Origin of the sequence: Weizmannia acidilactici (genome assembly GCF_008974185.1) — a bacterium.
In the GTDB taxonomy this organism is placed as follows: Bacteria; Bacillota; Bacilli; order Bacillales; family Bacillaceae_C; genus Weizmannia; species Weizmannia acidilactici.
On record NZ_BKZP01000024.1, the window covers coordinates 1 to 50,439 of the forward strand.

At 44.5% G+C, this 50,439-nt stretch carries 45 protein-coding genes, 4 pseudogenes and 2 riboswitches; of the genes and pseudogenes, 16 read left to right on the plus strand and 33 right to left on the minus strand.

Features of this window, described 5'->3' with window-relative positions; all coding sequences use genetic code 11:
• Positions 1-191 precede the first annotated feature (191 nt).
• Complete coding sequence (locus BpJC4_RS10920) at positions 192-710, plus strand: folate family ECF transporter S component (protein ID WP_151680609.1); 519 nt, start codon at positions 192-194, stop codon at positions 708-710.
• 412 nt (positions 711-1,122) lie between these two features.
• Here the strand turns inward: BpJC4_RS10920 and BpJC4_RS10925 are convergent, their stop codons facing one another.
• The 6 genes from BpJC4_RS10925 to BpJC4_RS10950 form a co-directional block, all read right to left on the minus strand.
• Entirely contained in the window at positions 1,123-2,703 is a 1,581-nt protein-coding gene (locus BpJC4_RS10925; protein ID WP_151680610.1) for a hydantoinase/oxoprolinase family protein, read from the minus strand.
• A complete protein-coding gene (locus BpJC4_RS10930) occupies positions 2,703-3,797 on the minus strand; it encodes an S-methyl thiohydantoin desulfurase family protein (protein WP_151680611.1) in 1,095 nt (364 codons plus the stop codon). The genes BpJC4_RS10925 and BpJC4_RS10930 overlap by 1 nt, the downstream gene beginning before the upstream one ends.
• A 30-nt stretch (positions 3,798-3,827) precedes the next feature.
• The gene (locus tag BpJC4_RS10935; protein ID WP_151680612.1) at positions 3,828-5,144 is read right to left on the minus strand and encodes a purine-cytosine permease family protein; all 1,317 of its coding nucleotides are present in this window, start codon (positions 5,142-5,144) and stop codon (positions 3,828-3,830) included.
• An 18-nt stretch (positions 5,145-5,162) separates the two neighbouring features.
• Positions 5,163-6,716 (minus strand): hydantoinase/oxoprolinase N-terminal domain-containing protein, encoded by a 1,554-nt coding sequence (locus tag BpJC4_RS10940; RefSeq protein ID WP_151680613.1) that lies wholly within the window; start codon positions 6,714-6,716, stop codon positions 5,163-5,165.
• Positions 6,700-7,812 (minus strand): DUF917 domain-containing protein, encoded by a 1,113-nt coding sequence (locus tag BpJC4_RS10945; RefSeq protein WP_151697896.1) that lies wholly within the window; start codon positions 7,810-7,812, stop codon positions 6,700-6,702. The genes BpJC4_RS10940 and BpJC4_RS10945 overlap by 17 nt, the downstream gene beginning before the upstream one ends.
• A gap of 237 nt (positions 7,813-8,049) precedes the next feature.
• Complete coding sequence (locus BpJC4_RS10950; RefSeq protein ID WP_151697897.1) at positions 8,050-9,711, minus strand: sigma-54 interaction domain-containing protein; 1,662 nt, start codon at positions 9,709-9,711, stop codon at positions 8,050-8,052.
• A 112-nt stretch (positions 9,712-9,823) separates the two neighbouring features.
• On the opposite strand from BpJC4_RS10950, the gene BpJC4_RS10955 reads away from it, so the two are divergent.
• The 3 genes from BpJC4_RS10955 to BpJC4_RS10960 all read left to right on the plus strand — a co-directional run bounded on the left by BpJC4_RS10955 (position 9,824) and on the right by BpJC4_RS10960 (position 10,939).
• A complete protein-coding gene (locus tag BpJC4_RS10955; protein WP_151697898.1) occupies positions 9,824-10,444 on the plus strand; it encodes a hypothetical protein in 621 nt (206 codons plus the stop codon).
• A gap of 21 nt (positions 10,445-10,465) precedes the next feature.
• Positions 10,466-10,627, plus strand: a complete 162-nt coding sequence (locus tag BpJC4_RS16165) for a cupredoxin domain-containing protein (protein WP_172967561.1) — start codon at positions 10,466-10,468, stop codon at positions 10,625-10,627.
• A gap of 93 nt (positions 10,628-10,720) precedes the next feature.
• The gene (locus BpJC4_RS10960; RefSeq protein ID WP_151680617.1) at positions 10,721-10,939 is read left to right on the plus strand and encodes a hypothetical protein; all 219 of its coding nucleotides are present in this window, start codon (positions 10,721-10,723) and stop codon (positions 10,937-10,939) included.
• Here BpJC4_RS10960 and BpJC4_RS16615 read toward each other — a convergent pair.
• A pseudogene (locus BpJC4_RS16615) lies at positions 10,929-12,386 on the minus strand (amino acid permease). The gene BpJC4_RS10960 and the pseudogene BpJC4_RS16615 overlap by 11 nt on opposite strands.
• Positions 12,387-12,674: 288 nt before the next feature.
• Between BpJC4_RS16615 and BpJC4_RS10970 the strand changes: the two are divergent.
• Positions 12,675-13,586 (plus strand): DMT family transporter, encoded by a 912-nt coding sequence (locus BpJC4_RS10970; protein WP_151680655.1) that lies wholly within the window; start codon positions 12,675-12,677, stop codon positions 13,584-13,586.
• A gap of 150 nt (positions 13,587-13,736) precedes the next feature.
• Here BpJC4_RS10970 and BpJC4_RS10975 read toward each other — a convergent pair whose 3' ends face one another.
• A complete protein-coding gene (locus BpJC4_RS10975) occupies positions 13,737-13,835 on the minus strand; it encodes a putative holin-like toxin (protein ID WP_151680618.1) in 99 nt (32 codons plus the stop codon).
• Positions 13,836-14,065: 230 nt separating this feature from the next.
• A riboswitch (SAM riboswitch) is annotated at positions 14,066-14,174 on the plus strand.
• A gap of 176 nt (positions 14,175-14,350) precedes the next feature.
• Here BpJC4_RS10975 and BpJC4_RS10980 point away from each other — a divergent pair.
• Positions 14,351-14,530 (plus strand): YezD family protein, encoded by a 180-nt coding sequence (locus BpJC4_RS10980; protein WP_151680619.1) that lies wholly within the window; start codon positions 14,351-14,353, stop codon positions 14,528-14,530.
• Between the two features lie 58 nt (positions 14,531-14,588).
• Here the strand turns inward: BpJC4_RS10980 and ssuE are convergent, their stop codons facing one another.
• The 6 genes from ssuE to BpJC4_RS11010 form a co-directional block, all read right to left on the minus strand.
• The gene (gene ssuE / locus BpJC4_RS10985; RefSeq protein ID WP_253693647.1) at positions 14,589-15,143 is read right to left on the minus strand and encodes an NADPH-dependent FMN reductase; all 555 of its coding nucleotides are present in this window, start codon (positions 15,141-15,143) and stop codon (positions 14,589-14,591) included.
• 26 nt (positions 15,144-15,169) lie between these two features.
• On the minus strand, positions 15,170-15,931 hold the full coding sequence (locus BpJC4_RS10990; RefSeq protein ID WP_151680621.1) for an ATP-binding cassette domain-containing protein: 762 nt from the start codon (positions 15,929-15,931) through the stop codon (positions 15,170-15,172).
• Positions 15,932-15,945: 14 nt separating this feature from the next.
• On the minus strand, positions 15,946-16,704 hold the full coding sequence (gene ssuC / locus BpJC4_RS10995; RefSeq protein WP_151680622.1) for an aliphatic sulfonate ABC transporter permease SsuC: 759 nt from the start codon (positions 16,702-16,704) through the stop codon (positions 15,946-15,948).
• A gap of 12 nt (positions 16,705-16,716) precedes the next feature.
• Positions 16,717-17,853, minus strand: a complete 1,137-nt coding sequence (gene ssuD / locus BpJC4_RS11000; protein ID WP_151680623.1) for an FMNH2-dependent alkanesulfonate monooxygenase — start codon at positions 17,851-17,853, stop codon at positions 16,717-16,719.
• A 22-nt stretch (positions 17,854-17,875) separates the two neighbouring features.
• Positions 17,876-18,814 (minus strand): sulfonate ABC transporter substrate-binding protein, encoded by a 939-nt coding sequence (locus tag BpJC4_RS11005; protein ID WP_371862306.1) that lies wholly within the window; start codon positions 18,812-18,814, stop codon positions 17,876-17,878.
• Positions 18,815-19,263: 449 nt separating this feature from the next.
• Complete coding sequence (locus BpJC4_RS11010; protein WP_151680625.1) at positions 19,264-20,445, minus strand: NupC/NupG family nucleoside CNT transporter; 1,182 nt, start codon at positions 20,443-20,445, stop codon at positions 19,264-19,266.
• Between the two features lie 270 nt (positions 20,446-20,715).
• Between BpJC4_RS11010 and guaC the strand changes: the two genes are divergently transcribed.
• Positions 20,716-21,699, plus strand: a complete 984-nt coding sequence (gene guaC / locus BpJC4_RS11015; RefSeq protein ID WP_151680626.1) for a GMP reductase — start codon at positions 20,716-20,718, stop codon at positions 21,697-21,699.
• Between the two features lie 51 nt (positions 21,700-21,750).
• On the opposite strand, the pseudogene BpJC4_RS11020 reads toward guaC, so the two are convergent.
• Positions 21,751-22,473 (minus strand): annotated as a pseudogene (locus BpJC4_RS11020) (transposase); the annotation flags it as partial.
• Between the two features lie 784 nt (positions 22,474-23,257).
• Here BpJC4_RS11020 and BpJC4_RS17135 point away from each other — a divergent pair.
• From BpJC4_RS17135 to BpJC4_RS11040, 3 genes are all read left to right on the plus strand, one after another.
• The gene (locus tag BpJC4_RS17135; RefSeq protein ID WP_371862199.1) at positions 23,258-23,347 is read left to right on the plus strand and encodes a hypothetical protein; all 90 of its coding nucleotides are present in this window, start codon (positions 23,258-23,260) and stop codon (positions 23,345-23,347) included.
• Between the two features lie 200 nt (positions 23,348-23,547).
• Complete coding sequence (locus BpJC4_RS11035) at positions 23,548-23,898, plus strand: PLP-dependent transferase (protein ID WP_151697901.1); 351 nt, start codon at positions 23,548-23,550, stop codon at positions 23,896-23,898.
• The gene (locus BpJC4_RS11040; RefSeq protein ID WP_151697902.1) at positions 23,898-24,095 is read left to right on the plus strand and encodes a hypothetical protein; all 198 of its coding nucleotides are present in this window, start codon (positions 23,898-23,900) and stop codon (positions 24,093-24,095) included. Before BpJC4_RS11035 ends, BpJC4_RS11040 begins: the two co-directional genes overlap by 1 nt.
• 36 nt (positions 24,096-24,131) lie before the next feature.
• On the opposite strand, the gene BpJC4_RS11045 is transcribed toward BpJC4_RS11040, so the two are convergent.
• The 10 genes and pseudogenes from BpJC4_RS11045 to BpJC4_RS11090 all read right to left on the minus strand — a co-directional run bounded on the left by BpJC4_RS11045 (position 24,132) and on the right by BpJC4_RS11090 (position 34,271).
• Positions 24,132-25,565: a glycoside hydrolase family 1 protein gene (locus tag BpJC4_RS11045; protein WP_151697903.1), complete on the minus strand. Its 1,434-nt coding sequence runs from the start codon at positions 25,563-25,565 to the stop codon at positions 24,132-24,134.
• A 75-nt stretch (positions 25,566-25,640) separates the two neighbouring features.
• Positions 25,641-27,530: a beta-glucoside-specific PTS transporter subunit IIABC gene (locus BpJC4_RS11050; RefSeq protein ID WP_151697904.1), complete on the minus strand. Its 1,890-nt coding sequence runs from the start codon at positions 27,528-27,530 to the stop codon at positions 25,641-25,643.
• Positions 27,531-27,749: 219 nt separating this feature from the next.
• Positions 27,750-28,589 (minus strand): annotated as a pseudogene (gene licT, locus BpJC4_RS11055) (BglG family transcription antiterminator LicT); the annotation flags it as partial.
• A 377-nt stretch (positions 28,590-28,966) separates the two neighbouring features.
• A complete protein-coding gene (pcp, locus tag BpJC4_RS11060) occupies positions 28,967-29,614 on the minus strand; it encodes a pyroglutamyl-peptidase I (RefSeq protein WP_151680634.1) in 648 nt (215 codons plus the stop codon).
• Between the two features lie 12 nt (positions 29,615-29,626).
• Entirely contained in the window at positions 29,627-30,580 is a 954-nt protein-coding gene (locus BpJC4_RS11065) for a DUF979 domain-containing protein (protein ID WP_151697905.1), read from the minus strand.
• The gene (locus BpJC4_RS11070; RefSeq protein WP_151680636.1) at positions 30,577-31,281 is read right to left on the minus strand and encodes a DUF969 domain-containing protein; all 705 of its coding nucleotides are present in this window, start codon (positions 31,279-31,281) and stop codon (positions 30,577-30,579) included. Before BpJC4_RS11070 ends, BpJC4_RS11065 begins: the two co-directional genes overlap by 4 nt.
• A 25-nt stretch (positions 31,282-31,306) precedes the next feature.
• Complete coding sequence (locus tag BpJC4_RS11075; protein WP_151680637.1) at positions 31,307-32,074, minus strand: LamB/YcsF family protein; 768 nt, start codon at positions 32,072-32,074, stop codon at positions 31,307-31,309.
• Complete coding sequence (locus BpJC4_RS11080; protein ID WP_151697906.1) at positions 32,061-33,071, minus strand: 5-oxoprolinase subunit C family protein; 1,011 nt, start codon at positions 33,069-33,071, stop codon at positions 32,061-32,063. The genes BpJC4_RS11075 and BpJC4_RS11080 overlap by 14 nt, the downstream gene beginning before the upstream one ends.
• On the minus strand, positions 33,068-33,775 hold the full coding sequence (pxpB, locus tag BpJC4_RS11085; RefSeq protein ID WP_151680639.1) for a 5-oxoprolinase subunit PxpB: 708 nt from the start codon (positions 33,773-33,775) through the stop codon (positions 33,068-33,070). The genes BpJC4_RS11080 and pxpB overlap by 4 nt, the downstream gene beginning before the upstream one ends.
• A 125-nt stretch (positions 33,776-33,900) precedes the next feature.
• Positions 33,901-34,271, minus strand: a pseudogene (locus tag BpJC4_RS11090) (YkvA family protein).
• Positions 34,272-34,607: 336 nt separating this feature from the next.
• Between BpJC4_RS11090 and BpJC4_RS11095 the strand changes: the two are divergent.
• Positions 34,608-35,819, plus strand: a complete 1,212-nt coding sequence (locus tag BpJC4_RS11095) for an MFS transporter (RefSeq protein ID WP_151680640.1) — start codon at positions 34,608-34,610, stop codon at positions 35,817-35,819.
• A 66-nt stretch (positions 35,820-35,885) separates the two neighbouring features.
• A complete protein-coding gene (locus BpJC4_RS11100; protein WP_151680641.1) occupies positions 35,886-36,338 on the plus strand; it encodes an OsmC family protein in 453 nt (150 codons plus the stop codon).
• A gap of 223 nt (positions 36,339-36,561) precedes the next feature.
• Here the strand turns inward: BpJC4_RS11100 and BpJC4_RS11105 are convergent, their stop codons facing one another.
• The 5 genes from BpJC4_RS11105 to htpG form a co-directional block, all read right to left on the minus strand.
• Positions 36,562-37,284: an amino acid ABC transporter ATP-binding protein gene (locus BpJC4_RS11105; protein ID WP_151680642.1), complete on the minus strand. Its 723-nt coding sequence runs from the start codon at positions 37,282-37,284 to the stop codon at positions 36,562-36,564.
• Complete coding sequence (locus BpJC4_RS11110; RefSeq protein ID WP_151680643.1) at positions 37,277-37,936, minus strand: amino acid ABC transporter permease; 660 nt, start codon at positions 37,934-37,936, stop codon at positions 37,277-37,279. Before BpJC4_RS11110 ends, BpJC4_RS11105 begins: the two co-directional genes overlap by 8 nt.
• 77 nt (positions 37,937-38,013) lie before the next feature.
• On the minus strand, positions 38,014-38,820 hold the full coding sequence (locus tag BpJC4_RS11115) for a transporter substrate-binding domain-containing protein (protein ID WP_443098245.1): 807 nt from the start codon (positions 38,818-38,820) through the stop codon (positions 38,014-38,016).
• Between the two features lie 90 nt (positions 38,821-38,910).
• Positions 38,911-40,095, minus strand: coding sequence for a M20 family metallopeptidase (locus tag BpJC4_RS11120; protein WP_151680645.1), 1,185 nt, complete (start codon positions 40,093-40,095; stop codon positions 38,911-38,913).
• A 176-nt stretch (positions 40,096-40,271) separates the two neighbouring features.
• Positions 40,272-42,149, minus strand: a complete 1,878-nt coding sequence (gene htpG, locus BpJC4_RS11125; protein ID WP_151697907.1) for a molecular chaperone HtpG — start codon at positions 42,147-42,149, stop codon at positions 40,272-40,274.
• A 168-nt stretch (positions 42,150-42,317) separates the two neighbouring features.
• A riboswitch (adenosylcobalamin (AdoCbl) riboswitch) is annotated at positions 42,318-42,465 on the plus strand.
• A 56-nt stretch (positions 42,466-42,521) separates the two neighbouring features.
• Here htpG and BpJC4_RS11130 point away from each other — a divergent pair.
• Genes BpJC4_RS11130 through BpJC4_RS16170 form a run of 4 tightly spaced genes read left to right on the plus strand, consistent with a single transcriptional unit; the run spans position 42,522 to position 45,440 of the window.
• Entirely contained in the window at positions 42,522-43,910 is a 1,389-nt protein-coding gene (locus tag BpJC4_RS11130; protein WP_151680647.1) for a prenyltransferase/squalene oxidase repeat-containing protein, read from the plus strand.
• 6 nt (positions 43,911-43,916) lie between these two features.
• A complete protein-coding gene (locus BpJC4_RS11135; protein WP_151697908.1) occupies positions 43,917-44,639 on the plus strand; it encodes a DUF4430 domain-containing protein in 723 nt (240 codons plus the stop codon).
• A gap of 12 nt (positions 44,640-44,651) precedes the next feature.
• Positions 44,652-45,215, plus strand: a complete 564-nt coding sequence (locus BpJC4_RS11140; protein ID WP_151680649.1) for an ECF transporter S component — start codon at positions 44,652-44,654, stop codon at positions 45,213-45,215.
• A gap of 51 nt (positions 45,216-45,266) precedes the next feature.
• The gene (locus BpJC4_RS16170; protein ID WP_172967558.1) at positions 45,267-45,440 is read left to right on the plus strand and encodes a hypothetical protein; all 174 of its coding nucleotides are present in this window, start codon (positions 45,267-45,269) and stop codon (positions 45,438-45,440) included.
• 160 nt (positions 45,441-45,600) lie between these two features.
• Here BpJC4_RS16170 and BpJC4_RS11145 read toward each other — a convergent pair whose 3' ends face one another.
• From BpJC4_RS11145 to BpJC4_RS11155, 3 genes are all read right to left on the minus strand, one after another.
• On the minus strand, positions 45,601-48,939 hold the full coding sequence (locus tag BpJC4_RS11145; RefSeq protein WP_253724315.1) for a DEAD/DEAH box helicase family protein: 3,339 nt from the start codon (positions 48,937-48,939) through the stop codon (positions 45,601-45,603).
• A gap of 18 nt (positions 48,940-48,957) precedes the next feature.
• A complete protein-coding gene (locus BpJC4_RS11150) occupies positions 48,958-50,151 on the minus strand; it encodes a restriction endonuclease subunit S (RefSeq protein ID WP_151697910.1) in 1,194 nt (397 codons plus the stop codon).
• A gap of 11 nt (positions 50,152-50,162) precedes the next feature.
• The coding region (locus tag BpJC4_RS11155; RefSeq protein ID WP_151697911.1) for an N-6 DNA methylase at positions 50,163-50,439 on the minus strand (277 nt) is incomplete at its 5' end.

Consider the following 50,439-nt stretch of genomic DNA (forward strand, 5'->3'; position numbering starts at 1 on the left):
GGTGTCTTGGAATGCCCGATATTTAAACAGTGTCGAGAAAAACTTGACACATACTAAACCCGTTCACCACATTGACATCATCTCATCCGGGCCGGATAATAAAGCTATAAAACTATTGTGAATCTTGGGTGCAAAATGAATATATTTTTCGATGCCTGCACATGATGGACATCCATAATGGAGGTTAAGCGATGAATGTCAAAAAAATAGTACTTGCCGGCCTTTTTATTGCATTAGAAGTGATTTCAACACGATTTCTGTCCATACAAACGCCGGTCCTAAGAATTGGATTTACTTTTATTCCCACAGCATTGTCTGCTTGTATACTGGGGCCGTTATTTGCAGGCATTACTGCAGGATTGGCAGATGTCATAGGGATGATGTTATTTCCGGCAGAAGGGGCTTATTTCCCGGGTTTTACACTCTCGGCATTTCTGGCAGGCGCCATTTACGGATTGTTTTTCTATAAAAAACCTGTGAGATTTTGGAGAGTATGTTTGGCGGTGTTGATCATAACAATTTTTGTTAATCTTGGTCTAGATACGCTATGGCTATGGATGCTTACCGGAAAGGGGATACTCGGTTTATTACCGGCACGGATGATGAAATCCGCCATTATGTTCCCCATACAAGTCATCACCATTCAAGTAGTCTGGAAGTCCCTTGCCGCAAGTTTGAAGCATCGATTGTCTTTTGGCGGGACCAATTAAAGGTTTGGTGCCCGGCATTTTTCTCACAAACTGTCCGGCTATTAACTGGGCGCGGCGGATGGGATTAAACGGGTCAAAACAGTTAGAATGTTTTTCCCCGGAAATTTTTTTGTTGTGGAACCATTGATGATGCCCCTTTCATTCTTTTGAAGAAAGCGCGTATTTGTTTTAAAGGGGCTTTACATGGTCATGTGTTATGACGGATAGAGCGCGAAAAAGCAAAAAGGAAATACCGGTGATGATGCAATGCACAGGGGAAACCGTGTCGGGAAAAAAAGCGTCGAAATTGCCCTCCCCCTTTAGGACAAGCTAATGTAAATTCTACCGTTACGCTTGGTACATACTAAAAGAACAATTAAAAAAAACCATCCACAAGGTGATTTTTCACCTTGTGGATGGTTTCATCCTTTTATCATGCTAACTGCTCTTTATTGCTCCGTGCCAATTCTCCAGCTGCCTTTACGCGGATTCTAGTTGCGTTGCCTGGAAGGTATGCGAGTGGGATATCCTCTATATCAACAACAACAAGACTATCAGGATCTGCTCCGGCTTTAATCGCTTCGGACATAGCCTGGGATTTAGCAGATTCCAAGGCTTGTTCTCTACCTATTTCATCCAGCACATAAATTTTTTCAATTTGCCCGCTTACTTGCGAAATCGCCGACCCAATTGCGTTGGCAACACCTGAATGTTCGGGGCGAATCACTGCTGATGCCCCTTTCAAGACATCCGGCAATAAAATGCTGCCGCCGCCAACTAGAATGACAGGTACGGGAGCTGGACTTGTTTTCATTTTATCAATGGCTTCTTCCACCATTTCTACCATTCTATCATAAACCTTATTTAAAATTTCCTTATTGAGGTGGGCAACTTTGGATGCATCCCCAAGTTTCACTTTCCCCAGCGCTACTGCCACATCTGTTGTTGTCAGTGTATCCCCTCCGAAAACTAATCCCTTTTCCGGAAGTCGGTAGCCGACGCTATCCGGACCGATCGTAAATTGCCCATCTTCTTGTATTCGGACAATTGTTCCTCCGCCAAGGCCAATGGAAATAAGATCCGGCATACGGAAATTCGTACGCGCTCCGCCAATTTCAACAGCCAGTGAAGATTCCCGCGGGAAAGACTGGACAAGCACACCAACGTCTGATGTGGTGCCCCCGACATCCACGACAATCGCATCCGACAGGTTACTTAAATAGGAAGCACCGCGCAATGAATTTGTCGGGCCGCAAGCTACTGTAAAGATTGGGTATTTTACCGCATAATCAACAGACATCAAAGTACCGTCATTTTGCCCGAAAAATACATTGGCTTCGATTCCTTCGCTTTTCAGAGCTTTTATAAAACCATCCGCCGCTGTTTTGGCTACATTTACAACCGATGCATTCAAAATGGTGGCATTTTCCCGCTCCAGAAGACCAACTGAGCCGATTTCAGATGACAACGAAATGGAGACTTGATCTCCCAATACTTCCGTAAAAATCTCGCTCGCCTTATGCTCATGAGTTTGGGAAACGGGTGAAAATACAGATGTTATTGCAATAGAATCGACCTTCCCCTTAATCTCATTTGCGATTTTATAAAGGTAATCTGTATCTAATGCAGTAATTTCCCGCCCATCAAATTCATGACCGCCACGCACTAAATAAACGTGCTTACCTAATGCTTCCCTCAGATCTTTCGGAACACCGATAAGCGGCTTTACTGCCAGTGTCGCAGGTGCCCCGATTCGGACGACCGCTATTTTGTTTAATCTTTTTCTTTCTACAATTGCATTTGTGCAGTGCGTAGTACCAAGCATTGCGTATTTTATTTGATCCCGGGGCACGTTGGCATCTTTAATTATTTTATGCATAGCATTATAAATGCCAGTTGCAACATCTTCCGTCGTCGGTGATTTTGTTTCAGCTATTACTGTATTGTTTTCATCCAATAAAACCGCATCAGTATGTGTACCGCCAACATCAATACCTACCCGATAAATTCCCATTATGAACGCACTCCCTCTTTTACAAGTTTTTCTACCGGAACATAATCGACATGATAACCAAAATATTTTGGCCCGACTGTTGCAATCCCTTTTTCTGTTCTCCATTTTGGATGACAAGGTATCCCGATTACAATACATCTGGCCCCATATCGAATGCCCTCGGTTGTAATTGGAAGCCCCGTTTCCGCATCCAGAACGGCAATTAAATCAGGCGTTACACATAATAAACGCTGTTCTGTTCGTGCCAACAGATGCTCGTTTTGGAACCGAAGTGTAAGTGTCTCACCTTTATTTTCCTGCATACCTTCAAACGTTGCTGTCCCCTTGGCGAAACCGGATTCTGTTTTGCGGTTAATATCATTCACTTTGCCATGGAATAATTGGTAACCTTTCACTTTTTTGATGACTTCCCGGACAGGATTAACGTTATTTTCCTTTGCCAGCCGGATGGTTCTCCCAATTTCCTCCTCTAATTTTAAAATGTTCTGTATTCCACTTTCTTTTAGATTTCGTCCCCTCATAGAATACATAGCTGTCATAGCAGATCCGCCCATTTGCACAGTTGCTGCACGAGCAATCCTTTCTGTCCACACGTTATCAATGGTGGATAACAAGACTGTATTTCCTTTTTCATCGGCTAAAATCGCCGGTGTTGCCGGGATACCATCCAAATAAAACGTAACCATTTGCAGCTCCGGAAAAGCTCTGCCCATACCATCTGCATCTACAACCGGCAATCCAAGCCTCGCCGCAAGAGCAAATGGCAACATGGAATTGACACCTCCTGCTTCGATTGGAAAGGTGGCATAAATTTTTTCACCAAGATAAGCTTCTAAATTGCGAAAAGCGACTAGTGCTTCTTCCCCGCTCGGCGCTTTTTCAAGCATGACCGTCGGAGCCCCCATCATGGAAGAAGGAACAACCAAAGCATCATCCGGTACTTCATCTGCATCCAACAAAGTTATTTCCCCATATTCCTCAATTGCCTGGATTGCCATCAATTTCCCGATATAAGGATCACCGCCGCCGCCCGTGCCCAGTAGAGCTGCTCCGACGGCAATATCTTCTATTTCTTGTACTCCTATTTTTCTCATTTTTGTCTAAACCTCCAATATTTCAATTATTTAAGATGCAGCTTTTTCATCAACGGTGTTTTTCCTGGCTGCCTGCATAATAAGTACTCCTGCTAAATAAACCACTGCACTTGCAAGCAGGGAATTGATAGATGGAATCCCGGCTTTCACAAAATATCCAACTGCAAACCCCGCTACCCAAGCAATCATGGTCACCGGATTTATTTTCTCTTCACTTTCCGGCAAAGCTCCCTTTTTGCGGCTTTCATCCAATTCTTTTTTGTGTGTCTTCAACACGAAATAATCCATGACCATGATCCCTGCAACAGGAGGCACTAATACGCCAAGAAAGACAAGAAATTCAGTAAATCGGTTAAGGATTCCCATCACAGACAATATCGTTCCAATGGCACCGATCACGAGTGTAACCATCCCACGGTTGAGCTTAATATTGAAAATCGTATCGAAAATATTCGTAAAACCGAGAGAAGATGAATATAAATTCAAGTTATTAATTTTAACCGTTGAAAAGACAACCACCAACGCGCCAAGCCATCCCGAAGTTTGCATCATGATACTCGCAACATTACTTGTCCTTGCAGCAAGTGCCATTAATACCGCAATCATATTGATGCCAAGTTCTCCGATGATGGTTCCAATCATTGTCATCCAAAATACATCTTTCCCGTTTCTTGCAAATCTGCTGAAATCCGGAGTGATAACGGCCCCAATGATAAATCCGCCCGCAACCATCGTTGTTGCGACTCCCATCGTCAAAGGTTTTCCAGCCGGAGAGCTGCCCATTAAATCCATGATGGAATGATTGCTGAGAACTTGATAAATCCCAACAGCAACCGCCAATAAAAAAGCAGGCACAGCAATTGAAGCTGTCGCACTTAAAATCTTAAACCCAAATATCACTAAAATGGTTACGCCAAATCCTGTAATGGCAGCTGCAACAGGAAGACTGATAGCCCCGTTTGAAGATTGGACAATTCCTTGAGCAAAAACAGAGTTTTGCACGCCGAACCATCCGATTGTGGATATGGCAATGACCGCGCCTATAATACTTGATCCATATCTGCCAAAGCCCGTCCAACGGGATAATAAACTTGTTGACAAGCCTTCTTTTGCACCGGCATAGCCCAGCAGGAAGCTAATGATTTCCAAAATCACACTGCCAAACATGGTAGCCCAAAAGGCCTCCCAAAAAGTCATTCCGTATCCCAATGAAGCCCCCAGGATAAACTGCGAAATGGTAGCCAAAGATCCGACACGTATAATGGTGATATTCCATAAAGACTGCCGGTCTGATTGCGGGACCCTGGACAAAGAATAGTCATCGCCGATATTTGTTTTCTTTTGCATTTATTGCCAGCCTCCAAATTATAAGATTTGTTCACCTACAGCTTTTACTTTCACTCTGAGAATTTCTCCCCTTAAATACTCGAAAGGATATTCTTGGATATACGACAACTTTACTGAATGGGGATCTGCTCCCTTTTTAACCACAGCTTGTTTGCATGCTTCGGCCGCTTCTTTCACTACTTCTTCTTTTGAACGGTGATTTAACCAATAGACCTTGTCGATTACTTCACTAACAGAAGAGAAACACGCCCCTATTGCGCTGCTAAACGGATAACCGGCCGGGTTTATCACTTGCTGGTATTTACCAAACAGCTTCTGATTAAAAAGCGGGCTTCCTCCCCCCACAAGAACAATAGGCAGTTCCTTTTCATCATTTTGCAGCTGGTCTATCGCTTCTTTGATTTTTTGGGTGACATCGTATACAACTTTTTCACATTCACTTTCCGATAATGTTTCCAACTTTTCCGTATCAATATCAGGATCATAAAATGATTTTGGAAACAGTTTAAGGAAGCAATCGCTGACTGTCCATGTATCCCCTCCCCAAGCTGTGCCGACTTTTTTAATATCATTGGAAATAAGCGGTAAAAACTCCACTTTTCCATCATGAATCAATGGTATATTTCCGGTACCAAAAGGCAGGGAAATTATCTCCGGCATTTCTAAACTTGCATCTATTCCGAATAGGTTGGTAGATGCTGTCATTTCCTTTAATTCTCCGTTGGCTACATGTCCGACATAAATTTTGCTTCCCCCAATGTCGATGGCAATCATTTCTTTTAACCCCGAGAGCCTTGAAGCGCCTTTTAAGCTATTCGCTGCACCCGAGGCAATGGTTAATATCGGAAATTTCATAGCCTGCTCAATCGTCATTAATGAACCATTGCTTTGCGTGAGCCAAAAAGGACATTGGAGGGAAAGAGAAGAAAAACAGGATGCCAGATTGAATAAAATTTTTCTAATGACTTTAGATAATAAGGTATTCAATAAAGCTACATTTTCTCTTTCAATAAACCCCATGCTGCCGAATTGATGGGAAACCGTTACAGATATGTCCGGAAATCTGTTATTGATTTCATTTTTTACTTGCATTTCTTCATTTTCATACATTGGAGAATAAGCACCCACAATGCAAACCGCATCAATTTTTTTCTCAGCTATCGATTTGTAAAGCGGCTTCAGCTGTTTTAGACAACTAATTTCATTGCCCGCTTGATTATAGCGATTATTGCTCTTTAGTTCATATATCTCTTTAAGGAAAGATCTTAATGATTCCGGCCAGTTCAAAGCCGGAATGATTTTCGAAGGCTGAAGCTCAATCCGGATCAGTGCCGTTTTCGCCAATGTCCTCTCTTCATAGACGGCATTCAGTAATTCCGTTGTCCCAACAAAAATTCCTTTGATTTCATTTGGCTGGATGCTTGTTTTTTTTAACAAATTCCCTACAGAACTGCGGACACCTGTAAAAATATCAGGAGTTGTGACGGAACTGGAGGCCATCCTGAGTTTTCCCTGATCGGTGACCAACACTGCATGTGTATTGGTACCGCCGATGTCAATACCAATTCTCATGAGGTAACCCCCTTCCGTTTGCATCCGTACTGTGACAAAAGCTCTCCGGTATCCTAAATGGCTCGGGGCCTGTTTGGTCAATCATTTCTTTTGTATGAAAAAGGCTTGGGGCTTTTATGGCAAGAATCATAACAAGCATGCCTTCCCGAATCTCCGAGACAGATAAGGGCAGCCCTGTTTCATAATTAAGCAAAATAATTAAATCAGGGGTCGTGCAAGCTGTTTCTTCGGGTATTGCAAAAGCAAGGAATTCATTTTGAAAATATAAATCGGCCTGCTTCTTATGGTATTGCAGTTGCCCTGTCAATGTGGCTGATCCAACCAGCATTTTATTCACAAACCATCTGCGGATTGATCGAATTTTCCCTGTAAACACTATTTCCATTTCCCCATATACAGAGTTCAAAAATGCGTGGCGAATATTTTTGGCTTTATCCCAAATGGATGCTTTCTGTGCAAGTACCTTTCCAATATCACGGGTCAGCTTTAATGTTCCTGGAATCATTGCTGCCTTCATATGATGGCCGTTTGCTCCGAAACAGGCAAAATGGCAATACCCGTAATCTTGAAATGTAAAATCTTTAAATGTATCGATAAGCTTCTTCGTGCTCGTGACCACCAGAGAATGTTCTTTTGAGACGGCCACTAATGGAACCGCCGAGATTTCTGAATGATAAAAACTCGTCATTTCCACTTCCGGAAAAGCCCTTCCCATGCCATCCCCATCAATCACCGGCAGATTGCATTCCAAAGCGGCAAGCAGTGGAATGAGCGCATTGACTCCTCCGATTTCCATTGAAATCAGTGCACCCGTTTTTCTCCCAGAGGCTGATTCGTAAAGTTTCAAGGCTTTGGAAATTTCCTGTCCGGAGGGAATGTCTTCATTCATTAAAACCGTGGAACCTGCTACCGCCACAGGCACTATCCACTCATTTGACATTTCAACAGAGGATTTTACCACGATCCCATCATCTTCGTTCATGATCGACAATAATAAACACTCAACAGACCTGGTCTCACCACCTCCTCCACAAGATAAAAATTTAGCACCGGTGCTAATGTAAGGAATGTCCTCTTTTGTTATCGGCCAACCCACGTTTTACACCCCTCATTTAAAACTTATGCAATAATCATGCCAATTTAAAAAAACATAAAAAAACTCATTTCGCAATGGATTCTGAAGTTTTCAATTATATAAACAGCTGGAATTTTTGATCTTTTGTATTTAGAAGGTGAGAAAACCTTCCACGTATTTCTTTATTTTTTGAAGGAAATATAGTTATTTCTCATGTTTTCTCTTTTTTTATCATGATTTCTCAAGTTTCTAATTTAATTATATTTTCATTTTTTTCATATAGCGGTACAAAGTGGCCAGGCTGATGCCCAAATGTGCCGCCGCTTTTTTCTTTCCTTCTGTACTCCAACCATAGCGGTCTAAAAGATTTTGGATTTGTTTTTTATTCGGTTTTGAATGATTTTTGAATGATTGTGCCTCAACAGTCAAAGGAGCTGTTTCTTCCTTCTTTCGCAAGGCCGAAGGCAAGCTTTTCACTGTCACCGTATCGCCAATTTCCAATTCTACAAAATGCCTTACAACATTTTGCAGTTCCCGGATATTCCCCGGCCAGTCATATTGAATGAGTTTCTGAAGGACTTCCGCTGATAATTTTTTCGGAGAACGTTGCATATCTCTTGAAAATCCGCTCATAAAATGCTCGATTAATATTGGCAAATCTTCTTTTCGTTCGCGAAGAGGGGGGATATAGATCGGGATGACACTAATCCGGTAATAAAGGTCCTCCCTGAATTCCCCCTTTCTAACCAGCTCCTCTAAATCCCGATGAGTCGCTGAGATAATGCGAACATCAATTTCTTTGCTTTTATTTGATCCAATCCTTTCAAACGTTTTCTCTTGAATAACCCGAAGGATTTTTGCTTGCAGGTACAAGGACATGTCACCAATCTCATCCAAAAAAAGCGTCCCTTTATTTGCCAATTCAAGACGCCCCGGTTTGTCTTTCTCGGCACCGGTAAAAGCACCTTTTTCGTACCCAAACAATTCACTTTCTAACAAATTTTCAGGGATTGCCGCACAATTAATTGCAATAAAAGGCTTGTCTTTCCGGTCGCTTTCATTATGGATAGACTGCGCAAACATTTCTTTTCCAGTGCCACTCTCGCCACGCAACATAATGGTTACATCACTTTTTGAAACCCTTTTTGCCGACTGTATCGTATTCTTTAATACATCACTCACACCGATAATGTCCTCAAAGCGATAAAGACGGCGGCGGTTTTGCTCCGTTTTTGTTATCAACTTTGATTTTAAAAGGATGATATAAGAGCAATAGCCGTTGTAATATACCGGTTGGATAACAGCTGTAAATTGTTCATTCTGTTTTCCCTGTAACTGCAAGGACATTTCAAATTTTTGTTTTTGCCTTCTTATTTTCTTCCAGTCATCATACGCTATTAGTTCAGTCACTTTCCCCCCGATGAAAGCCGTTTTTCTTTTATGAAAAATAGAAGCCATATGTTCACTAATCTCCTGGATGATGCCTCCATGATCAACCAGGCAAAAAGGCTGGGTAATCGTTTGAAAGAACTTCTGCAGTTCCAGACTTGTGATCGTATATTTTTTTTGCCATTTTTCTTTTTCCAGTTTTTCGCTCACCCATTTACAAGCGAGTTCTGACACCATATTTAAATATTTAATATCTCGAATAAAGTCTTGCTCCTGCCGGGTTCTGGGCCGCAGCAATAGTATCGCGATGACTTTCATGTTCCGGATAATCGGGAAATAATTAATGAGGGACGAATTTTCTTTTTCCGCCTTTTCTATTCTCACACCCGATTGAAATATTTCTTTTATGTATTCCTGATCTAAATCCCGGCATTGCAAAAGATCATCTCTCTCTTTTATTTCGATATATCCCGGAGTGGAGGAAAAGATTTCCTGATTTAACATCTGCTCATATTCATTAAAAGAAGCCATACGCAACTCCCTCCTTAAAAATTTATTGATGATCATTTCCCTCCCTATTTATACCTTCCATCATAACATTATTTTGCAAAGGGGATGATGGCCGAGGTTTTAGGATTTGCTTATGCCACCAAGACTTGAGAGAAAAATTCAAAATTTCAAGAAGAATGCATTTTACATTGGCACATTTTTTGCCATTGCCATGATACTGGGTGCCTGCAGCAACGATCAACCCCAAAAAAGATACGGGCAAAAAACTGCCGGTGAAGTGAAAGCTTCGGCCGTTTCCGGGGATACGATTTCTGAAAAAACGGACTGTATTCTGCAGATCAGGTTTGAAGCAGACAACAAAATTATTTTCCGGATAAACGCCATTGACCCGAATACAAATAAACAGGCCAAAAGCGCAAAGCTGCAAGTCCACTTGTCAACGGGGAAAGTGCTGGAAATGAAGCTCGACCGCAATCCGCCTACGGATAAATCCGGCCTGATGTTCTGGACAGCGGCCTATCCGGTAACACAAGACACGCCGACAGGAATATTGAACTATTATGTAACCGCAACGGACGGAGATAAAAAAGGAGAGAATCATCCTTTTAAAGTTCAGCCGTCTTTGCTTACGATTGCCGGCAAAGATTCCGCCGATTTCAAAAAAACACATCTTTCCGCACTGCCTCCAGCCATAAAACCAGCCGAATTCTTAAATTCACTGCAAGCAATTTCCAATCCGGCAAAAAAAGTTTAATATGTCAAAGCCGGCCAGGAAGTGACGCTTACGTTTACTTCAAAAGCGAGCGTGCATGGCATTGCCATCGATGAACTGAATGTAAATGTAAAAGCACCCGGCGGCACGGAAAAGTTTACGCCTGCAAAATCCGGCGATTATCAAATACACTGCAATACTTTTTGCGGGGAAGGCCACGGATAGATGACAGAACTCCGCGAAAACAGACGGCTGGTGGAAAATGATCTGATTCATTTCCTCCCTCATTGCTGTCTACATCACAGAGGATACTGTTTTATGGAATATAAACAGGAAGGAAATTTGATTAAAAAACAGAAGCCTTTTACAATAACTGCCCGGGATTTGTTTATAACTATAAAAAAACCTAGCCGTCATGGTTTTCAGGCTAGATTTTTTGTAAATGATGATCATTTGCATATTTATCAGATGAAAAATCGTAAGGTAGTGGCAGCGGTCTGCTTTCCCGCAGTTTTTAAAAGCAGGCTTACAAAATAACGTTTTCTTCCCCCTCCGGTTCTGCTGGAAGTTTTTTGGCGGTGATCCGTTCATGGACTGCACGGTATGCGCCTAAGTTCGGTCCTTTGAATGTATGGCGCGCTTGATGCGTATAATAAATGATCAATAGAATGGCGACACAAGCAAATACTTTTCCGGTCGCATAGGTCAGTGTGAAATGCTTTGTGATCGCCACATCACTTGAAGAAATGTTAAACAATACGGTTACAAATACAATCCATAGTACCGAGATAAAGCTGACAGGTTTGCTCCAATTCCCCAAAGTCCACGGGCCATTATCAGCTTCTGTCCAATATCCTCTCAGCTGTGCTCTTAATTTTAAGAAAATCGGAATTCCGTATGAAGTGTACAGCCCAATGACGCTCAAGGAAGTCACGACAGCATATACATTATCCGCCAGGGCGCAAAGGAAAGCTAAGAAAACGCTGAGCAAAATGGCGTAAGCGGGTGTGCGGAATTTTGCCGATACTTTAGAGTTTTTAAACGGCAGACCGTTGTCGCGTGAAAAGGCATATAACATACTTGAAATAGAAGTAACAGATGAAAGTCCGCAGAACCACATCGCGATTGTAACCATCCAAATGACCGCTCTGCCGAATGTTCAGCCCATAGCCTGTTCAACTGCAACAATAAACCCGTTGCTTCCCGCTTCTGCAACAGCTTGCGGATTGGTAATGGATATTGTAACCAAAGCAATCATAATAAATCCAAAGAGCCCGGATACTGCGACAGATAAATAAACACCCCACGGAGAGCGAACCTTTACATCAATGGTTTCTTCACTCGTATGGGCAGATGCGTCATAACCTGTATATGTCCACTGGGCTTGTAGCAATCCGATTAAAAATGCAAACCAATAAGGAGTAGTGCTGTTGGTTGCAGTTGAAAAACCTGTGTGGAACAAATAGCCGACATTGTGTTCAGGCCCAAAGTAAGCCAATGCAGCAATAATGGTTCCAACACCGATAATATGGTAGATGGCCGAAACATCATTCAGTTTCGCAACGATCTTGATGCCGATATGGTTTAAAATCGCATGGCTTAAAAGAATGACTGCATAAACACTTAAGATTTCAGATTTTGTCGAATTGCCAAAAATTAAAGAAGAAGCAAAACCGACGCAACCGAAATCAATGCCGGCCACAATCGTCACCTGGCCGACCATATTAAACCATGCCGTAAACCAGCCCCATCCTTTGCCCCCAAAAATTGATGCCCAATGATAGAAGGCGCCTGATGTCGGAATGACCAAAGTCAGCTCAGCAAGAGAAGCAGCAATCAATAAAACAAAAATCGTAACGAGCGGCCAGCCGATGCCCATTACCGCCGAACCTCCCTGGCTGAAACCAAAGCCGTATAATGTCACAGCACCTGTTAAAACAGAAATAATAGAAAATGAGATCGCAAAGTTTGAAAAACCGCCCATATCCCGCAGAAGTTCCTGCTTATACCCGAAAGTGCGGAGATCATCGAAAGCGGAAAAACCATCTTCAACATGATTTCATAAAGCAGTTATAACATAGAACATATTTTGATATTCGAAATAAGTTGTTAAAAATGTAAACTTTATATGTTCCAAGTGCAATTGTATAATTTTAAAAATAAAGACAAATGGATTAAAATTGAATATACATCGAAGCAGACCAGTACTTAGAAAAATTGTCTTAAATCTTTGCCCAATCATCAGAGGGAGCATGAGAAGGGAATGATCAGAATGAGAAATGGGGCAAAAATCAAAACTGCTTTTTACATCGCATATGTTGTCATCATCTGGGGAATGTGCTGGCCCGTATATAAGTACGCACTTGCCTATACGCCGCCGTTGCTTTTCGCCGGCATACGCACGCTTCTGGGCGGGGTACTGCTCGCGCTTTTCCTTGTCCCGCAATGGCAAAAAATTGAATGGCGAAAAAATTGGAAAATCTACTGTATTGTCGGCTTCTTCAACACGGTTATTTTTAATGGGGTGCAGACTATCGGCCTAGAGTATATGGCATCCGGATTATTTTCCGTGATTGTTTACCTGCAGCCGGTACTGGTAAGTGTTTTTGCATGGTTATGGCTAAAAGAATCCATGTCGTTCTTGAAAATTGCCGGGCTTTTGATCGGATTTCTCGGTGTGGCTGCTGTTTGCAGGGACGGATTTACCGGAAAAGTTTCAGCTATTGGTATCATTTTAGCGTTGATCACCAGTGTCGGCTGGGCTTTTGGAATTGTCTACATGAAAAAAACGAGCACGCAGGTACACGGATTATGGCTGGTGGCATTACAAAGCATTTTAGGAGGGCTATTCTTAACGGGAGCAGGATTTTTAAAAGAAAACATTTCAGACATTACTTGGAATTTGCCTTATATCGCCTGCCTTTTGTTCGGGGGTGTACTGGGCATGGCGGTTGCTACAACCCTATATTTTAAGCTGATGAACACCGGGGATGCCAGCAAGGTCGCTTCATTTACCTTTCTTGTCCCGCTGATTGCTGTTGGCATCGGCACCCTTTTCCTTGGCGAACCGTTCACTTTTTCGCTTCTGGAAGGTTTGGTTCTCATCCTGATAAGCATTTATTTAACCAATCATCCTTCCAAAAACTTCATTCGAAAAAAGAAAGTGCACGCAGAAATAAATTGAATGGAACAGGGTTTTTATCATATACTAACGGTAGCGAACATTTAAGGGAACATTGGCCCCCCAGCCAATGTCCCCGGCACAGCATGCTGCGATCAGCAGCGGCCCGGTATAGGCGTAACCCACCCGAACCATGGCAGGGAGCAGGGTGGGTTATTTCCGTTTGATCAGGGAAATGACCAATTCGATCACGGCAATGAGCAAGCTTCCGAACATGATCATCAGCGAAACCGCGTCGAAAACAGAGACCATTTTGCAAATCACCCCCTTTCCCAGGGAGCGACCGCTGCCCACCCTGCAGCTGTGTCTACTCTATTATAGCACATACGTTCCCCCTTCAAATCAATAAGTTCCTATGCAGCAGAAAAATGTGACTTTGTAACTATCGTGATTATTTTTTCAAAATATAAGTTGACAAGTCGGAATACTATTATTTATCATTATTTTTAGAAACAACGTTTTTTGATCAATTGCATACCGGCTGCTTATCAAGAGAGGCGGAGGGACTGGCCCGAGGAAACCTCAGCAACAGATTCTTTTAAAGAAAACTGTGCTAATTCCAGCAAGCGACCAAAGCTTGGAAGATAAGTTAAGGAGAATGTGAAAGCCCTCTTCTTAACTTTTCGGAAGGGGGCTTTCCATTTGCCGGAAGAGAAATTGATCAAACTGAACGGGGACCCGTTTCATAAAAGGATTTTCAACATCTGCATTTGCTGATTGGACCACCAAAAGCATGTGTAAAATATTATTTTGGGGGTAGAAAAAGATTGGCTTATATTGATGAATCAAGGTTGACTCACATTATTGAATCGCTGAAAAAACTCGAATTTGGAACGGTTATCATCTCGATCCACGAGGGGAGTATCACACAGATTGAAACAACAGAGAAAGTCCGGTTCGCATTGGAAAAGAAAAAAGCGCATATCGCCAAACAAAGGATGAGCTAATTGAGATTATTAGAGCATTCCGGCATTTGGAGCATACTTCCAAATGCCGGAATTTTTTCTAAGATGAAGTAACTGAAATGCCGCCATTTGTGTAAACAGGAAGCAGAAATTTTAAAGAAGAATCCAGACGGCTCTTTGCCTGTTCATCCAATCGGTATTGGTGTTTTGCTGTTTTTTCAACCTGGCTGTCCAAAATAAATGCCCCTTTTTCGATGCTGGTTGCACCCAGTGCGGCCAGCACCGGTTTTAATGCGTAATCTAATGCCAATAGATGTCCGAATGTACCACCCATTGCGAGCGGTAAAATCTTTTTTCCGGCTAAACCGTTTTGCGGCAGGAAATCAAGAAAAATTTTAAGAAGCCCCGAAAATGATGCTTTATATACCGGGGTTAAAATGATAACAGTCTCCGCTGCCTCTACCTTTCTTAAAGCTTCTGAAATTTCCCTTCCGCCAAACCTTGCTTGAATTAAATCAGCTGCCGGCAGTTCCCTGATATTAATGACATCCGGCTGAAGCCCGCCTCTTTGCAAATAGCCTTCCACATAATCCCGTATTCCGTTCAATCTTGTGAATTCTGAAGGGCTTCCTGTAAGTAAAACAACTTTTTCCATCAGAGCCGCTCCTCTCCCCTTAATGTTTAATTTTTGGCAGCCCGCAATCCGTGATGTCCGCCATCACCTAAGATCCGGTTTAGAATGTGGTTTACAGTTGAAGAAAAGAGTGCATGGTCCCTTTTTCTCGGATGCGGCAGTTTTACGGGATAGTTCATTGCAATTTCACCATTTTCTATTAAAATAACTCTGTCGGCGAGTGCGACAGCCTCTTCTACATCATGCGTCACCAATATCGCTGTAAAGTTTTTCTCGAGCCACAGCGATTGGATCAGCTGATGCATCTCAATTCTTGTCAAAGCATCCAATGCGCCGAGCGGTTCATCCAGCAGCAGGATTTCGGGCTCGTGAACCAAAGCTCTCGCCAATGCAACCCTTTGTTTCTGGCCGCCCGATAATTCAGACGGCCAATCATTGGCGCGCCCGTCCAGGCCGACCTGTTTAAGCATCTGATTGGCACATTCTTTCCAATCACCCTGCAGCCCAAGGCCTACATTTTGGAGGATTTTTTTCCATGGAAGCAGGCGGCCATCTTGAAACATGATTTTTACCGAAGGGTTTTTGCCAGACAAAGGTTTTCCATTTATGAAAATTGTACCGCTGCTAGCTTTTTCAAGTCCTGCCAGCAGCCGCAGCAGTGTACTTTTGCCGCATCCGCTCCGGCCGACAATTGCGACAAATTCCCCTTTTTTCACTTTTAAATCAATTTTGCGCAGCACTTGATGGCTGCCAAATGATTTTTGCAAATCGTCAACCTCTAACACAATTTCCTTCTCTTTTGACGCCATGGGTTCCTCTCCTTCTACTTTTGGTACGACGGATGCCATTTTAACAGCCTTTTTTCGGCGATCTTTGCCAACAAGTCGGATAACTTTCCGAGAAGCGCATACAGGATTATGCTTAATACAACGACATCCAGTTGCATAAACTCACGGGCATTCATCGCCATGTATCCAATTCCGGAATTAGAAGCAATCGTTTCGGCAACAATCAGTGTAACCCACGTTACCCCCAATGCATAACGCACACCGACCAAAATGGATGGAAGCGACCCCGGCAGAATAATATGCCAAAAAAGCGCGGTCCCCTTCAGCCCGTAGACATCCCCCATTTCGATCAAGGCTTTGTCTACTGAACGGATACCGTGGAAAGTATTTAAATAAATAGGGAAAAAAGTGCCCAGCGCAACGAGAAACAACTTCGCTTCTTCTTCAATGCCAAACCATAAAATGACAATCGGAATTAAAGCCAGATGGGGAATATTCCGGATCATCTGCAAAGTACTATCGAGCAGACTCTCTGCAGTTTTAAACAAACCGTTGGACAGACCCAATGCAAAGCCGATGCCTCCTCCGATTAAAAAACCAACGAGTGCCCGTTTACTGCTCGCGCCAATATAATCGAAAAGCTGGCCGGAGCGTGCCAATTCCACAGCGGATTCCACCACAGCAACAGGATTTGGCAGCACCTTTGAAGATAACAATCCAAACTGGCTCGAGAGCTGCCAGGCTGCGAGCAAAATAACCGGCACGATCCAAGGCACAAAACGATTTTTAGCCATGCGAACACCCCTTTACTTTAATACTTTTGGATATTCATTATTGGCAACAATTTCCCCAAACGGGCTGATGATATTAGAATGTGTATCAGCAACCGGACGCTCCAGCGGAAGAAGCGGGAATAATAATTCGGCTACCCGGTAAGCTTCTTCAAGATGGGGATATCCGGAAAGAATAAATGATTCAATGCCAAGTTCAGCATACTCTTTCATACGATGTGCCACCGTTTCCGGACTGCCAACCAGCGCTGTTCCGGCTCCTCCCCGTACCAGGCCGACCCCTGCCCAGAGATTCGGGCTGATTTCCAAATTTTCACGGCTTCCATTATGCAGTGCCGTCATTCTTTGTTGCCCAACTGAATCAAATCTAGAAAATATTTTTTGTGAAGATGCAATAAGTTCATCATCCACATACCGAATTAAATCATTAGCGGCAGCCCATGCTTCTTTTTCGGTTTCCCTGACAATGACATGCAGCCTGATGCCAAACCGCACCGTTCTTCCCTGTGCTTCCGCCAATTCTTTAACGCGATTAATTTTTTCTTCAACTTTTTCAGGCGGCTCCCCCCAAGTCAAGTAGACGTCCACATGTTTTGCCGCAATTTCCTGGCCAATTTCCGAAGACCCACCGAAATAAAGCGGAGGGTAAGGTTGCTGCACTGACGGATAAAGCAACTTGCCGCCTTTCACATTTAAATACCTGCCCGAAAAATCAGCTTCCCCGTTTTCCAATAAATCCTTCCAAATCGTGAGAAATTCATCGGTCAGTTCATAACGCTCGCGGTGGCTTAAATGCAACCCGTCCCCTGCCAGTTCCACCGGGTCGCCCCCGGTCACCACATTAATGAGGAGCCTCCCTTTCGATAAACGGTCAAAGGTTGCGGCCATTCTCGCTGCCTGTGATGGTGAGATAACCCCTGGCCTGACCGCCACCAAAAATTTCATTGTTGAGGTTACCTGAATCAGGCTGGACGCCACCACCCATGAATCTTCGCATGATCTGCCGGTCGGTAGCAAAGCCCCGGTAAACCCGAGGTGGTCCACCGCCTGTGCCACTTGTTTTAAATAAGGAAAATTTACGGCCCTTCCGCCGGTCGTTACCCCTAAATATCGTGAATCGCCATGTGTTGGTATAAACCAGAATGCCTTCATCAGTCTTTCTCCTCTCCCCGGATTAATTTGATAAAAATGCTTCGTGTACTTTGATTGGTTTTGGAATCAATTTCAATTTGTAAAATTCATCCACGATTTGCTGCTGGTCATCAATCGTTTGGCTGTTGATCTTTTCCAGGCCGAAATTTTTACGGCTGAGCGTCAACTCCAAAGATTTCTCACTCATTCCAATCTGCGGTGCCAAAAACTTAGCCGCTTGTTTAGGATTGTTCTTCACCCAGTGCTCCGTATTTTCAAGCTGTTTGTAAATCACATTCAATATATCCTGATGTTTTTTTGCAAACTGGCTCGTTACCAGGAAAAACTCACGGTTTTTCACAAGCCCGATGCCGTCTGACAAAGTGCGGGCATGCGTTGCAAGCTGGGCATCCGCGAGAAATGGATCCCATATGGCCCATGCGTCTACGGCTCCTTGCTCAAACGCTGTACGGGCGTCTGCAGGCGCAAGAAAAACAGTTTGAATGTCACTGTAAGAAATGCCGGCTTTCTCTAATGCCTTTACTAGCAGATAATGGACATTGGAACCTTTATTCAGCGCAATCTTCTTTCCTTTTAAATCTTTCAAAGTTTTTATCTTTGAATCTTTTGGCACGATGATGGCCTCACCTTTTGGATTGGCGACAGAGTTGGCAAAGTATACAAGCGGCGCGCCTGCCGCCTGTGCAAAAATAGGCGGTGCTTCACCTGTATGGCCGAAGTCGAGGCTGCCAGCATTTAAAGCCTCCAGTAATTGCGGGCCGCCGGGGAATTCTGTCCACTTTACCGTGTAGCCGAGAGGCTTCAATTGTTTTTCCAAACTGCCTTTTGCTTTCAAAATATTTAAAGTCCCGAACTTCTGATAACCGATACGGATTACCTTATCATTCTTTTCCCCAAGTTTCGCTGCTGCCTTTTCTTTCTTCGAAACACCGCAGCCGCCAAACAATAAAGAAACAATCATCAAAAGAATGAATGCTATCCACCTTCGCCGCTTCACTTTTTTTAACACGCTTAAACCTCCCTTAATTTTCAAGGTGCAGCTCTTTTCCATTTTGTGAACTACAAGATGGATCACCCCCTTCAATGGAATTGGTGAAAAGCACTATTACCAATAAATCCCATTTTTTTAGTGGGATTATAAGTAACAAAAAAGGGCCCCTTATCTTTCATTCATAAAGATAGGAGCCCGCGGTTGACCGGTCGGCACTTATGAATCTGCTTAAAGAAAACAGACAGTTGGTTTATTTTTGTTTTAATCAATAAAAATATTTTTATAAATCATAACCTTTTAAATTGTTATGTTCATTTTAATTACATTATTTCGATCTGTCAAGTGAGTTTTATTTTATTTATCATTTTCCAATCAATTTTTGGAACTCTACACTCTTTTTGCATTTTCCCTTAGATTCATTAATAGATTAACCCGACAATGGTTGCCGACAGGAAGCTGACGAGCGTTGCACCGTATAACAGTTTGAGCCCGAATTTCGCAACAACATTGCCCTTCTTCTCATTCAAGCTTTTCACAGCACCCGCGATAATGCCGATCGACGAGAAGTTTGCAAATGAAACAAGGAAAACGGAGATAATGGCCAATGTCCTTTGCGAAAAGGTAAAATGCCCTTGCGCCAGGTTGGTCATGGCAACAAACTCATTGCTCACCAATTTTGTGGCCATAATGCTTCCGGCATCTACTGCACTGTGCCACGGAATGCCCATCAAAAAGGTGAACGGTGAAAAGATATAGCCGAGAAATTTCTGGAAAGTAATGCCAAAGATGCCGTTAAAAATCGCGTTAATCATGGAGATCAGCGCGACAAAGCCGATTAACATGGCCGCCACTGTAACCGCTACCCGGAACCCGACCATAATATACTCACCGAGCATTTCAAAAAACGACTGCTTTTCTCCTGTTTCAAAAACGATAGCATCTTCTTCCGGGGAAACGTCGTATGGATTAATCAATGAAACGATGATAAAGCCGCCGAATAAGTTCAGCACGATTGCAGTCACTACGTATTCCGGTTTAATTAATTCCATATAAGACCCGACAATGGACATCGATACTGTGGACATTGCAGAAGTACAAAGTGTATAAAGGCGTTGCTCCGATAATGTTTCCAGCTGGTTTTTTACCGAAATAAAGACTTCGGACTGTCCCAATATGGCGGAAGCTACCCCATTATATGACTCAAGTTTTCCCATTCCGTTCACTTTGCTTAAAGCATAGCCGATCCCTTTAATGATTACCGGCAGTATGTTCCAATGCTGCAATATGCCGATCAACGCTGAAATAAAGACAATCGGCATCAAGACACTGAGAAAGAATGCCAATTGTTTGTTATTCACCATTCCGCCAAATACGAAATTCACACCTGTATTCGCATATGTTAAAAGCTTCCCGAACCCCTCTGCAATTCCTGCGATCAGCCAATTGCCGGCGCTCGTATTCAGCAGTAAAAAACCAAACAGAAACTGAAGAAGAATCATGGTGAGAATGGGCCGATATTTAATATGCCTTTTATCGCTGCTGGCAAGCCAGGCCAGCCCAAGAATCAACATGATGCCCAATAGCCCGATGATATATTTCACTGATTTTCCTCCTTGGCCTAAATATTGCCTGCCAATTGTAAACAAGCCTTATTCATAGTAGTAAATACTTGGTTATTTTGCAAACTTCGTTATAGGAATGTCCTTTTTTGCAGCACTCCATTCCAGGAACATCCATTCTAATTGTCTGTAAAACTAAGAAAATTGTTTGTAAAAACCTTTGACAACCAGAAAAAAATAAGGTAAAGTACCAACGTACGAACATTTAACAAGTTATACCGAAATAACATTCGTTTTTGGGAGTGCAAAAACATGGATACAGTGTTTGATTATGAAGATGTGCAGCTAATTCCGGAAAAATGTATCGTGAACAGCCGTTCGGAATGTGATACAAGTGTTGTGTTAGGCGGGCGTAAGTTCAGACTGCCTGTAGTGCCTGCCAACATGCAAACCATTATTGATGAAAAAATCTCCGTATATTTGGCCGAAAATGGATATTTTTATATAATGCACCGGTTTCAGCCGGAGAAGCGCCTGCAATTTGTGAAAGATATGATTGACCGGGGGCTTTATGCATCGGTCAGCGTCGGCGTCAAGCCGGAAGAATTTACTTTTATTGAAGAACTGGCTGCAGCAAACCTGAAGCCGGAATACATTACGATTGATATCGCACACGGCCATTCCGATGCGGTTATCAGAATGATCCATCATATTAAAAAGCACTTGCCGGAAACCTTTGTGATTGCCGGGAATGTCGGCACACCGGAAGCAGTAAGGGAACTGGAACATGCCGGTGCGGACGCGACAAAAGTCGGCATCGGGCCGGGGAAAGTGTGCATTACGAAAATTAAAACCGGATTCGGTACAGGCGGATGGCAGCTCGCGGCCCTGCGCTGGTGCGCGAAAGCCGCGAGCAAGCCAATTATTGCAGACGGCGGCATCCGCACGCATGGGGATATTGCCAAATCGGTCCGTTTCGGGGCAACGATGGTGATGATCGGCTCCCTTTTCGCCGGCCACGAAGAATCGCCGGGTGAAACGATTGAAATTGACGGCAAACTTTATAAAGAATACTTCGGATCCGCATCCGAGTTTCAAAAAGGTGAACGGAAAAACGTGGAAGGCAAAAAAATGTATGTAGAATTCAGGGGCCCGCTGCAAGATACGCTGACGGAAATGGAAGAAGACCTGCAGTCATCCATTTCTTATGCCGGCGGAAACAAACTGGCCGACATTCGGAAAGTGGACTATGTCATTGTGAAAAACTCCATTTTTAACGGGGATAGGGTATATTGATAAGAAGGTGGAATTTTGGTTTCTTGCGGCACGGCCGCTATCAATGTTTTTTCAAACAACGGACAAAAGGGGCTGTCCCAAAAGCCCCTTCTTAAACAAGAAAAACCGTTGAGAAAATAATTTTCTCGACGGTTTTTCTTCTTTCTGAAACAGGCGGTTCTTTTCCGCCTGTTTCAGAAGATTGTGGACGATGGCACCCAGCCCGAATTCGATATTTACTTTCTCAAGCCCCCGTAGAGAAAATCTGCGGAACGACCGATTGCCTTTGATATGACCGAACACGCTTTCTACCTCGATTTTCCTTCGAGCGTAGATTTGCTCGTCTTTTTCACGATATTCCCAGTTAGAAACATTTCGGATATCTTTTTTGTAAGCCCGCGTCTCTTCTTTCCTCATAGTATTGTAAGGAATCAATGCTTCGAACTCTTCCTCATGCGCATACAAATAGTTGGCTTCCCCGCCATAACCTGCATCCGCAATGATCCGTTTTGGCTTAGGCAGGCCGGATGCTTTCAGCTTCTCCAAATGCGGCACAAAGCATCTTGTATCAGTTGGCCTCTGGTGTATAGTGTATCCAAGAATAAGCTGGTCTTCCGTTCCAATTTGGACATTGTAACCCGGTTTCAGCTGGCCGTTTTTCATATGATCTTCTTTCATCCGCATAAAGGTGGCATCGTGATCTGTTTTGGAATAACTGTTCCGGTCTCCAAAAATTTCCAATTGGGCTTCATACTTCTTCAGCCGTGGTAAGTAGTCTTCTTTGAGTTTCTTGTAAATTTTTCGTTTCGACCTTATCGCCTGTCTCAATATTGTAATAATAGACACCGATAATGCCCTTATGTTTTGTAATATAGTTATAGATTGATTTGCTGTCAATATGCCTCTCTGCCGCCCCGCGCTCCGGTTTGGGAAGGCAGCATACACAATTGCAAGGGCCAGTATAAAAAACTTTTTCATAACCCCCCTTATTTACTACTATTTTACGAGCTTCGCAGGGAAAATGCACCCAGTTTTTGTTTGCATGAACATCAATCATTCTCGACAAACTTAGCGTACTGATTATTTACACAGGGAGCAATTCCATGGACAACCGCGATTCATACTCAATCGATAAAAAAATCTGCAAGAACTAAGAAAAAGTTAGGGAAGATTTTCACGGAGCTGTTGTGCCGCTGTTTTTGGCAATACTTTATTTACTTTTAGTACGTTTGAGGAATTGACCGATACCAACAGCCATCCCGCCCATCATTATGTGTACCGGCGCGGCCCAAACCCGACTGTGAAAGTAGCTGAGGTAAAACTCGCGGCTTTGTAGCGGGACGATGCATGCCGACTATTCAGTTCGGGGATGACAGCCATCAGCACGGCGTTTTTGAATAGTTTACAGCAGAGGGGACCATCTATTCATTGTAGGGCTTGTTTACTCCACTACGATCCAGCTTGTCGGTACATCGAAAAATTCGGCATATCTTGGTAAACCGATTATGGGCATTCCGGCAGAATACCCGGGTGATCTATTTGGGAGAGCCCGACGAATTTGTTGCACCGGATCATTGATTTGAAAACAGCCACGGAAGTAACCCGGAAAAGGAATATCCGGACAATGGTTGATAACACATGTGCGACCCGCTCTTTCAGAAGCCTTTGATAAAAGACATCGATATTGTCGTCCACTCCGCTTCAATTGATTGCTAATCAGGAAATAATAGGTTCTTTGTTTCATCAGGAACTGCTGCTGTTGGGGACGGCGCTTTCCTCTTATGGTGCCGCCCTATTAGCCCGGGGAATCCGGACGCTGCCGATGCGGATGAAGGCCTTTGAAAAAATGCGTGTAAAATTGCAGCGTTTTTGGAAAAGCATCCCGCTGTCCGAACCGTGCACTATCCGGGGCTTGCTTCACATCCCGACTATGAATGCGCAAAGCGGCAAATGTACGGATCTTCCGGCCTGCTTAGTTTTGAATTGAAGCAAAAAGGGTTGGAAAAGATCACAAAGTTTATGGACAGTTTGAAGGTTTTTAAAATTGGTGTTTCGCGGGGATCATTTGAAAGCCTGGCATGGTCTCCGTTTTACGGCACGAACGGAGACCAGCTTCAGCAGGAACACCTCAGCCAGGACCTGATCCGCCTTGCCGCAGGGCTTGAAGATACAGATGTTTTGCTGGAGGATTTGGATCGCGGGCTGAACCAGTTTGTTTAGTGGTGCAGTTGCTTCCCGATGTGTTTCGTGAATGGTTTAAATATTTGGATTGTGCCGGTGTGACTACTGTGGCGCAAAGGCATGGAATTGTGGCGCAAACCCCGGAAAATGTGGCGCACCGCAAAATTTGTGGCGCAAAAGCTGCTCCCGAGCAAATTCCAAAAAAACTCCTCTTTTTATCCAGTAACCCAATTTAAAAGGGATGCCCCGCTGCCAGGGCATCCCTTCATTTATTACAGTTTTTCTCCGTTCGTTGCAATGACGTCTTTATACCAGTAGAACGATTTTTTCTTTTTCCGTTCAAGTGTGCCGCTTCCGTCGTCATGCTTGTCGACATAGATATAACCGTACCTTTTTGACATTTCTCCGGTCGAAGCACTGACGAGGTCGATGCAGCCCCAGGAGGTATAGCCCATCAGCTCAACACCATCTTCAATGGCTTCGCCCATCTCCTGAATATGCGAGCGGAGATAATCAATCCTGTAATCATCTTGAATAGAACCGTCTTCTTCCACTTTATCGTAAGCGCCCAGGCCGTTTTCCACAACAAACAACGGTACTTGGTAACGGTCGTATAATTGGTTCAAAGATACCCGCAAGCCGATTGGGTCAATTTCCCATCCCCACTCACTTGCTTTTAAGAATGGATTTTTAATCCCGCCGAGAATATTGCCTTCCCCAACGTCTTCCGGTTTCTTATCTTTTTTCTCCGTGCGCGACATGTAATAGCTGAATGCCACATAATCCACTTTTCCTTCTTTTAACAGTTCGAGGTCGCCCGGCTCCATTTCCAGCTGAATGTTATGTTCTTTAAAATAGCGTTTCATGAAAGCAGGGTAGGCGCCGCGCACTTGTACATCGCCGCAGAAGTAGTTGAACAAACGCTCTTCCTGCAGGGCATACATGACATTTTCCGGGTTGCAATCAAAAGCATAGGTTGGCGTATACACAATCATGCACCCTATTTTAGCATCCGGGATGATTTTATGGCAGGCTATTACCGCTTTTGCACTTGCAACGAATTGATGATGGTAAGCCTGGAAAGTAGGCTGGTAGCGGTCACGTTCTTCCTGAATCGCAAAGCCCAGCCCCATGATCGGCATATGCAGGCCGCTGTTGATTTCGTTAAATGTCATCCAGTATTTTACTTTATCTTTGTAACGGTTGAAAAGCGCGGTTGCATATCTTTCAAAAAACTCTACAACCCTGCGGTCGCGCCAGCCACCGTATTCTTTTACCAAGTGAAGCGGCATTTCATAGTGAGAAATTGTAACAACCGGCTCAATCCCGTATTTATGCAGTTCATCAAATACGCGGTCATAAAATGCCAGTCCTTCTTCGTTTGGCACAGTTTCATCGCCGTTCGGGAAAATGCGGGACCAGGCAATCGACATGCGGAATGCTTTAAATCCCATTTCGGCAAACAGCGCAATGTCTTCTTTGTAGCGATGATAAAAATCTATCGCCTCATGGTTTGGATAAGTGTATTTTTCATTGTCAATTTCGAAGTTAAAACCCGGTTCTGTAATGACTTTTAAGCGCACTTTCCCGCCAGGCAGCACGTCCGGAATATTCAGCCCTTTTCCGCCTTCGCGGTAAGCGCCTTCGATTTGGTTTGCAGCGGTTGCCCCGCCCCATAAAAATCCTTCAGGAAATCGTTTTGCCATGTTGAATCACCCTTTTACTCAAGATTTTAATATTTCATTGGGACTGCCACGGGGATGCCGCCGTGGCAGTGATGTTTACACTAACACTGTTAAAGCCGTGTCATGAATGGAAATTTTGCTGTTTTGTGCTGGGATCACATCCAAGTAGTCCGGCGTGTTGGTAATAATAACCGGTGTTACCACTTCGTATCCTGCTTCTTTAATTTTTTCCATATCAAATTCGACGAGCAGATCTCCTGCTTTTACCACATCGCCTTGATTTACACGTGCTTCAAAATATTTCCCGTCCAGTTCAACGGTATCCATTCCGACGTGGATTAAAATTTCGGCGCCGTCTTCAGAAGTAATCCCAATCGCATGCCGTGTTTTGAAAAGTGTTGTAACAATGCCATTTACCGGTGAGTACACTTTCCCTTCAGACGGCTCAATGGCAATCCCTTTCCCCATTGCTTCGCTTGAAAATGCTGCATCTTTCACAGCAGTTAACGGAATGGTTTTCCCGTTCAACGGGCTTTTCACTTCCAGTACACGGCTTTCATTTGGCTGGACTGCTTTCGTTGTTTTTTCTTCTTTGTCTTTAAATCCGAATGCAAAGGTCAAAATGAAACCGATGATAAAGCTTGCAACAAGTGCGATGATGGAGCTCCAGAATGCAAGGTCAAGCCCTGAACCCGGTTTGATAAAAGCCGGAATGACGAATACGCCCAAGCCGCCGAGCATCCACAATTTTCCGCCCAGCGCACCGATAATGCCGCCGCCGACTGCACCGCCGATACAGCTCATGATGAATGGTTTTTTAAGCGGTAATGTTACCCCGTAAATGGCCGGTTCGGTTACCCCGAAAATCCCTGAAATGAACGCTGGAATCGTGAGGGCTTTCAAACCTTTGTTTTTCGTTCTCAGCATAACGGCCAGTACTGCGCCGATTTGTGAAAAACAAACCATGACAGATGTTGCTAAAATCGGATCATATTTCAAAGTAGCCAGGTTGTTCATTGCAATTGGAATAAGTCCCCACTGGAGGCCGAACATAACGAACACTTGCCATAAACCGCCAATCAAAATACCTGCAACAGCCGGGCTTAAATGGTAGAGCCAAATGGTTGCTGCACCGAGCAATTGTCCAGCCCATGTCGAAATCGGGCCAATGACAAGGAATGTGAGCGGTACCATGATCATGATCGTTAAGAACGGGACGACAAATGTTTTGACAACGTCCGGAATCACTTTTTTGAGGCCATTTTCCAATTTAGCTGTAAAATACGATGCGACGATAATTGGAATAACCGATGATGTGTACGTCATTAAAATAACCGGAATGCCTAAGAATGTTACATGAATTTGTGATTCAAACAAACTGCCGCTAAATAACGTATAAAGCGCTTTCCCGGAAGACAAAGTGGACAACGACGGGTGGCAAAGCGCTGCGGCTAGTGCCATGCCGACAAATGGCGTGCCGCCGAATTTTTTCATTGCCGTGTAGCCAAGGAAGATCGGCAGGAATGTGAACAATCCGTCACCGGCATAGTTCAGCAGGTTATAAGTCCCGGATGTGGATGAAACCCAGTGAAGCGCGAGAATTAATGCAGCTACACCTTTGATCATCCCGGTTGCAGCCAATACGCCTAGAACAGGAGTGAATACGCCTGAAATCATATCAATGAATGCAGAAAGCGGCCCTACTTTTTCTTTTTCCCCGCCAGCATCCTGGCCTTCGGTTGCGCTGATGTTGCCGACTTTCAGGAGCGTTGCGTACACATCAGGCACATGGTTTCCAATTACGACCTGGTACTGGCCGCCGCTTTTCATGACGGTTACCACACCATCCAAGTCTTTGAGTTCTTCCGTTTTTGCAATGGATTCATCTTTTAATTTAAACCGAAGCCGTGTGACACAGTGGAAAACGTTGTTAATGTTTTCCTTTCCGCCAACGAGAGCCAAAATATCTTTTGCCAGTTTTTTCATGGCTCATTATAATCACCTCATATTTTTTCAATTATATTAAACTTTTTTTCAAATAAAAAACCTAAACCGAAAACACGCAGGAGACACGTCTGCCTCTATGTGTAAACGGTTTAGGTTTTGCCTGCTTTACCAGTAACAATCCTAATAGAAATCTTCATATGAAGTTTACGTTTATAATATAGCGTGCGCTTTCATATTTTGTCAACACTTTTCTTAAAATTATTTTATTGTTTTATTCCGGTTTGTTACACGATGGATATGAACCGTTAAATAAACTTTTTCGTCATTGGTGAGTGACCAATTAAAGTCATGCTCTAAATAGACAGCAATTTTTTCTGTGCAGGCATAGGCATCAGGATATTTACGCCTGATTTGTTCAATGAAAAAGGGTTCCATCGTCTCTTCGAGTTTTTCTTTCTGAATAAACCGGATGGCGAAGTAGCGGAGATGGGTTAAAAACCGTTCATAATTTACTGAACCCTCATCCAGTTCCATCTTAAAATGATATTTTACAATATTCAATATCGTATTGACCATCTCGGTAATTTGAACAGCGGATGACATATTTTCCCCTGACAGCTGGCTGTTGACCAGATGCAGTGCAATCGCCGCCGCCTCATCTTCCCCAAGCGCAACACCCGTATCTTCTTTGATAATTTGAAGCGCTTTTAATGCGACTTCAAACTCTTGTTTATAATATTTCCGGATTTCCCATAAAAGCGGATTTTTTAAATCAATCCCTTGTTTATGCCTGCTAATGGCAAAACTGATATGGTCAGTCAAAGCGATATATAAATATTCATCTAACGAATACGGAAGTTGGGATTTGGCATACTCCAATATTTTTGCAGAGATATTTAAATATTGGGTCGGAATATCCTGCAACAATTTGGAGAGTTTTGCAGATATCGCATGGTTCTCCAGCACAAACGTTTTTTCAACTTTCTCATGGTTAATCGTGTCTCCCGCTTTTTTCTGAAAAGCCAATCCTCTCCCCATTACAACAACTTCCTGGTTTAATTCGTTAGTTGATACAACTACATTGTTATTTAATACTTTTTTTGATTTTCATCGCAATCGCCCTTTAGATAGATATGCCACAATCAGGAACGGAAAAGAAATCCGCACCGGTACATTTTTACTAGCATCACATCTATTTTTATAATTTTAATCCATCGCTGTCAACCAATAGAGAAATCAATTTGCCAGTACCATCTCTTTTCGATATGCACCATCTTAAAGCCTGACTGGCGCCGAAAAAAAGAAACCCGTAACATGGCGAGCTGGACGCACATGTCAGGGTTTCGCCTGCCGAACAGTCACGATCCCATTGAATCAATCAGCGATTTCGGTAATCGATTACATTATACATTATAAATGATTTTGTGAAAGTGTCAACAATTTTAAAGCGGAAAGCCGCAGCCTTCCGCCTCACATCAATGCAGCGCCCCGCCGGTTTCCGCAATGTCTTTTTCTGTTGTGGCGGAGACCACCGCGACAATTTCCAAAGCTTTCACGATTGTATCAAGGGCCATGCTCGGATCTCCGTTTTCCGTCGTTTGTTCCGGGATGTACGGGATATGGATGAAGCCTGCGCGAACCTTTTTTTTGTTTTTTTCTAAATAATGCAGGACACCGTAAAAAAGATGGTTGCACACAAACGTCCCGGCGGAATTTGAGACTGCTGAAGGTATCCCTGCTTCCCGCAGCCGGCTGACAATCATTTTAATCGGAAGGGTGGACCAGTATGCCGCCGGCCCGTCCGCTTCAATCGGAACATCGACCGGCTGCTGCTGTTTGTTATCCGGGATACGGGCGTCATCGATATTAATTGCGACGCGCTCCGGCGTGATTTGCGCCCTCCCGCCTGCCTGCCCGACGCATATGACCACATCAGGCTGATGGCGGTCAATCGCTTCTGTTACAGTCCGAATCGATTCATAAAAAACAGTCGGCACCTGCTGCGTAACAATCCGGATGCCTTCAATGTTTCTTCCGTCCAACTGTTTAATCGCTTCAAGCGCAGGGTTGAGTTTATCCCCCCCGAAAGGCTCAAAACCTGTTAAAAGCACTTTTTTCCCCATTTTCCTCTCCTCCTATCTGACTAAAAGATACATCAGGATAATATTAAACGCGAGCGTCATTAACGCGGTCGGGAGCTGCACACGAATGACATGATTTTTATCTTTTAAATCAAGCAAAACAGCCGGCACGATATTGAAATTGGCTGCCATCGGGGTCATGAGCGTGCCGCAGTAGCCGGCAAACATCGAAATCGCGGCAATCTGGTCCGCATTGGCACCAAACCGTTTAATCAAAAACGGGATGGCGATCCCCGCCGCCATCACCGGAAAAGCAGCAAACGCATTGCCCATGATCATCGTAAACAACGCCATGCCGACACAGAAAACGAACACGATCCAGAAAACCGAATTTTCTGGGGTTACTTTTGTAATAAGTTTCGAAACGACTGTGCCGACCCCTGCTTTTGTAAAAATGGTACCGAGCGTTGCCAAAAGCTGCGGCAGGACAACAGCCCAGCCGATTGCTTCCAAAAGGCGCCGCGATTCTTTGAATGCGGTTTGAGGCCGGCTTTTCGTCAATAACATCGCCGTGAGGATCGCAATGATACATGCAACCCCAAGGGCAACAAGCGTAGGGTTTGAAGGGTCAAGCAGCAGCCGGGAACCGATTTTTACATTCACCAGCAGTTTTGAGCCCAGTACAGTTAGAATCGGGATCAATAATGCCGGCAGAAAAAGCCAGTTCCCTAAACGCTTGCGTCGGGCTTCAAGCTCATCCGGCGCCGTCTCACCGTATCCGCCTTTTTGCAGGCCACCGAATGCCACGATGACTACCATTGCCAGCACCATTAGACCGATGTAAAATGGCGGGATGATTTTTCCAAACAGCAATGTAATGGCGTAAATAAAATAAAACAGGCCGGATAGGATGCGCCTTTTGTTCGTTTTGTCAAAAAACGTATAGAAAGAACAGAAGAGGCAAACGATCCCCATGGCGATGTAAATCCATTCCGTTGAAATGATCATTTTCTCACAACCTCACTATCCATTTTTCCTCTACCCGGGTTCCCAAGCTTGCGGTCCAGTTTCCGGTCAAACAGGCGGAGACGGATAGAATGGACGATAAACACAAAAATCGCTGTCGGAAGGCCCCAAAGCGCCATGAAAATCGGATCTGCTTTTATCCCATTCTGGTCAAAAAATCCTTTCATTAAAAGAATCGCACCAACTGCGACAAAAATGTCTTCACCGAAAAACAAGCCGATATTGTCAGCAGCAGCAGCCTGGGCACGGATCTCTTCCCGGTCTTTTTCCGGCACTTCACCGTATTTTGCCTCCGCCGCCCCTTCAGCCATCGGCGCAATGAGTGGGCGCACCGTCTGCGGATGGCCACCGAGGCTGTTTAACCCAAGGGCAGCGGCAATCTCACGGATCAGCAGATAAAAGGTCAATATTTTCCCAGCTGATGCCGCCTTGATTTTTGAAACAAGATGTTTTGACTGGTTTTGCAGCCCACTTCTTTCCAAAAGACCGATGACCGGCAGGGTAACAATTAAAATTGACATATAACGGTTAGTTGTAAAAGCTTCTCCGAACTGTGTGATCAGTTCTTTAAGCGGAAGACCCACGATCAGTCCGGTGGCAAGGCCGGAAACGGTTACCACGACAAGCGGATTGAATCTGAGCGCAAAACCAATGATAATGAGTGCGACACCGATTAAAGCCAAACCCATTCACTCCTTTATACACGCTTTATAAAAAATTGCTGATTTTTTCTATTTTGATTCCTTCGTGCTCCAGTGACTGCCGGATAAACTTCGCAAAAACAAGGGCCTGTTGGCCGTCGCCGTGGATGCAGATCGTATCGGCCTGGACACGGACATCCTCCCCTTGTACGGATGTGACGCTGCCTTCTTTGATCATCCGGATCACTTGGTCTGCGGCGGTTTCGCGGTTTTCGATCAACGCGCCGGGTTCACGCCTCGGCGTCAGCGAGCCGTCACGTTGATAGGTCCTGTCGGCAAACACTTCACTTGCTGTCTTCAGGCCGGTTTTCGTGCCGGCTTTCACGAGTTCCGATCCGGCCAGACCGAACAGGATGATTTCGGGATCAACGTCATATACTGCTTTGGCAATGGCTTGTGCGAGCTCCCGATCTTTTGCCGCCATGTTGTAAAGGGCGCCGTGCGGTTTGACGTGCTGGATTGTCCCGCCTTCCGCTTTCGCAAATGCAGCCAAGGCGCCGATTTGATAGACGGTCATATCGTATGCTTCCTGCGCAGAAATCTGCATGTTTCTGCGCCCGAACCCGGCGAGGTCCGGAAGCCCGGGATGTGCGCCGATCCCAATTCCTTTTTCAAGCGCCATGCGGACGGTTTTCCGCATGACGGCAGGGTCACCGGCATGGAACCCACACGCAATGTTTGCCGATGTAATCAAATCAAGGATTTCCTTATCGCATCCAATCGTATATGCGCCAAAACTTTCTCCCATATCGCAATTCAAATCAATGCTTGGCATGGGTGCCCCTCCTTTTTTCCTGATAGAAAATCGATTTTTTCAGCAGGCGGATTTGTTTTTCCCTATCTATATAAAGTGCCTGGGCTTCCTCCAGCGAAATTTCTTGAAATCTGACCTTGTCCCCCAGCTTCAGCTGCGCCATCAGCGGAAGGTCCACCGCTGCAATTTGTGCGATTTTCGAATACCCGCCGGTCGTTTGCCGGTCCGCCAATAGGACAATCGGCTGCCCGCCGGACGGCACTTGGACCGTACCGAAACAGACGCTTTCCGACAACATTTCCTGTGCCCTTTTGAACTCCAGCCCCGGCCCTTCCAACCGGTAGCCCATCCGGTCGGAATCGCGGGAGATACGGTACGGCTTCCGGAAAAATTCCTGTATGCTTTCATCCGTAAATAATTCGGCATGCCGCCCTTTTATTACCCGGATGGTTGGAAACGTGCCGTAATCCGGCATAATGGTTTTGGAAACTGACCAGCTTGCCTGCAGAGAACCATCTTCGAATAATGACTGGAGCTGTTTTGATAATTCCCCTGGCATTCCGACTTGGATCTCGTCCCCCGCCTTCAGGGTCCGGCCTTGAAAACCGCCGATCCTGGCCCGCAAGTATGTCGATTTGCTTTTTAACACAGTTGGGACCGAAAAACCGCCGGCCACCGCCAAATAAGCCCGGCAGCCGGTTTCCGCCTGTTTGATCCGCAGTTCGCTTCCATTCTCAACCCTTACCGGACGCCAAAGCCCGATCGGTTTGCCGTTCAGATAGGCATGGAAACGGCCGCCGCAGATGGCGATCAGCGCATCTGTTTGGAACTCGAGAACCGGCCCCGTTACCGTGATTTCGATTGCAGCCTCGTTTTCCGGGTTACCGACGAGCAGGTTAGCGATGCGGTGTGCAAAAGGATCCATGGCACCGCTTTGCACAACCCCAAATTTTTGGTAACCCGTTCTCCCCAAGTCTTGTATCGTTGTCAGCATGCCCGGTTTGATGACCTTGATCATGACGGCATCATCTCCAGCTCTTTATATTCCTCGGCACTGACCGGCTGAAAACGGATCTTATCCCCTGCATTGAGCAAGCTTGGGCTGTCTTTTTCCGGCAGGAATAATTTTAACGGGGTGCGCCCGATGATCTGCCAGCCGCCCGGCGTTTCGATCGGGTAAATGCCGGTTTGTTTGCCAGCAATGCCAACGGATCTTTCCGGGATCCTCAAGCGCGGCGTCTTTTTTCTCGGGGCTGCGATCTCTTCCGGCATCCCCCCAATATAAGGAAAACCCGGTGCAAATCCAATCATATAAACCGTATAGTCGCCGGATGCATGGATGTGGATGACTTCTTCAGGAGTGAGGCGGTTTACACGGGCAACATATTCCAGATCAGGCCCGAATTCGCCGCCGTAGCAGACCGGGATATCGATGACACGAGGTTTTCGGAGGGGCGCTGCAGACTCTTTCTCCAGCAGTTGTGTTAAATACCTTGAAACATATATGTACGGGTTTTCTGAGGTTTGCTTATAAATTTTGAACGGGTCATATAGGACGGTGACTGTTGTATAAGCGGGAATATATTCAATCATCCACTTGGGAAAATGGTTTTCCAATAATGAAACGATCGTTTGCACTTTCCTGTGGTTTTCAAGGCTGATTTCTTTTCCCGCTTCAATCAGGACTGCGCAGTCGCCTTCCGGGAATAACTGATAATCCAACATGGTCACCTCCATTTTCAAAAAGAATTATATTTATAAAAATTATTAATATATTATTATTTTATAATAACAAAATTATTTCTGTTTTACAATTTAAAAACCCCGGCAGGAATATGCTGCGGGATTCATAACTTTTGGTCAATTTTCGATGTATGCACCAACTCTCCAAACCATTGTTTCAGTTTACCTTTTGCCTCGGCTTTCACATTGTCATCAATATACATAGCCACCTGGATCAGCGCAAGGCCGAGGGCGCCAAGGTCATCCGTGAACCCTGCCGGCAAAATATCCGGAAATAGATCGGTTGGCAGAATAAAATACCCGAGCGCGCCAATAATGGTCGCTTTTGCTTTTTTCGGGACGTCCGGTTTTTGCAGCGTATAATAAAGAAGTAGAACGGCACGTTTATGCCGGCTTTTTGGGCAAATTTCTTCAGTTTTTCCCAAAAACTTTGTTCCGAAAAATATTTCCTTGCTTTTTGCATGCGCGTTTCCATTTTTACCAGTAAATGTGCCACTCTATTTGCCCCCTATTTAAGTCTATTTTGCCTGGAAATGGTCCCGGGGGAAACAATGTTAAAACTGAAAAGGGTCGTTCATCGCTTGACGGCCTCGTCTTCTATTTCTTCCCTCAGAGTGGATCCTCTTTTTGTTAAATTCTTAGTATGAATTTTTTATTATTCAAAGTATAATCTGAGTGCCACAAGAGTCGCAACGATTGCACCCATTATTTCTGGTATAGAAATGCATTGAATATTCTTTCGATGAAGCCTTATAATGGAATTACCGATTTTTGCACGATGGCAAACAGGAAAAGAGGGGATTTACTTTTTATGGACAAACCGAAATTGTGGACGAAAGACTTTATTATGGTTTCATCCACAAATTTTTTTACGCATGTCGTGTTTTATTTATTAATGACAAGCGTTGCTATGTATGTGACAACCGCCTATCACGCAAGCCAAAGCATGGCCGGGCTGGCAGCAGGAATATTCGTCCTGGCTTCGTTAGTCGCGAGATTATTTGCAGGAAAATATTTGGACAGAATTGGGCGTAAGCGGGTGCTTGTCGGATCTTTGATTGTGTTCTTCGTGGTCATGGTGCTCCATTTCCAAGCGGACAGCCTCGCATTTTTGATGGTGCTACGGTTTATCCAGGGGGCGATGCACGGCGCAATCACAACGGCGGCGGGCGCGATTGTTGCCGACATCATTCCGAATGAGCGCCGCGGCGAAGGCACCGGCTATTATGCGACGAGCATGAATTTGGCAATGGCAATCGGCCCATTTTTAGGCATGTTTATCATGAGAATCGCCGATTTTCATATGATCATGTTGGCGGCAAGCATCATTGCACTGATCGATCTGATCTCTGCTGTATTTTTAACCGTTCCGAAAGCGGACTTGACCGAGCAGCAGTTAAAAGAAATGGCTCGTTTTCAAGTAAGAAATTTTTTCGAACCGGCCGCGCTGCCGGTTTCAGTAGCGGCTTTCGCGGTCACGCTCGCCTATTCCAGCCTCCTTTCTTTTTTGTCCCTTTATGCAAAAGACATCCACTTGGTGAATGCCGCCAGTTATTTCTTTATCGTCTATGCAGCAGCACTCATATTAACGCGGCCGTTTACAGGCAGATGGTTCGATGAGCACGGGGAAAATTTTGTTATTTACCCGCTTTTGATTTGTTTAACAACCGGTTTTCTCCTGCTCAGCCAGGCGCACAGCGGTTGGATGCTGCTTGCGGCAGGCGCACTGATCGGAATCGGTTACGGCACCGTGCAGTCGTGTTTCCAAGCCATTGCCATCAAACTTTCACCGCCGCACCAAAAAGCGCTGGCAACGTCGACATTTTTCATTTTTATTGATCTGGCAAGCGGCGCGGGGCCTTACCTGCTTGGGATCGCGGCCGGATTCATGAGTTTCCGCTTCCTTTATCTTGCGGTTGCAGGCTGGATTGTCGCGGGCATTTCCATTTATTATGCCGTGCACGGAAAAAAGGCGAAAATGGAAAGAAAAACGGCGGTTGCAGAAAGCATAAATAAATCATAATGCCGGCCGCCGCCTTTTAAAAAAATGCCGGCAATTTTCATAGAAAATCGGTTGGAGGAATAGCAAATGGCAGTACACCACTTTCATTTAAAGGCAGACTGGCCCGGCCTGCGAAATGATGTGGGCACAATTGATTGTGGAAATTTGGTGGCGAAGATTTCTATACCCCCGGAGATGGACGGCCCCGGCGTCGGGACAAATCCTGATGAAATGCTCCTGGGGGCTGCGGCAACCTGCTATATCATTACGCTCGCGGCCATGATGGAGCGCAGCCACTTGGAGAAAGAACAGCTGACGATGGAATCGGAAGGCATTGTGGATGTAACCAATGGTGTATTTACGTATAAAAAAATGATCCACCGCCCTGAAATTGTGCTGAAACCGGACGCAACCGACAAGGACATCCGGCTGGCGTACACTCTGGCCGAAAAAGCAGAAAAATCATGCATGATCAGCCGCGCCATTCAGGGGAATGTTGAGCTCGAATTACAGGCAGCTGTGAAAAGAGCCGCAAAATAGTGATGCTGGCTTTCCGTGGCATTTACGATTAAAAGCACAATCACAGGACGAACTTGTTTCGCCTTGTTACTTATGAAAGACACTTGTTTCAATATTTAATTGGCATTTGTCTTTCATCGCATCAATGAAAACACTTATATCAAATCTCTGATTGGTTTTATCAAAGCAGAACTTAAGAGGAAGTGCTAAAAAAAGCAGCCGAGAAAAATAGCGGCTGCCTTTTTTACAATACCTTATCCAAAAAGTCCTGTGCCCGGGTTGTCTTTGGATGGCTAAAAAATGCTTCAGGGGTGCCTTCTTCTAAAATTTTCCCGCCATCAATGAAAATAATGCGGTCGGCCACTTCTCGGGCAAAACCCATTTCGTGCGTGACGATCATCATGGTCATGCCGGTCTGGGCCAAGTCTTTCATCACGTTTAATACTTCTTTTACCATTTCCGGGTCAAGAGCGGAAGTCGGCTCGTCAAACAACATCAGCTTTGGCTCCATTGCCAGTGCGCGGGCAATTGCCACCCGCTGTTTCTGCCCCCCGGAAAGGTTATTTGGATACGCCCCTTCTTTTTCCGTCAGGCCGACTTTTGCCAAAAGTTCCCTTGCCTTGGCCTCTGCATCCTGGCGTTTCATTTTTTTGACTTTCATTGGAGCATAGGTCAGGTTTTCCAGAACCGTTTTATGTGGAAAAAGATAAAAATGTTGGAAAACCATACCAATTTCTGAGCGCACTTTCATAATATTGATTTTCTTATCTGTAATTTCTTCCCCGTCGATCCAAATCCTGCCTTTTGTCGGCTCTTCCAAAAAATTGAGGCACCGCAGAAAAGTGGATTTGCCGGATCCGGACGGGCCGATGACAGCAACAACTTCCCCTTTGTCTACATGTGTGGAAATATCTTTCAGGACTTCGTTATGGCCGAATTGTTTATAGAGATGTTCCACTTTAATCACTGTATTTCATCTTCCTTTCCAGCTGTCTGCCGAGCACCGTCAAGATAAAGACAAGCACCCAATAAATGACGGCTACAAACAGGAGCGGTTCAAAGTTGCGGTAAATTTGTGCTCCGACAACCTGGGCGCGGCGCATCAGGTCCAAATAACCAATAGTGGAAACAAGGGCAGACTCTTTTGTCAAGGAAATGAATTCATTCATCAGTGCAGGCAGAATATTTTTCATCGCCTGCGGCAGGATCAAATCTTTCATCATTAAATAGTACGGAACCCCTAGCGCCTGGGCGGCTTCTGTCTGGCCCTTGTCCACTGCCTGGATCCCGGCACGGATGATTTCCGACACATAAGCAGCCGAGTTCAGGCCGAACGCCAAAATGGCCGAAAGAAACGGCTTGATATCATACCCGGTCAGCTGCGGGATTGCAAAATATATGAGCATCAATTGAACAATCAATGGCGTGCCGCGAAAAATCGATGTATAAATATCACCGATCCATTTTAATGTTTTGATACGGGATATTTTAAACAATGCGAAAACCGTCCCGAGTACAAAACCGAAAAGAATCGCAAAGAAAACAAATTTTAATGTTACCCATATTCCTTTTAACATAAAAGGAATATAAGGCACAATTTGGCTGAAATCCAAATTCATGCCTTACACCTCACCTTGTTAGTTTAATGAACTTCTTGAAAAAACAGCGCCCTGCTCAGCAAGGCGCCTGCATGCAATTACTGTTGGTCAATTTTCCATTTCTTTTTCAATTCAGCAAGTTTACCGTTCTTTTCAGCTTTTGCCAACACTTTGTTGACTTTTGCCGTCAATTTGCTGCCTTTCGGGAAAGCAACAGCCATGCCCGGCGAACTGGAAGTCGGATCATCAAAGCCGGCCAGATTTTGCTTTTTAATATAACCTTCCGCAACGGATTTATCCAAATAGGCGACTTGAATGCGCTTAGAAAGCAGTTCTTCAACTAAGTTTGTCGAGTTATCGAGTTTTTTGACATTAAAATTGTACGTTTTCTTCAGCTTATCAGCGCCTTCTTCCTGGATGGTGCCCAATTGGACGCCGACGGTTTTGCCCTTAATATCTTCCAGCTTCTTGATGTTTGAACCTTTCAATGTCACGAACATTTCCCCTGAATGGTGGTACTGCGTGGAGAAATCAACGTTTTTGGCGCGTTCTTTCGTGGCGGACATCCCGGAAAGCACCATATCCACCCGCTTCGATTGCAGGGCGCCAATTAAACCGTCAAATTTCATATCTTTAATTTCCAATTTATATCCTAATTCTTTTGCAATATAGTTAGCCAGATCAATATCAAAACCGACAATTTTCCCGGAAGTATCCCTTGTTTCAAACGGGGCAAAGTCGGCTGATGTGCCCATGACCAATACCTTTTCTTTTTTGTTGGCGGTGTTTCCGCTGCTTGATTGGCCGCAAGCTGTCGTAATCACCATTGCAAATACAAGTGCGATGCCTAAAACGATCTTTTTCACAATTTTTCCCCCTATGAAAGTATCAAACTTGCGAAGCATTTTTATTCAACAAAATGAATTTTAACACGATGTGGAATATTTGAGAAGATATTTATTCAAAAAAAATATTTTAAAATATTGTCAGTTTGGTCAGCTTTTCACTGGCATTTTGTTTTTGACCTTTTCTTCAAATTCACGCTTCATGTTTTCAAAGATTTCTTTGTCGGTAATCAGGTCATAACCGGTCATCGCCAAGGCCAATGCCCCGCTCGATAAAACCTGGTGGGAATTGTCCGTAATCGTCGTATCGGCAAATTCCTTCGTATGGGCGACAAGGCCCGGGGAATCCAGGCCGATATACGGGTGAATGGCCGGCACGACATGGCTGACATTGCCCATATCGATCGAACCGTAAGATGACCTTGGTTTCTTTACTTCTTTTACCTTTGTTGTTAAAAGGTTTTTCGTGAACAAATTGGACAACGTTTCGTTTGTCACCATATTGTCGTAGCTTAATTCGTAGTTTGAAATATGCACTTTGGCGCCCGTCATCATAGCCGCACCTTTTGCAATATTTTTCACCTTTTCGACCACTTCGTTTAAATATACACGGTCTTTGGCGCGCACATAAAATTGGGCTACCGCTTTATCCGGCACGATATTTGCGGCAATCCCGCCTTCTTTAATAATGCCATGGATGCGGACATCGGAAGTGACATGCTGGCGGAGCGCATTTACGCCGTTAAACAATTGGATCGCCGCATCAAGCGCGTTGATGCCGTCTTCCGGATTAGAAGCCGCGTGCGCCGATTTGCCGCGGAAATCAAACTGGATTGCATCCATGGCAAGCGATTCTCCGCTTTCATAGGACTCATCGGCCGGATGTAAGATCATGGCAGCGTCAATATCATTGAAAATACCCTGTTCCGCCATCGGGACTTTAGCACCGTTCGTTTCTTCGGCCGGCGTACCAAGGACAACCACGCGTCCGCCGATCTCATCGATCACTTTGCTTAAAAGTACGCCGGCGCCCGCGCTCATCGTACCGATCATATTGTGGCCGCAGCCGTGACCGACACCGGGAAGCGCATCGTATTCCGACAGAAACGCAATTGCCGGCCCCTCTTTTTGGCTGTCATATACCGCTTTGAATGCGGTCGGCCTGTCCACGATCCCTTTTTCTACCGTAAAACCATGGACTTCAAGGAAGTCTGTGAGCAGTTTCATTGAATTGTATTCCTGGTCGCCGAGTTCCGGATGGTGGTATAAGGTATCGCTCATTTCCCAAAGCTTCGACTCTATTTGTTTCAGATGCTGCCTGAGTTGTTCTTTCATTTGGAATATCCCCCTGCTGTTCTATGCCGTGTTGTGCACATCGCAAAATTAATATTTATGAATAATATGTTATAAATATACAATAAATCATAAGGTTCGGCAAGTGTTTTTTCAAAAAATATCACGCAAAAATAAAAAGGCCCTACCCCCTGTATGGGATAAAGCCTTTTACAACTTTACACCATTAGTTTGCAAATATCATTCGTGAATGCGACCGGATCTTCAATATCGAGTCCTTCAATCAGCCGCGCCTGGTTGTACAGCAGGTTTGTATAAAGCGTGCATTTGTCTTTATCGTTTTCAAATACTTCTTTTAAGGCGCGGAACACATCGTGGTGGACGTTGATTTCGAGCACTTTGTCGGCTTTAATGTTTTGCCCGTTCGGCATCGCGTTCAGCACTTTTTCCATTTCAATCGACACTTCGCCGTCCGTTGTGAAGCAGACCGGGTGCGATTTTAACCGGTGCGATGCGCGCACATCTTTCACCTTGCCGTTCAAAGCCTTTTTCATGAAATCAAAGAGATCTTTGTTTTCTTTTTCTTCCGCTTCCGTTTCTTTTTTGTCTTCCTCTTCAAAACCGAGGTCGCCGCTTGATACCGATCTGAATTCTTTTTCTTTGTAATTCATGAGCATTTTAATCGCAAACTCATCGATATCTTCCGTGAAATAGAGGATTTCATACCCTTTGTCGGCGACAAGTTCAGTCTGCGGCATTTTTTCAATCCGGTTAATCGATTCGCCGGTTGCATAATAAATGTATTTCTGGCCGTCCGGCATGCGGCTGACGTATTCATCGAGCGTCACAAGTTTCTTTTCTTTTGACGAATAGAACATCAACAGATCCTGCAAATCTTCCTTATGGGCGCCAAATTCATTGTACACGCCGAACTTCAGCTGGCGGCCGAAAGATTTATAAAACGCTTCGTACTGTTCCCGGTTTTCCTTCAGGAGATTGGCCAGCTCGCGTTTGATCTTGTTTTTAATATTTTTCGCGATCAGTTTCAGCTGGCGGTCATGCTGCAGCATTTCCCGCGAAATATTCAGGGAAAGGTCTTCCGAATCGACCATCCCTTTGACAAAGCTGAAATAATCCGGCAGCAAATCCGGGCATTTTTCCATAATCAAAACGCCGTTCGAATACAGTTCAAGGCCTTTTTCGTATTCCGGCGTATAGTAATCAAACGGAATTTTTTCCGGGATGTAAAGAATCGCGTTGTAACGCACAGCCCCGTCAACTTTAATATGGATATGTTTCACCGGTTTATCAAAGCCGTAATGCTTTTCCATGTAAAAATTCTCGTAATCTTCGTCTGTCAGCTCGTTTTTGTTTTTGCGCCAAATCGGCACCATGCTGTTGAGAGTCTGTTCTTCTTTCACTTCCTCATACTCGTTGTCGCTGCCTTCTTTCAGGCGCCTTTCTGTCACATCCATTTTGATCGGGTAGCGGATGAAATCAGAATATTTTTTTACAAGCGCCTTCAGCCGATACTCTTCCAAAAACTGATCGTAATCTTCGTCTTCCGTATTCTCTTTCAGTTTCAAAATAATATCGGTGCCGTAGCCGTCTTTTTCGCACGGCTCGATCGTATAGCCTTCCGCGCCTTTCGACTGCCATTTATAGGCCTGGCTACTTCCCACTGCTTTCGAAATGACCGTAATTTCATCGGCAACCATGAATGCGGAGTAGAAACCGACGCCGAATTGGCCGATCAAATCATACCCGTCTTTGCTTTCATTTTCATTTTTAAACGCGAGCGAACCGCTTTGTGCAATCGTGCCAAGGTTATTTTCGAGTTCTTCTTCTGTCATGCCGATCCCGGTATCGGAAACCGTCAAAGTCCGGTTTTCTTTGTCCGGGGTAATTTTAATATAATAGTTGTCTTTATCAAACGTTAAATTTTCATCGGTCAGGGCTTTGTAATAAATTTTATCGATCGCGTCGCTGGCGTTTGAAATCAATTCCCGCAGGAAAATTTCTTTTTGTGTGTAAATCGAGTGGATCATCATGTCCAAAAGCCTTTTCGATTCCGCTTTAAATTCTTTTACCGCCACATCGATCTCCCCTTTATATGTAAAAAATCGTTTCCGGTTCTGATTTTAGCACTCAAAACACCAGAGTGCTAACATACTATTATTTAGCACAGTGCCGGCCGTTTGTCAATGAAACGGCAGCCGAAAATGTTCTTTCCAACAGTAAAATGATGGCTTATAATTAGTAATTGACATTTAAATACGGGCTTGGGCGATGGAAATAGGTGAAAATCCTATACGGTCCCGCCACTGTGATGGAAAAACTTTTCCTAAGTCAGGTCTTTCTCCCAAGCTGTCGGTTTATTTGGAGCCTACGAGGTATAGGCGAAAAATTTTTTCTGCCCTTGTATACCTCTGCGTACAAGGGTTTTTTTATGGAAAGGAGAGAGTGATATGGTTGGAAAAAGGTTGAGGGGACTCATCTGGGGGATAGCCTTCGTTTTGGCCTTCGCGGTTCCGTCACATAGTTTTGCGGCTGTTTCGGTAAGCAAAGACATTGCGGATACAGCTTCATACTTTAAATCATCAGCATTAAATTCCGATTTTGTGGTGGCTGCATTGGCGAAGGAAAATCTGCTGACAGCCAATGAAATCAAACAGTACCGCAGCGTTATAAAAGAAAGGGTTAATTCCAAAACATTAACCGGAACGGAACTCGACAAAACGATCATTGCTTTAAAAGCGATCGGCGAGGATCCGGCAAATTTTGAAGGCAAAAATCTCGTGAGAAGCGTGTTTGAAACAAAGGAAGAAAGCACTACGACCGGCTACGCCTACGATTTAATCGCCTTGAATACGGATAATTATTCGATTCCGGGCGATGCGCCGAATACGCCGGCAAAAATCGCAGCCAAACTTGTGGATTTAGAGCTTCCAGACGGCGGTTGGAGCTGGGGCCCGTCCGCAACGGCCTCGGATGTGGATTCAACCGGGATGGTGCTGACCGCTCTCGGGACGTATCAGGATAGGCATGATGAGGATGTAAAAAATGCCATACAGGACGGCATTAAATACTTAAAAGCGGCGGAAAAGGACAATGCCGGCTTTGACAACTGGGGTATTAATTCATGCAGCACCGCCCAGGCCATTATAGGACTGACTTCCGTTGATGTTGACCCTACAACAGGGGATTTTGTAAAAAGCGGCACAAATCCGGTATCGATGCTCAGCACTTTTAAGGATACAAAAAACGGGGGCTACAAATGGATGGCAACGAGCGATGCTTCCGACAGCTTTTCCACAGAACAGGTGCTTCAGGCACTCGTCGCCTATGACCTTTTCCAAAAAGGAGATACGCTGTACGATTTTACGCAAAAAAGCAGTACGGGCAGCACAGCCGCAACGGAAAACGGAAACAGCAATCCGGATTCGGGCAATACGGCTTCAAAATCAGCCGGATCAGGAAACAGCAGTACGGATACCGCAAGCCAATCAAGTTCCAATACAGCATCCGGCAATTCTGCGGCTGCCACGAATGTGATTGAAAAGAATACAAAAGAAGTGATCACCAAAACCAATACCATCACGAAAAACAACACCATTACCAAAAAGGCGGTGGACACAAAACAAACGCCGGCAAAAACGAAAAAAACTTCGAATGCCGATAAAAAAGCAGCCACTGCAAAGGCTTCAGCTGCACCGGCAGAAAAAGAGCAGCAGCCCCAAAAAGTGGTGACCACAAAAACAACGGGCGTCTCTCCTGTGCACGGTTGGGTCGGCTCCATTTCGACCGGTGTAGGCGTCATCCTGCTTGTCATTCGGAAAAGGCTGTTGGGGGTGTGACCGGGAATGAAATTAAAAAGTATCATCATTGACAGTGTTGCGGTGCTTTTGATCGCGTTCGGCGCCTGGTTTTTTATCGATGGTTTCCATACTGAAACAAAAACGGTCAAAACGTATTCTGCGGCCACACAAACTGCAAGCATCCCAGCCAAATCGGAGGATGCAGCGCAAACAAGCACCGCTGCCGGCAGCAGTGGCAGTAAAACCAAATCAGACAGCAACCCAAGTGCTGCAAACAGCAAATCCGGCAGCTCCAATGATACACTCAGCAAATCTTCTACTAAGAGCAAAACCGGGGAAACGCCGGCTTCAAAAACGGCTACAACGGTCAGCACAACCCAAAGTACGTCATCCGGCGCTTTTTCATCAGATTCTGGAAGCAGCATCGCAGGCAGCAGCCCCAATGCATCTTCCGAAAAAAAAGCCGAAACGGTTTCTTTAACGGTTAAAGGCTACAAAGGAACCATTTTTAGCGGCAAATATGCATACCACAGCGGCGATACCGCCTTTACGCTGTTAAAAACCGCTGCTTCTGCGGAAGGTATCAGCCTCGATTACTCCGGATCTGGTGCAACCGCCTATGTGAAAGGCATTGACGGGCAGAATGAAGGGGATAAAGGCGGCATGAGCGGCTGGAAATATAAAGTGAACGGCAAGGAGCCGAATTATTCAGCGGGGACGTATAAACTGAAAGCCGGCGACCAGGTCGTATGGTACTATTCTGAATAGGAGATGTTTCAAATGGAAAAACAGCCGGTTGAAAACAGAAAATCGGCCAAAACGGCTTCACAGGTAACGAGAAAGATTGCCCTCCTCGCTGTGCTGGCCGCACTGAGCATCGCCGGAAGAATTTTTATGGCTTCGATTCCGAATGTCCAGCCGTGCACCGTCATCATTATTTGCAGTTCATTCGTATTCGGGATCCGTTTCGGGCTGGCCCTTGCATTTTTAACCGTCTTCGGTTCCGACATGTTTCTCGGCATGGGTTTTTTTGCCATCATGCAGTTTATTGCCTGGGGAAGTGTCGCCGTGCTTTCCGGCCTGCTCGGCAAGAAACAGTTTTACAAAAAAGTCCCGCATATTGTGTTGTGTTTGTATGCTGGATTTACCGGCATTCTGTTCGGCTTTATGGTTTCATTGAATTATTTATTTATCGGCGGGCCGTATGCGTTTTGGACTTACTACCTTGCCGGCCTGCTTTTTGATGGCTACCATGCTGCAGGGAACTTTGTGATTTACTTGATTTTGGGCCCAATCCTGATCAAATTAATTGCAAAAGAAAAAGAACGGATATACGGCGTTTAGGAACAAGGCTGCCCCTTTGTTGCGGGCAGCCTTGTTTGACTGTTCCCGCTAATGATTGCCGCAAAAAACCGCCATAAGGACAGCAAGATGTTGCTGAGTTCAGAAGTGCATACCACCAGCCCCCAATTAAAAAAGAAAAAACTGACCGGAGCGAACGCAACCGCCTTCATGAATCAGAAAGCGCCGGAAATTGACGCACTCAAACAAAGCGGACAATCATTTTAAAACTGGCCCACTGATATAAAGAATGGAAAAGAACCGGAAAGACACCATCATGATGGATTTCTCCGGTTCTTGATCATCTATCTATAGGCGAAAAAGCAAAACGATTACTCTTCATGCTTTTTGGAACAGGTTTTTTCACCCTTTCCATCCGCCTATTTGCTCATGCCCCGGCGATTTCCTCCGCGTTCCGGTTGATGGTGTCAATGATGCCGATAATTTTCCTGGCATCATCCATATTGTCTTTAAAAATCTCGACAATGCTGCCGACGGTTTTGAACGGTTCCTGCTGCAACACTTTTTTATCAAGCGTACCGTTTTTCACAACATAATCAACGATCAGTTTGACAAAACGGACCTGGTTCAGATTCAGCCGCTCTTCAGAAAGGAATTCCGAAAATGCCGCATTGGCTGCTTTCGGGTCAAGCCCGACGATTTGGCGGACCAGTTTTGTAATTGGCGTATTGCCGAAATCTTTCTCGTAATCTTCTTTCGTGCCGAGTTCTTTCCACAAGATGTTTTCGAGCGCCACCACATCAGCGGCGGTCAGCGGTTTATTATTGTTTAGTTTGTAAATCGCAATCTGGTCTTTATGCGCCTGCAAATAATGGTGCACCTTTTTCTTGTAGCTTTGCAAATCGTTCACTTCGTACATTGGGCCGTTTTCTTTCACTTCCAGCACTTCATCCTGGAAATTCGTATAATAGATTTTCTGCGTTTCTTTTTCGATAAATTTGATCAAATCGCGCAGTGCTTCACGGACGGCATCGAGTTCAAACAGATCGGCGCTTTCCCAAAACTCCTCAGTCCGTACTTTGTCAATCACAGGCTTTTGTTCAAGCACTTGCGGAATCGTGCCGAGCTTCGACAATGCTTCCGCCGTTTTCACAACGCTGCGGATTGGTTTTGTGGCATTTTTCATTTGCAGCTTCGCGAGCTCAATCGTATACATGACCAGGTCGAACCTTTTCGCAAACTCATCTTCCACAATCGGTATGACAATCGGCGAAATGTGTTCCTTGATTTCATTTGTATCAAGCACGGACAGTGATTGCCAGTTGCTGCGGTTCCGGAATTTTTCCACCTGTTGCAAATGATGGCGGACACGGAAATTTTCCTGGTCAAGCACGAGGATGCTTTTCACCGCTTCTTGCACCAAATCGTTGCGATGGCGAATATATGCTTCTTTTTGGTAATCGCTCCCCTGCAATTCACGGATGATGTCAACTTTTGCATTGAACAGTTTTTCGGTAAGGCTTTTGCCGACCTCCCCTTCCATGCCTTTCGGGTTTTCCCGGAAAAATTCGAAGTTCCCGCAGTAGTCAAAAATGAGGAAATGCGTTTTATCCTGGCCGATCCCGAACAGGTCCGGGCAAAGTCTTGTCCCGCGGCCAATCATCTGCCAAAATTTCGATTTCGAGCGCACTTTTTTGAAAAAGACAAGATTGACCGCCTCCGGAATATCGACACCGGTATCGAGCATATCAACAGACACGGCGATTTGTGGAAGCTTACGCCGGTCGGAAAAATCATCGATCAAACTTTGGACGTATTTCACGCTGTAATCAATGACTTTGGCAAAATGGCCGCCATACTCAGGAAAAAGATGATCAAACCGATCGACAATCACTTCGGCGTGGTGGTGGTTTTTTGCAAAAATAATCGTCTTCCCGAGCTTATCCCCGCCTTCCACCTTAAGACCTTTTTCCATGAGATTTTTTAATACAGTATCAATCGTATTTTGATTAAACAACCATTCATTTAACGCCGCACTGTCAATGTCTTTTACATTTTCTTCATCTTCAAATGTTTCCTCAAACGCTTCTTTTTCCTCATCCGATAAATCATCGTAACGGATGCCTTCTTCAAGGAATTTCAGTTTCGTTTCAATTGTGCGGTAATCAACCAGGTACCCGTCTTTTACCGCCTGGTCGAGTTCATAGGCAAAAGTCGGCACACCGTTCTCAAGGCCGAATACTTCATATGTATTTTTGTCGATCTCGTCTTTCGGCGTCGCTGTCAGCCCGAGCAGGATTCCATCAAAATAGTCAAAAATGCTGCGGTACTTTTTGTAAATGCTCCGGTGCGATTCATCAATGATGATGAGATCGAAATGGCCGACCGTAAACAGCTTTTTACCGTCTTTCCTTCTTGCCTCGTCGATCGCATTCATCATCGTCGGGTATGTAGAAAAGACCATCCGTGCTTCTTCCGGGTTATCTTTGTTATCGAGCAGGTTGCACAACGTCAGGCTCGGCAGCAAAGTATTAAAATTTTTATATGCCTGGTTGAGCAGCGTTTTCCGGTCCGCCAAAAACAGCACATTTTTCACCCAGTTATGCCGCGTAAGGACATCGACAACGGAAATCGCAGTTCTTGTCTTCCCGCTTCCTGTCGCCATAACAAGCAGGGCTTTGCGCTGGTTGCGGGAAAGCGCATTGCAAACAGCGAGAATCGCTTCTTTTTGATAATAGCGGTTTGTGATGTTGTCGTTCACCCGTATATTGTTAAGCTGCCGTTTCATCTCGCGGCGATTCAAAAGCAGGCTCAATTCCTCTTTATTGTAAAAGCCCGACACTTTCCGCGGCGGATAAGGCTCGTGCCAAATATACGTTTCAAATCCGTTCGTGTAAAAGATGACGGGGCGCGTGCCTGTCATCTTTTCTATGCAATCCGCATACAGCTTTGCCTGCTGACGGCCGATTTTCGCGTCTTTTGACGTCCGCTTTGCTTCAACCACTGCGAGCGGCTTGCCGTTTTCCCCGAATAAAACGTAATCGGCATAACCTTTTCCGGTCTGGTTCGGCATCCCGCTGACCGGATATTCACGTACAATGTCTTTGTTGAATTCCCAGCCGGCCAGTTTTAAGTCAAGATCAATGTATTTGAGCCGTGTTTCGAATTCCTTCAGCTCGTCGACATGGAAATCGTAATCCTGCGTGTTTTGCTCACGTTTTTCAGCGGTTTTTTGGCGCAATGCCTCGTTTTCTTTCATCAGTTCTTCAAGTTTTTTGTCTTTGGAGCTGAGTTGTTCATACAAATCTTTCAGCTCTTCCGGACGCACCCGCTTCTCTTCGCCGACAGGCAGCAATGATTCGTCGAAATCACCAGCCGTAAAGGTGTCGGAGTAGCAATAATCAATCCAGGAAACAAACTGGTAGAGATGATGCAGGGACAGCACCGCCTCATCACGGGTCACCGGCGCATTCGTATGGACGGACACATTGCCAAGTTTGACGACATATTTCATCATAGGGAGCAGTTCTTCATCGATAATCCCCAAAAAATTGGCGTCATGGATCAAACTGGAGAGATTATCCTGATACGGGATTTTTAGCGCCCCATCATACTGGTACACCCACTTCACCGCCAGTTCCAGCGCCCGCCGCGACTGGATCGCACTCACCGCCGGACTCACCACCAACGCCTTCTCCGCCTCCAAGCAAGCCTTTGCAAAACTCCGGTACTGCTTCTTCTCTTTCAAAAAATCAAAGTTCGACACCCATATCCCCCCCTTGGATTAGAGAGCTGACACTTCTTCCTTTTCGGTAAATAATTCGCCTTTGAAGGCACGTTGAAATATTGATTGTTGCATATCTTGCAATTTTAGAAGACTTTGTTTGAATACCTCTTTTTGTTTCTGTATATGGTATATAATTTGAATAAAACTTTTTTGATCGTCTATTGTTGGTATCGTCGTTTTGTACTGGTCGAAGAATTGTTTAGGTACACGTTTTTGGCCGGCACTTCCCGTCATACTCATCTCAGCAGCTGTTCTAAATTCAGGTAAAGAGGTTAAATAAAATAGCCATTCACTACTTATATTTTCTTTAGGCCTTAATACGTGAAATTCTGTCGATCCAAATCCAATTCCGTTTCTTAAATTTCGTGCGATTGCACCCTTCCCATTTTCCATACACGGGGTAATTTTTGCAAATAGTACGTCATTTTCTTTAAAATAAGTGAATCCCTTGTTTACTTCTTTTACTTTACGAGTTTCAGTTAAATCAATATCACCTTTTTCAGAGACCTTCGACATTGGAACAAATGATACTTCTAAATCATCATTAATATCCCTTATTTCATTTTTGGTGGGGTTGATATCACAAATCTTACTCAATGGTACCTTTTCAGCTGCTTGATCCCCAAACATCTCCAAAAACACACTTTGCGTTAATTGGTCTAACGCTTCTATTTGTGCTTTTCGTTTGTCGATGAGTTCTTGGGCCTTGTCTAAAACGTCAACAACTTTGAGTTGATAATCTATCGGAGGTATCTCAATTTGGAAGTCTGAAAATTGCCTTTTATTAATAATTGGAACTACAGGTGCATTTGCTATAAGCTGAAGTTTTTTTCTATCATTCCATATTTTATAAGCTAAGTACTTTTCATTGACTATATTTTTATTAGGGACAATAGCATTTAATTGTTGATTAAATGCAGCCATTTCTTGTTTTAGTATACCAACTTTACCTATAATTCCAATACATGTAACTAACACACTGCCTTGTGGCAAAATGCGAGCATGTTCAGCACCTTTATTAGATAAGTACTCTTTCGATTCGTTTAACATTGTTATTCTATCTATATACAAATCATCGGGTTTGATAAACATAACATCCTTTGAATCATAAAACTCACTATTACTTTTACTAGGTGTATTTCCTGTAATTACTTCACCTATATCTTTTAACTTATATGTTCTAAAATTCATAGAACTTCACACTACCCTCTAATCATTTGTTTCAACTCTTGTAATCCCTGCATAATCTCTTTTTCCAACGCTTCCACTCTTTCAAGTATCATACTCGGCGCTTCATACTGCACTTCTTCATACTCAATCTCTTTATACTTGTTAATCGAAAGGTCATAGTCGTTTTCACGAATTTCTTCCACCGGCACAAAGAACGATTGCTCTGTCCGTTTCCGATCTTTTTCTGCTTCACGGTTATGGAAGCGCGCAATGATGCCCGGAATATCGTTTTCTTCAATCGGGGTGCGC

Bases quoted from the DNA above. Each gene is read 5' to 3' on its own strand.
- BpJC4_RS11095 (WP_151680640.1), top strand. From the start codon at position 34,608: ATGGACAAACCGAAATTGTGGACGAAAGACTTTATTATGGTTTCATCC.
- BpJC4_RS11140 (WP_151680649.1), top strand. From the start codon at position 44,652: ATGGAAAAACAGCCGGTTGAAAACAGAAAATCGGCCAAAACGGCTTCA.
- BpJC4_RS11135 (WP_151697908.1), top strand. From the start codon at position 43,917: ATGAAATTAAAAAGTATCATCATTGACAGTGTTGCGGTGCTTTTGATC.
- BpJC4_RS10990 (WP_151680621.1), bottom strand. From the start codon at position 15,931: ATGGCGTCAAAAGAGAAGGAAATTGTGTTAGAGGTTGACGATTTGCAA.
- BpJC4_RS10930 (WP_151680611.1), bottom strand. From the start codon at position 3,797: ATGAGAAAAATAGGAGTACAAGAAATAGAAGATATTGCCGTCGGAGCA.
- BpJC4_RS10955 (WP_151697898.1), top strand. From the start codon at position 9,824: ATGCCACCAAGACTTGAGAGAAAAATTCAAAATTTCAAGAAGAATGCA.
- BpJC4_RS11050 (WP_151697904.1), bottom strand. From the start codon at position 27,530: ATGAAAAAACTGGCAAAAGATATTTTGGCTCTCGTTGGCGGAAAGGAA.
- BpJC4_RS10960 (WP_151680617.1), top strand. From the start codon at position 10,721: ATGGAATATAAACAGGAAGGAAATTTGATTAAAAAACAGAAGCCTTTT.
- ssuE (WP_253693647.1), bottom strand. From the start codon at position 15,143: ATGGAAAAAGTTGTTTTACTTACAGGAAGCCCTTCAGAATTCACAAGA.
- ssuC (WP_151680622.1), bottom strand. From the start codon at position 16,704: ATGGCTAAAAATCGTTTTGTGCCTTGGATCGTGCCGGTTATTTTGCTC.
- BpJC4_RS11005 (WP_371862306.1), bottom strand. From the start codon at position 18,814: ATGATTGTTTCTTTATTGTTTGGCGGCTGCGGTGTTTCGAAGAAAGAA.
- BpJC4_RS10935 (WP_151680612.1), bottom strand. From the start codon at position 5,144: ATGCAAAAGAAAACAAATATCGGCGATGACTATTCTTTGTCCAGGGTC.
- BpJC4_RS11150 (WP_151697910.1), bottom strand. From the start codon at position 50,151: ATGAATTTTAGAACATATAAGTTAAAAGATATAGGTGAAGTAATTACA.
- BpJC4_RS16170 (WP_172967558.1), top strand. From the start codon at position 45,267: ATGATTGCCGCAAAAAACCGCCATAAGGACAGCAAGATGTTGCTGAGT.
- BpJC4_RS11065 (WP_151697905.1), bottom strand. From the start codon at position 30,580: ATGATCATTTCAACGGAATGGATTTACATCGCCATGGGGATCGTTTGC.
- BpJC4_RS11080 (WP_151697906.1), bottom strand. From the start codon at position 33,071: ATGATCAAGGTCATCAAACCGGGCATGCTGACAACGATACAAGACTTG.
- BpJC4_RS10950 (WP_151697897.1), bottom strand. From the start codon at position 9,711: ATGGCTTCTTTTAATGAATATGAGCAGATGTTAAATCAGGAAATCTTT.
- guaC (WP_151680626.1), top strand. From the start codon at position 20,716: ATGGATACAGTGTTTGATTATGAAGATGTGCAGCTAATTCCGGAAAAA.
- BpJC4_RS11130 (WP_151680647.1), top strand. From the start codon at position 42,522: ATGGTTGGAAAAAGGTTGAGGGGACTCATCTGGGGGATAGCCTTCGTT.
- BpJC4_RS11110 (WP_151680643.1), bottom strand. From the start codon at position 37,936: ATGAATTTGGATTTCAGCCAAATTGTGCCTTATATTCCTTTTATGTTA.
- BpJC4_RS10920 (WP_151680609.1), top strand. From the start codon at position 192: ATGAATGTCAAAAAAATAGTACTTGCCGGCCTTTTTATTGCATTAGAA.
- BpJC4_RS11075 (WP_151680637.1), bottom strand. From the start codon at position 32,074: ATGCCAAGCATTGATTTGAATTGCGATATGGGAGAAAGTTTTGGCGCA.
- BpJC4_RS11100 (WP_151680641.1), top strand. From the start codon at position 35,886: ATGGCAGTACACCACTTTCATTTAAAGGCAGACTGGCCCGGCCTGCGA.
- BpJC4_RS10975 (WP_151680618.1), bottom strand. From the start codon at position 13,835: ATGGTCTCTGTTTTCGACGCGGTTTCGCTGATGATCATGTTCGGAAGC.
- pcp (WP_151680634.1), bottom strand. From the start codon at position 29,614: ATGGGGAAAAAAGTGCTTTTAACAGGTTTTGAGCCTTTCGGGGGGGAT.
- BpJC4_RS11045 (WP_151697903.1), bottom strand. From the start codon at position 25,565: ATGGCAAAACGATTTCCTGAAGGATTTTTATGGGGCGGGGCAACCGCT.
- ssuD (WP_151680623.1), bottom strand. From the start codon at position 17,853: ATGAAGGCATTCTGGTTTATACCAACACATGGCGATTCACGATATTTA.
- BpJC4_RS10925 (WP_151680610.1), bottom strand. From the start codon at position 2,703: ATGGGAATTTATCGGGTAGGTATTGATGTTGGCGGTACACATACTGAT.
- BpJC4_RS11115 (WP_443098245.1), bottom strand. From the start codon at position 38,820: ATGCTTCGCAAGTTTGATACTTTCATAGGGGGAAAAATTGTGAAAAAG.
- BpJC4_RS10970 (WP_151680655.1), top strand. From the start codon at position 12,675: ATGAGAAATGGGGCAAAAATCAAAACTGCTTTTTACATCGCATATGTT.
- BpJC4_RS11120 (WP_151680645.1), bottom strand. From the start codon at position 40,095: ATGAAAGAACAACTCAGGCAGCATCTGAAACAAATAGAGTCGAAGCTT.
- BpJC4_RS10940 (WP_151680613.1), bottom strand. From the start codon at position 6,716: ATGAGAATTGGTATTGACATCGGCGGTACCAATACACATGCAGTGTTG.